The sequence below is a fragment of the Synechococcus sp. MVIR-18-1 genome, from assembly GCF_014279835.1.
Lineage (GTDB): Bacteria > Cyanobacteriota > Cyanobacteriia > PCC-6307 > Cyanobiaceae > Synechococcus_C.
Window position 1 is genome coordinate 660,122 of record NZ_CP047942.1, and the last position, 57,671, is coordinate 717,792.

A 57,671-nucleotide genomic window follows, 5' to 3' on the forward strand; every position below is an offset into this window, starting at 1 on the left:
CATGATTTGCCTGCCCTAGAGGCACGCTGGCAACCCTTCGTCGACATAGGCCTGATGGAACGCCTTGGCCGTCGCTGGCGCCTCAGCGATCCCGAGGGGATGGCTGTTAGCAATCAGGTGCTTGTGGAGGTGGTGGAGTGGTGGGAGTTGCTCCCTGATCCCGTTGCTCCTTTAGCCAGCTTTTCAGAGCGGTGATGCTGAGTTCACGGCCTTGCATGCGGGCCGGGGTGAAGGGTGGTTGGCTTGGCGTTAAGCCCAGCAGGTCCGCGGTCACGCTGACCTGCCCGTCGCAATCGTCCCCGGCGCCGATCCCGATCACCGGAATGGACAAGTGGCGTCGCATGCGACCAGCGAGTTCGCCAGGCACATGCTCCAAAACAAGAGAGAAACAACCGGCGTCCTGTAGGGCTTGCGCTTGGCGGTGCAGTTTGTCCTGGCTGCGCGGATCGATGCCTTGACGCCGGTAGCCGAGGCGGTGCACGGCCTGAGGGGTGAGTCCGAGGTGGCCCATCACTGGGATGCCCATGCGGACGAGGCGATCCACAACGGCAACCACCTCGGGCTCTCCGCCCTCAAGCTTGACGGCAGCGGCATCCGACTCTTTGAGAATGGTGCCTGCAGCGGCGACGGCGCGATCGAGGCCGCATTGATAACTCAGGAATGGCAGATCGCACACCACCAGCGGTTGCTGGGCGAGAGGTTTGCTCAGCCCTCGGCATACGGCCTGGCTGTGATGAAGCATTTGTTCAAGTGTTACCGGAAGGGTGGTGGCATGGCCAAGAACCACCATCGCGAGTGAATCACCCACTAAAACCACATCGGCGCCTGCTTCTTCAACCAAAGCAGCACTGAGACCATCCCAGGCTGTGAGCATTGTGATCGCTCTCCCTGATTGCTTGAAGCGAATCAATTCAGCTGGGCGCATCGGCCCTTCCGCCATAAAAGAGGTTCATTGCTAACATTGCATCGATTCGGATCCATGCGGTCCAGACGCCCAAACCTGGTCAGAACCGGAAGGGAGCAGCCACACGGGATGCTCTGGGCAGGCGTGGACTCCGGGTCACCAACTTCTAGTTGTTGTTTTGGCGTTGCTGCCGCTGCCTGAGGAAATCAGGAATGCGCGCTCCGCTTTCAGGGACAAGGTTTGTGTTTGGGCTTGGCTCAAATGCTGAAACGGCTGGCCTCGCAATGCTGCGCTCTGAGCGATAAGGATTTCCGTCCGTAAAGCCCGTAGCGATCACGGTCACGTGAATCTCACCCTCGAGGCGTTCATCCACCACAGCGCCAACAATGATGTTGGCTTCTGGATCCACCACGTCATAAATCACTTCTGATGCCGTGGTCATGTCCTCCAGGGTCATGTCCCGGCCGCCACTGATGTTGATCACGCAGCCGCTGGCACCATCGATGCGAGCGGCTTCGAGCAAGGGGCTGTTGATGGCTGTTTGTGCCGCTTCGACCGCCCTTGATCGACCTGAACCCACACCAATACCCAGCAGGGCAGTACCGGCTTCGGTCATCACGGAGCGAACGTCAGCGAAGTCAACGTTGACCAGGCCTGGGAGGGTGATGATGTCGCTGATTCCCTTCACTCCCATACGCAGAACGTCATCAGCGCTGCGGAAGGCTTCCTGCAGAGGTGCTCCAGCGATGGCATCCCGAAGACGATCGTTGGGGATCACGATCAAAGTGTCTACGTGCTCTGCCAGGCGGGCGATGCCTTCATCGGCCTGGCGCATCCTGCGGCGACCCTCAAAACTGAATGGCTTGGTCACGATGCCAACGGTGAGAGCTCCGCTTTCCTTAGCGACTTCGGCGACGACGGGAGCGGCACCAGTTCCGGTGCCACCTCCCATGCCCGCGGCTATAAAGACCAGATCAGCGCCTTGTAACGCCTGTTGAAGATCAGCCCGTGATTCTTCGGCCGCTTTTTGGCCAATGCTGGGATTGCCGCCAGCTCCAAGTCCACGGGTGAGCGTTTGCCCCAACTGAACGCGATTATCGGCAGCGGATTGAATCAGCGCCTGTGCATCGGTGTTTAAAACGCGATAGGCAACTCCTTCCAGGTCGCTCAAGATCATGCGATTGACGGCGTTGCTGCCACCACCTCCAACACCGATCACTTCGATCCGGGCTGATTGGCTAGGCGAGATGCCCTCTGGATTCATGGATGAGGACATCTCACTGCTCACAATCTCCATTATTTGAGCTTGTACCGCTGGAATCGGTTGCATTATGGGGCTGTGAGTGGATTTTGCAGACAAAAGTGATACAGGAACTTGATTGTCACGATCATTTCGACCTGAGTGCGTCAACGATTGCTGACTTTCACCGGGGTTGTTGGCTTGGGCGCTGGCCGTAACTTCAGCTCAGGTTGGCTTGGGTCACTGAGATCCAAGCCTTCATTGAACGTACCGCGCAGGTTGGGAGGAAGGCTTTGCGTGAGTTGCGCAATCGTTTTGAACTGTTGCTCTAACAGGGCCTCATTGCTGCCGAGATAAATGAGGCCAAGCATCTCAATGCGCAGACTGACGCCACCGGCGGGTTCCACCACAATTGTTTTCAGTGGTCGACCTAGCAGATCTCGTTGTTGAAGGATGCGGGCAATGACTGTGCGTCGATTGGAAATCCAGCCTTCAACTTTTACTGCGCTCGCTGGCTTTTCCCCCCGCTTGGCCATGTCCATCGGCATCCACTGAGCCTCCCGGTCCACCATGCCCCGCTCGATTCCTTTGGGGCCCATACGGGAGGCAGCCGCGATCGGGCGACGTTCCACGAGTTGGATGTCGAGGCCTGGGGGAAGAAGGCGGCGCTGAACGGACACCTCCTGCACAGGCAGTTCCTGCATCAATTTGGACTCGATCTCACCAGGCTCAAGGCTCAACAGTGATTGGGGAAAGGAGAGGCCTGCAGCCTTCACCACTATGTTTTCGTCCATCCGCTGGCTTCCGCTGATCTGAATTTGTGACGCGGATCGCAGGTTCCACCCCAGGGTCAGCAGTAGCCAGCTCAATCCAGTGGCCGTGAGTAGAAAAAAAACAAGACGCCACAGTTGAATCAAGCGCTCTTGCCTGCGCTCTTGGCGCAGCCTTCGACGCCGCTCCACACCAGGGGGAAGCGGGCCTTGGCTTTTGCGTTTGCCGCGCTTGAGGCCCTTCTTGCTGGAGGCGTCCGGGCTCACAAGTCGCAGCGTGCACGAGACATCAGCTGATCCATCCAACGTCTGGCACGATCAGCATCAGCAAAGGGCACGTCGAGCTGACGGCCATTCCCAATCAACCTGAGACGGCAACGACCTTGAGATTCACTGGCCAGGGGCGCCTCCCCTGATGCCAAGGCCATTAATTCGACCAATTCAAGGCCCTTAATCACAAACTGCCCCTCGTCTTGGAAGGACCCAGCGCTAAAGCTGCTCCAGCGCAGTTCTCCATCCTTGAGAAGTGCTGCGCCGCAGCCATCGAGTTTGGCTAACTCAGACCCTTCGCTCCAGGTTCGGAACAGATTTTGACGACGACGCTCGAGCCACCCCAGTGCTACGAGCAGCACAAAGGCGACGAGGAGTGGAAGCCAGAGCAGACCTTCAATCATCGCTTGTCTGGATGTTGATTCATTCTTGCGCTGTGTAGACCAGCTGGGCCACTAAGTCTGATAAAGCGACACCACTGGCCTCCCAAAGCATGGGATACATGCTTTGGGAGGTGAATCCAGGCAGGGTATTGATCTCGTTGAGCCAGATATCACCGCTGTGCTCATCGTAAAAAACATCCACCCGGGCCAAGCCATAGGCATGAACAGCCGTACAGGCTTGCAGGGCAATCTCCTGAACCTGGGCGCTCACTTGGTCGGGAAGGGGAGCTGGAATCAGCGTTTGGCTGCAGCCGTCGGTGTATTTGGTGTCGTAGTCATACCAATCGGCATCAAAGCTGATTTCGCCCACCACAGATGCCTTGAGCTGTTGCCGTCCGAGTACGGCGCATTCCAACTCGCGTGCGGCAACACCACGTTCCACCACAAGGCGACTGTCATGGCGTGTCGCTTCCTGCAGGCCCGCAAGCAGTTGGTCTCGATCACGCGCTTTGCTGATCCCAACGGATGAGCCCATGTTTGCCGGCTTGACGAAGCAGGGATATCCCAATTCCGTTTCGATCCTGGCGATCAGCTTGTTGTGGCGTTCAGGGTGGTTGAGGTCCGCAGCGTTTAGCCCCACGTAAGGAACTTGGGGTAGACCTGCGGCTGCAAAAGCAGCTTTCATGGCCAGCTTGTCCATCCCTACGGCTGAACCGAGCACGCCGGAGCCCACATAGGGCTTCCCCATCAAGGTGAACAAACCTTGGACCGTGCCGTCTTCTCCATTTGGACCATGAAGGACGGGGAACCACACGTCCACGCGGTCATTGTCGAGCGGTAGGGAGCGGAATCCCGCTGGTGGTAATGGCTGGGGAAGGCTGTCATCTGCCGGTGGCTGCTTTTTCTCGAGAACGCCATTGGCAATCTGCTCAGGCCACCAACGCCCCGTCCGATCGATGTAAACCGGAACCACCTCGAAGTGATCTTGATTTTTCCCCTCTTGGAGGGCGTTAATGATCGTGATCGCTGAGCGAATCGACACGGCATGCTCACCGGATGCTCCTCCGAACACCACGCCAATGCGAACGGGAGAAGAGGGCATGGTGCGGCCGTTCATTCAAGAAGCGAACCCGAAAGGTATCAGTTGATCACCGGTGTGCCAGTGAGTGAGAACGAGCGAACTTGATCGATTCGAACATCGACAAGATCTCCGGCACGATGCGTGCTGCCGTTAGGGGAGTCAGCTGAGAAAAAGGTGAGCCTGTTGGTGCGCGTCCGCCCCATGAGCTGGCTTGGATCTTTGGGATTGACCCCCTCGGCGAGCACTTGCTCGACCCGGCCGGCGTAACGAGCATTCCGCTCTTTTGCCGTGGATTCCACAAGCGCATTGATCTCCTGCAGGCGTGCCACTTTCACGTCTTCTGACAGCTGATTGTTCCAGTCCGCAGCTGGTGTGTTGGGTCTTGGTGAATAGGCGGCTGTATTCACTTGGTCAAAGCCAATCTCCTCAATTAACGCCAGGGTGCGTCTGTATTGCGCATCGGTTTCGCCGGGAAAGGCCACGATCACATCGGCACTGATGGCGGCATCAGGCATGCGCTCGCGAATGCGATCAATGATGCGGCGATAGCGCTCAACGGTGTACCCGCGGGCCATGGCTTTCAGCAGTTCGTTATCACCGCTTTGAAAAGGGATATGAAAGTGTTCGCACACTTTGGGGAGGTCAGCGCAGGCATCAATCAGGCGCTCGGTGAAATATCTCGGGTGACTCGTGGCAAAGCGCAGGCGTTCGATGCCCTCCACGTCATGCACCTGGTAGAGGAGATCTGTGAGGGTGTGTTGGCGTCGACCCTCGGCGGTAATCCCTGGTAGATCGCGGCCATAGGCATCAATATTTTGTCCAAGCAGGGTGATCTCTTTAAAACCACGAGCTGCTAGCCCCTCCATTTCCAAAATGATCGAGTCCGGCAGCCGGGATTGCTCTTTGCCACGAACCGAGGGCACAACGCAATAGGTGCACCGTTCGTTGCAGCCATAGATCACATTCACCCAAGCGCAGGTGCTGCTATCGCGCCTGGCGGTGGTGAGGTCTTCGAGGATGTGATGGTCTTCCGTCGCGACCACCTGTTGTCCGGTTTGGACTTGTGTGAGCAGGGTCTCGAGGCGATTGGCGTGCTGGGGTCCCATCACCAAATCCAGCTCTGGCACGCGGCGCAGTAGGGACTCTCCCTCCTGTTGAGCGACGCAGCCAGCTACCACCAAGGTGAGGTTCGGATTGGTTCGCTTGCGGATGGCCTGGCGACCCAAATAGCTGTACACCTTTTGTTCGGCGTTGTCGCGAATGGTGCAGGTGTTGTAGAGAACGAGATCGGCATCCAGTTCAGCCTTGGCTTCCTGGTAACCCATGGTTTCCAGGATTCCTGCCATCCGCTCGGAATCGGCTTTGTTCATCTGGCAGCCAAACGTGGTGATCCAGTAGCTGCCCCGCTGCTGCTCGTCCCGATTAGAGGATTCGGGGTTGGTCTTGGTCAGACTGGGGCTGGCGGGACTGGAGAGAGCCAAAGCGGGTGGCGATCCTGGAGACCGACGACGGTGAAATCTTCTTTTAGTTTGAGTCACCGCCAACTTGTGGCAGCTTGGGGATTGGCGTTTCAGGACGATGGGCTGGTTTCTTCGGCGCTTTTCTCTTACCAAAGCGGTGCCGCTTGCCATTAGCCGCGGAACCACGGCCCAGGTGGAACATCTTGAGCTCACCTTCAGCCTGGATGGCTGCATTGGCCGCGGCGAAACGGGAGGATTTGATACTGGGCATCGCGCCTTCAGCACCGATTACTTGGCTTCGGAGCTCGAGGCTTTGCTGCCAAAGCTGGGCGATCTAGATCCTGCTGATCGCCAGCGACTCGCTCCTTTATTGGAGCCGTTGTCACCCCCGGCCCGTTGTGCTGTCGACCTCGCTCTTTGGGATTGGTGGGGGCAAAGGCTGGGACAGCCGGTTTGGCGCTTGTTTGGTCTCGATGGCAGTTGCTCTGTTGCGACAAGCGTGACCCTGGGGCTCGGGTCAGTCGATGAGGTGGTGAGTCGTCTTCAGCGTTGGTGGCGGCAGTTGCCAGCAACACGCATCAAACTCAAACTTGGCAGCGCTGATGGCTGCGATCACGATCGGGCCCTGTTGGCGGCGGTAGCCCAAGCCTTGCAGGAGCACGGGCAACAGCATCAGCAGCAGATGGAGCTTCAAGTGGATGCCAACGGCGGCTGGAGTCTCGAGGAGGCAAAGGCGATGCAGGCCTCACTGCAACAGGCAGGGGTGGTGTTGCTGGAGCAGCCCATGGCGGCCGTACTCGATCCCGAGCGTGATACGGCTGCCTTTGCGGCGCTTAAGCCCCATTGCGCCATGCCCCTTGTGGCCGATGAGAGCTGTTGGGATCTCCAGGATTTGTTGCGCCTCGCCCCCCATGTGGATGGGGTGAATCTCAAGTTGCTGAAAAGCGGAGGGCTCAGTGAGGCTTGGCTGATGGCTCAGGTGGCTCAGCGCTTGGATGTGGATCTGATGATTGGCTGTTACTCCGACAGCCTCTTGCTCAATGGGGCGGCCGCCCAGCTGCTGCCCTTGATCCGCTGGCCTGATCTCGACAGCCATCTCAATCTTGTCGATGACCCCTATCGGGGGCTCGACTTGGTAGGAGATCAAATGCGAGCCCCGGCGGCGGCTGGGCTTGGGATCACCCGCGCCTGACTGCGACAAAGAACGCTCTTTTGTGTTGTTGCCCCAAAGTCTTGCTAGAGGCGTAGAGAAGAGCTGCCTGAGTTGTTCTGGTCCGCTCGGGTCGTCATCGCAACGGGATTGGATTGAACAACCCTTGTCCTGAGGGGTTTGAACAGATGCCTGTGCTGCTGCTTCAGCACGGTGGTCTCACGTCCCTAACCGGGAAGACAGGCCTTGCAATGTTGCGACATCGACGGGGGCCGATTGCTGCTGTGATTGACCCCGCCCATGCCCACGGTTCCCTGGCTGAGATCACAGGGATTGATCGGACGGTGCCGATCGTCCCCGATCTGGCTGCGGCTTTGCCCTATCGCCCTGCTGTTGCGGTGGTGGGTTTAGCGCCTTCCGGTGGAGTGTTGCCCGACCCGTTGCGACGAGATGCCTTGGCCGCACTGCAGGCCGGGTTAAGCCTGGCCAGTGGGTTACACACGCAGTTGGGAGAGGATCCCGATTTCAAGGCGGCTTGTCATCCCGGGCAATGGATTTGGGATTTACGCCGGGAGCCCCCGAGCGTGCAGGTGGGTCAGGCTCGCGCGGCCTCGCTCTCCTGTCAGCGGGTTTTAGCGGTGGGAACCGATATGGCTGTGGGAAAGATGAGCGCCTGTTTGGCGTTACAAGCGGCAGCAGAACGGCACAAGCTGGTGTGCCGGTTTGTAGGAACCGGTCAGGCTGGAATTTTGATCAGTGGCCGGGGCGTTCCTTTGGATGCGGTGCGTGTGGACTACGCGGCTGGTGTGGTGGAAGCGGCTGTATTAGAGGCAGGGTCGGGGTTGTCAGAGCAGGATTTCTTGGTGGTGGAAGGGCAAGGCTCGCTCTGTCACCCAGGCTCAACGGCCACGCTTCCCTTGATGCGCGGCAGTCAGCCAACGGCCTTGCTGATGGTGCATCGGGCTGGTCAGTCCACGATTGGGCGTTTGCCTGAGGTGCCGCTGCCCCCGTTGAAGGAGTGCATCAGTCTTTGTGAGTCGCTGGCGGCGATCGCGCGACCGCGAGGAGCAGGACCTCCTCCGAGGGTTCAAGCCCTGGCCCTCAACACAGCGGAGTTGTCGGCCGAGGAGGCGCAAAGAGCGATCGAGTCTTGTCAAGACGCTCTAGGACTTCCCTGTGATGACCCCATCCGCAATCGTGCAGACGGCCTTCTCGAGGTCTTCCTAAATCGTTGAGGGCGGATGAGGGGATTCGAACCCCCGGATGGCGGCACCACAAGCCGCTGCCTTAACCACTTGGCGACACCCGCCGTGTCGGGTAAGAATCTACCAATTCACCAAACTTCTTCTGGAGACGCTCATCGGTCCTTTCCGTAAGCCATCGGCCAATGCAGTGGTCGCTGTTCTGGCACTGGCCGCCTCTGGTGCGGCACTCGCCTTCACGAATCCCTCCCCTCAAGACTTCAAGAGCTATGCCGGCGGCCAGCTCGTCGCGTTGATCAGCGACGAGTTATGTGGGGGTGGACTGCCGATGGTGCTGCAGCTTTGGGTGAAAAATTGCCCGCGCTTGATTCGCGATCAGGAGCCAGCGTTGGCGGAGCTTGCTGGTCAGTTCAGCCGTCGTCTCAACCTTGGCTTAGCCAGCATTTACACCACCGAGCTTGGTGGACAGGACTTGCTTCCCACCTTGCGTCTTCCGGAGTATTCGGTCAGGACCCTCGGAATCGCCGGACAATTTGTCATCCTTCACTCCAGTAGTGATGCCGGCAAGATCGAATGAGTCCTCGTGTTGGCGATGGCACGCTCAGTGCCTGGATTCCAAGGGGACTGGTCGAGCTCGATCATGAACGCGTTGGGTCGCCAGCGCCGATCACGCGCGCTGATGGTCTATGTGCGTTGCAGGTGTCCTGGCGAGAGGGACGGATTGTGCAAGTGCAGCCCCTTGATGAGGGGGCAGAGGAACCGGATGGGATGTTGCTTCCCCGTTTGCTGGAACCCCATGCGCACCTTGATAAGGCATTCAGCTGGAGCCGCTATCCCAACTTCAGTGGCACCTACGCCGGAGCGATGGCAGCCAACCTCAGAGAACACCAGAGCCGAACTCTGGAGGTGGTTCAAGAGCGCTTTGAGCGCTCGATGCACTTGGCTTGGCGCCATGGTTTGCGTGCTGTGCGCACCCACATCGACAGCCTGGGACCTGGGGCCCAGTGCAGCTGGGACGCCATCCTTGAAGGAGCGTCTCGTTGGCAAGACCGCGTCACGGTTCAGCCGGTTGCCCTGGTTCCGGTGGAGAACTGGAGCAGCTCAGAAGGGGAACAGCTGGCGGCTCGGGTGGCAGCTTCCGGTGGCTTGCTCGGCGGTGTGATCACCCCCCCCTGCTCTGGGCGTGGGCACCGCCAAGCGTTGCGGAACCTCTTGGCGTTAGCCGATCGGCATGGATGTGGGGTGGATTTGCATATCGACGAAGCCAGCTCTGAGCCTGCTGCCGGGATGGTTCAGTTGATGCGCGTTCTCAAGCGGATGACCGTTTCAGTGCCGATCACCTGCAGCCATGCCAGCAGCTTGTCGCTGCTCAGAGCGTCTGCCTTGCAGCGCCTTTCTGAACGGATGGCGCGTCACAACGTTCAAGTGGTCGCCCTCCCCCTGACCAATGGCTGGCTGTTGGGTCGGCAGGATTCCGGTACCCCTTTGCGGCGACCATTGGCGCCGATTCGTCAGTTGCAGCGGGCTGGGGTGTGTGTGGCCGTGGGCGGTGACAACGTGCAGGATCCATGGTTTCCGGCTGGCAACTTCGACCCCTTGGCTTTGATTGCAGCGAGCCTGGCTCAGGCCCAGCTTGCTCCATGGGAACGCTTGGGTCTTTCGCCGTTTACAACGGCGGCAGCTCGATTGATGCGGATGGAGTGGGACGGTGTGATCCGAGCGGGTGCACCCGCTGATGCGATGCAGCTTCCCGTTCAAAGCTGGGCGGAAGCCTTGGCAACACCTCCAGAGCGTCGCTTGATGGTGCGTGGGGTGTGGGTGCAGGATTGAATCTGAGGATCACCTCCAGTCCAGCTCTGAATCGCCATGGTTTTCGATACTTTGCACAACGAGCTGGCAGCCATTGCTGATCTCAGCTTGCTGACGAGTCCAGCTGACTTGGATCGCTATTCCCGCGATGCCTACGACTACTCACCGGTGCTGCGAGAACAGCTCAGGCAATGCCGCGCTGATCTCGTGGTCAGTGCGGCTTCGGTGCAGGCGGTGCAAGCGGTGGCCGCGGCATGTCATCGCCATCGTGTTCCGCTCACCTTGCGTGGAGCGGGAACGGGAAATTATGGCCAGAGCGTGCCTTTAAAAGGGGGCGTGGTGCTCTTGATGGATGCGTTGCGCGAGGTGCGTTCCATCGATCCGGTGTCTGGCGTGGTGACTGTGGAATGCGGCTGCTTGATGCGCGACCTCGACCGCGCCTTGGCTGTTCATGGCCGTCAATTAAGGCTGTTTCCGAGTACTTGGCGTAGTGCCACGATCGGTGGCTTTATCGGAGGCGGATCTGGGGGAATCGGATCGGTGCGCTGGGGATTTTTGCGGGATCCTGGCCACCTCCTTGGCTTGGAGGTGGTGACGATGGAGGCCTCCCCTCGGCTGTTGCAACTGGAGGCTGCGGAGGCGGAAGCCCTCAATCACGCCTATGGCACCAATGGCATCATCACGGCGCTCACCCTCTCCTCGGCGGCGCGGGTGGCCTGGCAGGAGGTTGTTGTGGATTGTCCCGACTGGACGACGGCGGTGGAACTGGCCCTGCGTTGTGGTCAAGCTGCGCTTGAGTTGAACCTCTGCACTGTTTTGCAGTCGCCGATTGTGGATCGTCTCCCGTCGTGGAGTGGTTCCTCACGGGGACAGCACCGGTTGCTGTTGTTGGTGGCTCCCGATGGTGTGAGCACGGTTGAACGTCTGGCGAGCTCTGTTCAGGCGGAGGTGCAAGTGCTCGGGGATGAGGACAATCATCAGGGCAACGGTTTACGGGAGTTGAGCTGGAATCACACAACCCTGCATCTGCGCAATCACGATCCCAACTGGACCTACCTGCAGATGTTGTTGCCCCAGCCTGAACTGGTTTGTATGGAATCGCTCCAGCAGCGCTGGGGCGACGATCTCGTCTGGCATCTCGAGGCCGTTCGTCAGCAGGGGGCCTTCCGATTGGCGGCTCTGCCGGTGGTCTATTGGAGAGGAGCGAAGGCTCTCCAGGACTTAATCGACGACTGTCTTGCCGAGGGAGCGTTTGTGTTTAACCCCCATGTGCTCACCGTTGAGGGAGGCGGCCTGGGTGTGATTGATGGCGATCAGGTGGCAGCGAAGCATCGCCACGATCCTGATGGCTTGCTCAATCCAGGAAAGCTGGGTGGATTTCCCGAGTAGTTAGCACTCCAGGCTGTCGCGGGTGGAGACACCGCTACTGGAATTGACGCCATCAGCGTCCTGACAGAGCCGGCGTTGATCTTCCCGATCCAACAAGGCATTTGTGAAATCTGCGCCCTCGATGTCTGCACCGGCAAAGCTGCTTCCGGAGGCGATCACACCAATGAGCAAGGCGTCGCGAAGATCCGTTTTGGAGAAATCGGCACGATCCATCAAGGCATCACTCAGATCGGCGCCATGGAAATTTGCCTCTGAAAATTCTGCTTGGGTAAAGATCGTCCCTTGGAGGTTGGCGCCGCTGAAATCTGCACCTTTACCCGTCGCTCCTGCAAAGGATGTGTTGAACAGGTTCTGGCCATGAAAATCACTACCGCTTTGGTTGGTCAGGGTGTAATCCACGCGCTCTTGGAACAAGGCTCGATCTTGGAGCCCCACACCGGTAGAGGTATCGAGAGCGATGACAGGGAATGGCAGAGCTGTTATGAACGCCAGCAGAGCAATCGCGAAGATTGAGCGCAAAGTCCGATAGCGCATGACAGGTGCATCGATAGCTGACCTCACTCTGCCTTTAATCCGGACGCTTTGAATGCATCGCTGCTGAACCATCTGCCGATGAGGGTTGCGTGGAGATCTTTATCTCTTGGGCTCTTTCAGCACTCCCTTTGCTAACAACGATCCGATCAAATACAAGGAGCCTGCAATCACAGGCGCTGGCTTCGGACTGTCTGCATCGTTCTTGAACAGGTTGACGAGAACGTCCTCCACGCAGGAGGCGCTCCTTAGTTGATGCGCATGCGATGGGCAGATCTCGCTCAATTGATCGGCTGTCCAGCTGACATGCCCTGGCACCGGCACGATCCAGGCTTCGTCGTTTGGCTCCACCAAAATCCTGAGCATTTCCGGGGCTTGCTTGTGGCCCTGAATGCCAAGAATCCAGATCTGCTGCTGCCCTGACTGGCTCCAGCTACGACGCTCGAGCGCGAGCTGCTCGGCTGCATCGGGGTTGTGGGCTCCATCCACGCGCACAGAGTGGTGGTTCCAGTGCAACGTTTGAAGCCGTCCAGGCCAACGGGCTTGGGCCAGCCCTCGCCGGATCTGCTCCTCTGTGATCGTGCTGCCAAGGGCATTCATTCGTCGCAGCGCCGCACGTGCCACGGCTCCGTTACGCCGTTGCAGGTGTCCAGAGAGCCCAAGCTCCCACTCGTCGGTGAGCGGCTTCACCCACTCCAGCGTGGCGCCCATGTCTTGGCTGCGCTCCTCCAAGACTTTGGTCACCGCATCGTGTTGAGGGGCACTAATCACATGGGCTCCAGGGCCGATCACCGCTGCTTTTTCGCTGCTGATCGCCGTTAAGGAGTGCCCGAGATGTTCGCAGTGATCCATTCCGATCGAGCCAATGGCGATAAGAGGTCGATTGGGATGGGCTGTTGTGGCATCCAGCCGCCCTCCAAGACCTGCTTCTAAAACGAGCCAATCCAGGGCGTTGGCTTCAAAATGAACAAGGGCTGCCGTGATCAGCTGCTCGAACGGGGTCAGGTTGTGATGCTGCGCCACCGGTTGGAGTTGTTTTAGACGTTGGCGTAGTTGAGCCAGCTCAATCTGCTGCTGATTCACGCAAATCCGTTCACACCAACTCGTGAGATGCGGAGACGTGGTGAGGCCAGAGCGCAGACCTGCTGCCGTCAGCCCGCTGTGAATCATGCAGGCGATCGAGCCTTTGCCATTGGTTCCGACCACCTGCACGGCGGGAACACCAGCGCAGGGGTTGGCTAGAGCGGCAAGAGCTGCCTGCATCCGCTCAAGCGATAAATCCATTCCCCGCTGCTCAAAGGGAGAGAGCAGATCCGCCAACTCATCAAGGGGATCCAGCTTGGAGCGGGTCACGTGTTCAGCAGTTCCAGCGTCCGTTCCAGGCGGGAGAGCAGCTCGTTCACCTCTCGGCGATCGATCACTAAGGGGGGAACCATCCGCACCACCTTGGCTCCGGCAGGAACGAGCAAGAGTTTTTGCGCTAAGGCCGCTTTCACAACATCAGCAGCATTGAGATTGCAGTCCTCTCGTAGGACCAAACCCTGCAGTAAGCCCCAACCGCGGGCATTCTCGAGTTGTTGAGGGAAGCGTTGGATGAGTTGGTTGAGTCCAGCTCTTAATTGCGCACCCCGTTCTGAAACGTTGCGGAGCAGCTGTTTCCGTTCCAATTCTCGGGCGACGGTCAGACCAGCGCGACAAGCAAAGGGGTTGCCACCAAACGTGCTGGCGTGATCTCCAGGTGTGAACAGGTCGGCGTGCTCGGTGGTTAGCAGGGCACCGATCGCATGGCCACCACCAAGGCCTTTCGCCAAGGTGATCACGTCGGGTTTGACATCCAGTTGCTCGTAGCCCCAGAGCTTGCCGCTGCGACCCATTCCCACTTGAACTTCGTCAAAGATCAAGAGAATGTTGCGTTCATCACAGTGGCGACGCATCGCACGGAACACCTCGGGATCACCTGGATTCACACCGCCCTCGCCTTGGAGCGGCTCGATCAGGACAGCGCAAACCCGAGGGCCATGGGCCTCTAGGCGGTTTAAAAGCTGTTCAAAACTCTGGATGTCGTTGTAAGTGAAGGTCTCAAACCCCTCCACCATCGGCTCAAATCCCACGTGATAACGGGGTTGTCCTGTGGCACTCACCGCTGCAAGCGTGCGGCCATGGAAGCTTGCGGCCGCCGTCAAGATCACGGGCCGTTCAATTCCTCGGCGTTGATGGCCATGCTTGCGGGCCAATTTGATGGCCGCTTCATTGGCTTCCGCACCAGAATTGCAAAAGAACACACTGTCTGCGCAGCTGTTGTTCACGAGCCAACGGGCTAGCTCTTCCTGCTCAGGAATCTCATAAAGATTGGAGACGTGCTGGAGGCGGCTGAGCTGATCCTTCAGCGCACGCCGCAGTGCGGGGTTGCTATGGCCGAGGGTGCAAGTGGCAATCCCAGCCACGGCATCGAGGTAGCGATGGCCTTTGTGGTCACGGACCCAGCAACCTTTCCCACGCACCAGGGTGAGCGGGTAACGGTTGTAGGTCCCCATCACAGCAGTGGGGGGTGGCTCAGTGATGCCAGTGGCTTTTGGGGATGTGTCTACCATTTCGCCCGACTGTGAACCAGTGGCTTTCGTTGTTCCATTGAAGCTGACCGCCCTGAATGGAGTGGGTCACGCATCAAAAAACAGCCCATTGATTTGCCCATTCAATGGGTGGGATCATCCCGATTCGGTCATACAGGTGGTCGGACTTGAACCGACAAGGGTTTCCCCGCCGCATTTTGAGTGCGGTGCGTCTACCAATTCCGCCACACCTGCTCATTCACGTCTCTAGACGCTCAAGGCCCATCAATGGATTGAGGGCTCTCTAATCACCCTACACGTTTCGAGTCTGAGACTCTCTCAGGGTGTGCGCCTGATCAATTTGGCTCCAACACGGCCAAGCTTCGCTTCGATATCGGCGTAGCCACGGTCGAGGTGGTCGAGGCCGCTCACTTGTGATTTCCCTGTTGCCACCAGTGCTGCCAACACCATGGCGGCTGAGGCTCTGAGATCGGTTCCATTGACTGGAGCCCCGCTGAGTGCGGATACGCCTTCCACAACAGCAGTGTTGCTTTGAACCCTGATGGAGGCTCCCATGCGCTGCAGCTCTGCGACATGCTGCATCCGGTTTTCGTAGATCTTCTCCGTAATCACACTCGTTCCTTGTGCCGTAGCCAGTAAGGCCATGAACGGTGCTTGCAGATCGGTAGGAAAACCAGGGAATGGTTGGGTGGTGATGTCGATGCCCCGGATCTCGCCGGGAGTGATCGTGATCCCTTCTTGATCGATATCAAGTTTGCAGCCGCAGTCGCGCAGTTTCTGCAGAACGGCACTGAGATGTTCAGGGATCACGGGAGCCACTCTTAGCTTTGAGCGGGTGATGGCAGCAGCAAGGAGGAAGGTGCCGGCCTCAATGCGGTCGGGAATCACCATGTAATCGCAACCCTTGAGTTGGTCCACACCTTCCACGGTGATGGTGGGTCCGCCAGCACCGCTGATGTTTGCGCCCATGGCAATCAACAAGTTGGCGAGATCCTGAACCTCTGGCTCCTGGGCTGCATTTGAAATCACGCTGGTGCCTCGCGCCAAGGCTGCTGCCATCAAGATGGTTTCTGTGGCGCCCACACTGGGGCAATCCAGAACGATCTCTGCACCTTTGAGACGTTGCTCCCTGCCTGGGATCGAAGCGGCAATGATGCCGTGCTCCACATTCACAACAGCTCCGAGCGCCTTCAATCCACGGATGTGTTCCACCACCGGACGCGCACCAATGCGGCATCCACCGGGGAGGGGCACCCGTGCGTGGCCCATACGGGCGAGGAGCGGGCCAATCGCAAAAAAGCTGGCGCGCAGGCCATTCACTAATTCGTATGGAGGCTCTGCTCCTGTCATCTGATCGGCATGGAGGCGCACCACCTCGCCGCTGCGTTGAACCTTGACGCCCAAGGAAGACAGGATTTCTGTCATCCCGCCAATATCCGTGAGGGGGGGGACGTTGCGGAGGGTGAGAGGGTCTTCGGTCAGAAGGGAGGCCGTCATCAGCACGAGCGCTGAATTTTTCGCGCCACTCACGCGGAGCTCTCCGCTCAACTTCTCTCCACCATCAATCTCGAGGTGCGGCTTGAGAATGTCTTGAGACGCAAGAGCCGCTACCGTCATGCCCGTGGTTACTTAATTCAGGACCATATTGACCATCAAGGATGAGACCGTCTAGACGGCCGGCGCTCAAACTGGTTCTGTTGGGTTCAGATCGTGTCTGACACTCCAAAGCTGATGTCGTATGGTCATCAGGTCACGTTTGTGACGCCAGCGGTTGTGGCGGAATTGGTAGACGCGCATGTTTCAGGTACATGTGTCTTCGGACGTGGGAGTTCAAGTCTCCCTAACCGCATTAACGTGACTGGGTCAGGACTCCCAACTCCTTCATGATTGTGCTCAAGATCTCCAACTCATCGGAGGTAGTGGCTTCCAAAGTTGGCAAGTTTCTCGAATTTTTGACACCGGATTCAATTGATCAATCCACGGTGGAAGATCAAGTGATTAAAAAGTTGATTGAGAACTTGGCGGCTGAAGGCATCAAAGGTGAAATCGCTGCAGTTCAAGGCATTGATCTCGAAGGTCAGGATCTCAAGCTTCACGACGGCATGAAGGTGCGTAAGCACACGAGCTTTTGATTCGGTGTCGTTGGCAGATCAGTCAGACGAGCTGATCACCAGTCGTCGTAATCCTCTTGTGCGACGACTGCGTTCGTTGTCATCCCGTGCAGGCCGAGACGAGCATGGTGTTGTTCTTCTGGAAGGAACACATCAACTTCAAGAACTCCAGCACCGTGTTTGGCAAGAATCAGTTGCCTTTGATGTTGTTGCAACTCCTGCTTGGTTGCAGGCGCATGCTGGCTTGATTCGCTCATTGCCTGGCTCCGTGCGTGTGCAGAGGATGAGTGCTGAAGCGTTGCAAGCCGGATTAACAACGGTTCAGCCCGATGGTGTTGCCTGCTTGCTGCCGTTGTCTTGCTTGCCTACAGCGGTTCCGGCTCCCGACTTTGTTCTGGCGCTGGATCGCATTCAGGATCCAGGCAACCTTGGTACCTTGCTTCGCACCGCTCGGGCCGCTGACATTCAGCAGGTTTGGTGCGCATCCGGTGCTGATCCGTTGGCGCCAAAGGTGGTGCGATCGTCGGCTGGAGCGATCTTGAACCTGCCGGTCGAGCGCTTTGGTCCTGATCCAGCGGAAGGGGTTGTTCAACTCGCAGAACGACTCAGGCAAGCCCGCGAGGCTGGGCTTCAAATTGTGGCCACGTTGGTGCCAGATGCAGCGGCAGATTTGAGCATTCAGCCCTACTGGGAGCTGGACTGGACCCTGCCCACGGTGCTCCTGCTTGGGAATGAAGGAGCCGGTCTAGACCCGTTGTTGCAGGCCTGCTGCTCCCATGGTGTGACCCTTCCGCATAGCTCTGCTGTGGAATCTCTGAATGTGGCTGCTGCTGCGGTCCCTCTGCTTTTGGAGAGGCGACGGGCGAGAATGACGTCTTCAACGCAGAAGATCGGGTGAGCGACGCCAGTTTCGACTTCGATGTGATTGTCATTGGCGCCGGATATGGCGGCTTTGATGCAGCCAAACATGCAGCCGATCATGGCCTCAAGGTGGCCGTCCTTGAATCCCGCGACATGGGAGGCACCTGCGTTAATCGTGGCTGTGTCCCCTCCAAAGCCTTATTGGCTGCCAGTGGCCGCGTGCGCGAGCTGGCTGATGCAGAGCATCTCGCGGGGTTTGGAATTCATGCGGCCCCAGTGCGTTTTGAGCGCAAGAAGATTGCTGATCACGCCAATCAACTGGTGGCCACGATTCGGGCCAATCTCACCAAAACCTTGGAGCGGGCAGGGGTCACCATCCTTCGTGGTCAAGGTCGGCTTGAGGGGCCTCAACGCGTTGGGGTGCGTGAGCTCAGCGGAGTGGACCGGGTCTTAACCGCACGGGATGTGATCTTGGCCACGGGCTCTGATCCCTTTGTTCCCCCGGGCATCGAAACCGATGGGCGCAGTGTGTTCACCAGTGATGAGGCGGTTAATTTGGAATGGCTGCCGCGTTGGATTGCCATTATCGGCAGCGGTTATATCGGCCTGGAATTTGCGGATGTCTATACGGCTTTGGGCTGTGAAGTCACGATGATTGAGGCCTTGGATCGGGTGATGCCCACCTTTGATCCCGATATCGCCAAGCTGGCAGCGCGCAAATTGATCGATGGCCGTGATATTGATGCGCGCTCTGGAGTGTTGGCCAAATCGATTCAACCCGGATCACCGGTGCAAATTGAGCTGGTTGATATGAAGACCAGAGAGCCAGTTGAGACCTTGGAAGTGGATGCGGTGCTTGTGGCAACCGGCCGTGTGCCCAGCAGCAAGCATCTCAATCTTGAGTCTGTGGGAGTGGAGACCAATCGCGGCTTTATTCCGGTGGACGACAACATGCGCGTCTTGGTGAATGGTGTTCCTCAGCCCAATCTCTGGGCTGTTGGTGATGTCACCGGCAAGTTGATGCTTGCTCATACGGCCGCGGCACAGGGTTCAGTCGCTGTCGACAACATCCTTGGTCATCCGCGCCAAATTGATTACCGCAGCATTCCTGCTGCCACCTTTACGCATCCAGAGATCAGCTCTGTGGGCTTATCGGAAGCCGATGCCAAGGAGCTCGCAGGAGAGGAAGGTTTTGAGCTGGGTACCGTACGCAGCTATTTCAAAGCCAATTCCAAAGCGCTTGCTGAATTGGAAAGTGATGGCGTGATGAAGTTGTTGTTCAACAAAACCAGTGGGGAGGTCCTTGGGGCCCACATCTTCGGTTTGCATGCCGCTGATCTGATCCAGGAGATTGCGAATGCGGTGTCTCGTCGTCAAAGCGTGACCCAACTCGCCAATGAGGTGCACACGCATCCAACGCTCAGTGAAGTGGTGGAAGTGGCCTATAAGCAGGCGGCTTCAGCGGTGGGGGGCTGAGTCATGGAGATCCGTCGTCGTCCGCCCAATCCCAAGGTGCAAGTTGCGCATTTGGAGTATGCCGTTCCTGATCAGGACGGCGAACCTCGCAACATTCTTGAAAAAATTGTTTGGGAGAAAGATCGCGAGATCGCTGTTGCCCGTGAGCGCATGCCCTTGGAGCAGTTGCGCCGCAAGGTGGCCGACTTGCCTCCAGCCCGTGATTTTCTGGCCGCGTTAAGCACTGCAGCGGTGAGCCCTGCTGTGATTGCTGAGGTGAAAAAAGCGAGTCCCAGCAAAGGAGTCATTCGAGAGGATTTTGATCCAGTCACGATTGCGAAGGCTTACGCGTCAGGTGGGGCGAGCTGTCTTTCGGTGCTCACCGATAAAGCCTTTTTTCAGGGTGGTTTCAATGTGTTGATTGAGGTGCGCGAAGCCGTGGATCTTCCACTGCTTTGTAAGGACTTCATCCTTAGCCCTTATCAGCTGTATCAGGCGCGGGCGGCTGGAGCCGATGCCGCTTTACTGATTGCGGCGATCCTCACCGATCAAGATCTGGCCTATTTCTCCAAGGTGGCTGCAGCCCTAAGTCTCACGGTGTTGGTGGAGGTGCATGACGCTGAAGAGTTGCAGCGGGTGTTGGCCCTCGGTGGATTCCCATTGATCGGCATCAACAATCGGGATCTCACCAGCTTTGAAACGGATTTAGCAACAACCGAAACGCTCACGGCCCAGTTCGCTGAGCCATTGGCGGAGCAGCAGATTCTTTTGGTGAGCGAATCGGGACTGTTCCATCGCGCTGATCTCGATCGTGTTCAAGCCGCTGGAGCACAGGCTGTTTTGGTGGGAGAAGCCCTGATGCGTGAAACAGATGTGGAGTCTGCATTACAAAATTTAATCTCACCTTGCAAATAAATGGATCATGAAAGTGATTCTCTGCATTACAAAATTTTGCCAATATAATCTCTGCCGTATTGATAAGTAACTTGACAATTGCGAACAACTTTTGCATGATAAAAGCTGCTTTATGGTTTTGACCTTAAAGCTTTTCTAGGTTGTCCCAGAAGGGCAATATTCTTTGTGTAAAGATTGCAATAACAGGCCTCTGGCGCAAGATTATATTTGCATTGACGGACATTCCAGACACTAAAGGAAGACTTGTTCCTTTATAGGTAAGGCTTTTGGACAATAAATTAACAGTAATAGGAAAACGATAGAAATTAAATTGCTGATCCGGTTCTAAGACGTCTGAACCAATCGACTTAATTTCTCCATCTAACTCGCCAAATTCATTATAAGGAAATGCATCTACTCTAACCTTTACCTTCTGCTTTATTTTTAAGAATCCAATATCCTTATTTGGAATAAAGACTCTGGCAACCAGATTATCGGTTGGAACAATTTTTAAGATAGGACGCTCATTGTTTACAACATATCCTGGAGTACTTGCTTGTAGATCAAAGACGATTCCTTCTTTTGGAGCCTTTAAAGCCTGATACGTCAGTGTGAGCTTTGTTTCACTTATTTGATTCGTAAGCTGGGCAACTTGCTTCTCTGTTTCTTCTACTTTTGTTGAAAAGTCAATAAGACTAAGAGATTTAGTATTATCTAGTTTGTTACGAGCTTCTTCAACTCCTGCTTTCCCTCGTTCGATATTGGCAATAAGGCTTTGAACCTCTCCACGAATTAACTCAACTTCTTGAAGCTCTTTAAGATATTGGGATCTAGCCATAGCACCTGCTTGTGCAAGAGGTGTAATATCAGAAAGAATTCCTTCTCGTATTACAAGTGCTTTTTGTTTTGCCTCCAGTTGCTTTGTGACAGATTTTAATTGTGCCTCAGCCTGTTGTACAGAATTGATTGATGCGCTAATTCTACTGTTAAACTCATCTTTAAGTGCAGAAAGCTTAAGTTTTTGATTCTTGCTAAGGTTGGTATTGTCAATATCTACACCGAGTTGACTTTTGCTTAATAGTAAATCAACTAGTGTGCGTTTTCTCACTTCAACAAGAGCTTCTAGCCGTGCTTTTGCAGCAGTTGTATCTAATTCGAGTAATATTTGCCCTTCTTGAACTAGTTCACCTTCTTTTACGAGAATATTTTTAATAACACCTCCCATCGGTGCTTTAACGTCAATCGTAGTACCTAAAGGCTCTAACTTACCATTGGCAGTAACAGTTTCATCTACACGGGCAAACATAGCCCAAGTAATTCCGAAACCGGCAACACTTACTAAGGTCCATATAATATATCTATTCCAGCGGTTACTGGAATTCAAAGCAGCCCATTCTGTACTTCCTTCTTCATATGTTATCTTTTCAACAACTCGCTCACTTGTTTTATGAATTTGTGGGACTACCGAATGAATTATCCATAATCTTATAGACTTAGAATATTCTTTGAATTGGGTATTTAAATGGTTATTCAAAGTCTTTCCTTTAACTGTCTCCGCTCTTTCTACTCGTATTGTTTTTTGATCGGCATTATTCATAAATAAAGCTCAATGTGGGTAATAGTTGACAGATAATGCATATAATATAAGTAATTTAAGTGTTGCCTTGTTGATTAAATAGGGCAAAGTATCGACCTTTAAGCTCTAGGAGCTCTTCATGTGTCCCTACTTCGTCAACTTGACCTTGATGCATCATGACAATTTTATCAGCATGCACAATCGAGTTTAAACGATGAGTAATGAAAAGTACTGTTTTCCCACGAAAATATTCCATCAGATTCAAGGAGACAAGTCGCTCAGTTTGATAATCAAGAGCAGATGTTGCTTCATCCATAATTAGGAGCCTTGGATTTTGCAGAACAGTTCTAGCAATTGCTATTCTTTGACGTTGGCCACCACTTAATGCACCACCTCTTTCTCCAACTGATGATGCATAACCACTTGGGAGAGACATGATGAATTCGTGTGCACATGCAACTTTGGCCGCAGCAATGACTTCATCACTTGTTGCTTCTGGGTTGGAAAGTGAAATATTGTCTTGTACAGAACCTTCAAAAAGTAACGAGTCTTGAGGCACTATGCCGATCTGAGATCGTAATGAATAAAGCTCAACTTTAGCAATATCCATTGAGTCAACTAAAATCCTCCCTGCATTTGGTTCATATAACCGAGTTAATAACTTCGTAAGAGTAGATTTTCCTGAACCGGATTGACCTACAATAGCGGCAAACTCGCCAGCTGAAATATCAAGGTCAACCTGAGTGAGTTGAAGTGGACCTTGTTTCCCAAATCTAAACGATAGCTCTTCATAAGTTATATTTCCTTGAATCTCAGCCAATGGAATGTTTTTTTGATCAGTTTCTGTTGACTCTTGAGGAGTGTCTATAATATCAGCAAGTCTCTCAAGAGAAATCGAAGTCTGTTGAAAGCTTTGATATAAACCTGAAAGTCTAAGCAGTGGAGTTGTAACATATCCTGCTATTATTCTAAATGCAATGAGCTGACCCAAAGTTAATTCACCCTTTAAGACTAAATATGCACCGACACAAAGAACACTCAGAGATGATATTTGATTAAAAAATTGCGTAAGACCGTTGGCTGTTGTAGATGTCACTGCGTTCCTGAATCCTTCAGCAACGTAATCACTATATCTTTCTTTCCATTTCCATCTTGCTTTTAACTCAAAGTTTTGTGCCTTGACAGTCTGAATACCAGTCAATATTTCTATCAAATGATTCTGCGTATTTGCATTTAAATTCGCCTTTGATCGTAGTTGGCTCCGAATAACAGGTGATAGTGAAAATGTTAACAGAGCGAGAATAGGAGCAACCAAAAGAGCTACTATCGTAAGCACCCAACTATAAACAAGCATTATTATAATATATACAACAGAAAATACTGCATCCATAATTACTGTTAAAGCCGTACCGGTAAGAAAAGATCTAATCTGCTCTAACTCCCCTAGCCTTGAGGACAGCTCCCCTACTGGACGCTTATCAAAATATGTTAGAGGCAGCCTAAGTAAATGATCTATGACTTGTTCTCCCAGTGAAATATCAATTCTGTTAGTAGTATCGATAAATAGATTAGTTCTAACAGCCGTAAGAACATTCTCAAATAAGGAGAAAGAAAATAGTAATACTGCTAAGACTGGCAAAGTACTCATTCCATTCTGCCCAATAACCTTGTCAACAATTTGTTGAACAATAAGAGGATTCATGAGTTGAAAAATCTGCACAAAGAATGAAGCAATTAAAACTTCCAATAATGGTCTCTTATTTTTTTTAATTAATGGTAGGAACCACTTGAAATCAAATTTCTTCTGAGGCGTTCTATCAGTTTTCTGAAGAATCAAAACTGGTAGGCAGCTAGCCTCATCAGATAATGGTGTGAGATCTTCTATGGTGAGTGATTCAATTCCAAATTTCGGCCTAGCAAGCAGTAACTTACCAGTTTTGCTGGCCAATGCTACACAAAGTTCGTCATCTCTTAAATGTACTAATGAGGGTGTTTTAAGTCTACCAATTAAATTAACGGGAAGATTGAGTAATTGAGTTTTTAACCCCAATGATTCAGAAATTGCTGCACATAACTGTAGTGATACTTTTCCCTCTGTTTTACTTGACTGTTCTTCGAATATGCGTTTTAGTATATCAACTTTTATAGGAAGCTTTAGTTGATCTCCAACTGTTCTAAAGCATGATATTGCTTCTGGGATATAGCCAGGAACAGATTCAAAGAAGCGATATTGAGTTTCTTTCGGAAGATTATCATTAGGTGGAGAGTCTTGGTCTGATTCAAGAATACTTGAGCTGTCTACACTCTCTGGTATATTAGATTCTTTTGTGATTTTTGGTCTGAATGAGGAGGTTCCAGCCAATGAACTTTCTGGAAAAGAGATTAACCTTAATGGTTTGGAGATTTTTGCTTGTATATCGCTAAGCTCAATTTGTGTCATAAGTGTGCCATATTCTAGTTCACCATTTTCAGCAACAATCCAATATTTGTTAGAGGAGAGTTCAAAGCTTTTTGGTGTTCCTGGAAAAATCCAATATACATTGGACTCTTGACATAGATTGTTGATCCATTTTTTTAATTCTTTTGTACTGCCTGGCAAACAAAGTCCTTGTTGTCTAATAATTAGCGGCCATAAATCTGCTGGTGTCACTCTTTGATTAAATAATAAACCAATTTCTGGATGCTTTTTCGTTATCTTATCCCATGATTGATGGCTAAGTTTCAGGAGCTTTGAATCTTCGGCCGCTGATATTGTTTCAAGTGACAGATTAGCTTGATGCGATGCCCATCCAGCTACGAATGATGATTCATATATTGCTAAAGTTAATACTTTATTCTGATCATTAGGATGTTGAACTAGTTGTCTTAACCGACCAGTTATTAGTATGTATACATGAGTCAACTGGGAATCAAAATTGATAATATATTCTCCCATCGCGAGGTCAATTTCCTCTGACACTTCATATATCTCTTCAGCTACGACATCACTGAATTGGTAGACAGTTTCGAGTACATTCATTCAGGTTAATTCTAAATATTATTATTTTTGGATCTTGAAAATCTATCCCATACTCTTTTTATGGTTGAGTTTCTATTTGTTTCTGTTTCTGATAGTTCTGCTTGAGGAGATTTTGGCGTATATAGTTCCTTTAAGTGAGAATTGTTTTCTAATACCAGAACTAACTCTTTTTTGACTTCTTTTTGTATCCAGCTGTTGTATAAGTCATTAATAATTCTCTCTTCCATTGCTTCATCAAGCTTGGCTGGCAATAATCTCTCAAGGCGCAGAATAACCCACCAACCTTGCTCTTCGAACGGCTCCCAAAGTTGCCCTTTTTTACTTATTCGTAATCGTTCTGCGATTTCTGGATTTAGTCTGCCTAGCTCTATTGGGCCGATTAATCCATTAAGCTGTTTCTCAACACCTTCAGAATAATCAGATGCTAAATCAGCAAATGTGTCTTCCTCTTCATTGATTCTTAAGTATAGTTCATAGGCTTTGGCACGTTCACTACTACGAATCATCGAATACATAGCCTGATCAAGATCATCCTTATTTTCAAGAAAAGTTGTTCCTGCTTGATTTCCAAACTTTTCTTCTTTGGATTTTTTTAATTGCAGAGCATGATACATTTGTTTACTTAGTTGTGGCTCGCTCATGCTATTTGCACTTAGCCAGATTTCTAATTGTTGTTGGTTTGAGATCTTTTCCCTCTGGAGGAATGATGTTTGGAACAGTACTTGTTCTTCTTCGGAGGGTTTAATATGGGAGCAAGATTCTTTTTGAATATATTTTTTGATCATCAATGGTAAGAGTTCTAATTCGTAAAGAAGGCTAAAAAGATCTTCTGGTTTAAATTTTTGATCAAAGATTTTCACGGTTTCTGTCATGTTCTCGGGTTCATCAGGTTGTTTTAATTAAAAAAAAGCAGACGAGAGTTAAACGTCTGCTTTTTCCTAAGTTTTTATTTAATTCATCAGCTTAGATCACTATTTTTGGTATTGACCATATTGCGTACACTCAAGTCACCAATATTAGTGTCTACCAGTCTAGCTATAGATGCAACTTCAATAGAATCAGATGCTTTAAGGTCTGAGGTTGAGATACCTTTGACAGATGCTGCGAACAGATAACCCTCAGCTAATTCGGTATTTTCGTTGTACGCATGTTCAACCATAAGTACTCTATCTGCAGTACCGCTTAGGCCAGAAATGACTCCAGCTATTTTACTCTTGACTTTATCAGCAGTATTGTAAGCATTAGACGTGTTGGTTGAAAGTGTTTCAACTCTTTCTTCTTCGATCATTAACAAGTCTTGATTTATTGCAAAGCTATTAGAATATCGTGTCGAATATATTCCGTTTGAGATGGCATTTTCTGATCCGTAAAAAACACCAACATCATCTTTGACGACGTCAAAGTTTGTTACTGTTGTGTACCCGAGGCTTCCAGAATTTACAAATTTACTAATGTCAGAATTTAGAATCAATTCATCTTTTACGCCATCTTTACTACCTAAATCTACTGAAGCTATGCCTGAATGAGTTAAAGCAGACGAGAGCTGAATAATGTTTGAACCCGCATCACCTTTAACGTCAAAGGATGATAGTCCAGAAACTGAAGTTATTCCTTTAAGATCAATCTTGCTTCCCACATTTCCTGGATTATCAGAAACATTAACGGCAGCATTTGAGCCAGTTGCTTCTATCTCTGTTAGTGCACCGAAGTGGGATGATGCCTTACTCGGATCAAAGGAATCACCACTCATTCCAATGTTTACATTATCACCTGTTATTATTATCTTATTTATTTTATTGAGTTGAGCTGCTTGTGCGTTACTGATGTTAAGGCTGGAATCAATTAGCAATTCAAAATTAGTTCCTGACGTAATGTCTTTTAAATCTGTTAGATCTTGAGTGCCACTGTAGCCTGTAAGTTGAATATTAGTTGCTTGTCCTAGTAAAGAGTCGGTTTGACTGGGATTTAAATTCTTCAATGTGGAGGCTAATGCCGTTGCAGAATCTTTGATTGATCCTTCAACTGAACCAGTAGTGAGATCAGAAACTGACTTGAATTTATCAATGGTGGGGATATCTGTAATTACAGCCTTAAAGCTTGTTGGTTTTGTATTAAATCCATTAACTGAAGTTACAATGTCATTTGCCGAACCTGTGATCTTAGATATTGCGGATCCGTTGATATTTCCAGTAGTCTCGGCTTTGATCTTAGTAATATCTGCTGTTGTTAAATCACCAGTCGTAATAGTCACGTTACCCGTATGAGTTGTTACATCTCCAGCGAAAGCAGCTATAAGATCAGCAGCACTACCGGTTAGTGGACCAGTGGTGTCTTTCAAAGTGATAGACCCATCTGTCGCGGCATTAAAGGCTTTTAGTTGACTAAGGTTTAGAGCATCAGAGATAGTGAGATCTGCTTTCGAAGCAACAACTTTAGTGTTGCCCGTAATCAATGCAGCTGTTAGTTGAGATGTGCTGCCTGTAATCGATACATCATTAGTAACAGTTACAGTTCCTGCTGTTTTTCCGCCCAAGGTGCTGAGGTCAGTTGCAGTGACTCCAGTTCCTTTTGCATCATTAATAGTGACTGTGATGTTATCAGTAGAAGCAGTAGTTAGCGATTTAAGGTCGTCTATAGAAGCAGGTGCAAGAGTTGCTGTGATAACACCATCAGTTTTGGCCGCAATGGCATTCAGTTGAGAAACTGTTGGATTACCAGTAATCGTGACCGTTGCTTTAGATGCCACAACTTCGGAACCACCACTCACTAATGCAGCAGTGACTTCAGCAGCAGTACCTGTAATTGCTACAGCTTTGGAAACAGTCACTGCACCTGCTGTTTTCCCTCCCAATGCACTGAGGTCAGTTGCAGTGACCGCAGTTCCATCAGCATCATTAACCGTGATTTTGATGTTATCTGTTGAGTCAGTAGCTAGTGAACCAAAACTGGCAAGAGAACCAGCCGCAAGAGTTGTTGTAATAACACCTGTTGTCTCGGCTGCAATTGCATTGAGTTTGGTAATTGATGGATTACCGCTAATCGTGGCTGTTGCTTTTGCGGCAACAACTTTGGAAAGTGAGGTTACTAACGCTGCGGTGACCTCACTTTCAGTACCTGAAATCGCAACAGCATTAGTAACAGTAACTGTTCCATTAGTTTGTCCACCGATATTGCTTAGTGTCGTTGCAGAAATGGAGGTCCCATTTGCATCATTTAAGACTACTGATGCATCATCAGAACCGCCCCCTAAGAAAACGCGTGAACCTGCGGTTACTAAAGCAGCAGTGAGTTCAGTATTGGATCCTGTAATCTCAACAGCTTTAGAAACAGTGACTTTGCCAACTGTTTTGTTGCCCAATGCACTGAGGTTTGCGGCAGTTACTGCAGTTCCAGCATTATCGTTAACAGTGACTGTGATGTCATCTGTAGAAGCAGTATTTAGTGCACCAAGATTGGCAAGAGTATCAGCAGCAAGAGTTGCTGTTACAACACCATTTGTCACGTTTGCAATGGTATTAAGTTGAGAAATCTTTGGAGTTCCTGTAATGGTAACTTTTGCTTTTGCTGCAACAACTTTTGAACCTGGTGTGAATAACGCTCCGGTTACTTCAGATGTACTTCCGGTAATCGCTACTGCATTATCAACAGTAACGACGCCTGCAGTTTTTAAGCCCAATGCTTGAAGGTTAGCTGCAGTGACTGCAGCATTATCTGCATCATTAACTGTTACTGTTATCATGTCTGTCGATGCAGTATTCAGTGCATCAAGATTTTCAAGAGAATCAGCGGCAAGAGTTGCTGTGATAACACCATCAGTTTTTTCTGCAATTGCATTGAGTTTGGTAATTGCTGTATTACCGCTAATCGTGGCTGTTGCTTTTGCGGCAATAACTTTTGAACTCCCGGTTACTAAGGCTGCGGTGACTTCACTCTCAGTACCTGAAATTGCAACAGCATTAGTAACAGTAACGGTACCTGTGGTTGCTGCGCCGATGTCACTTAATTCTTTTGCAGTGATCGCAGTTGAATTAGCATCGTTAACAGTAACAACTGCATCTGAGACAACAACTTTTGAACCTGCGGTTACCAAGGCAGCAGTGAGTTCAGTCTTAGATCCTGTAATCGCAAAGCTTTAGAAACAGTAACGGTGCCTGCTGTTTTGTTGCCCAATGCACTGAGGTTTGCGGCAGTTACTGCAGTTCCAGCATTATCGTTAACAGTGACTGTGATGTCATCTGTTGAATCAGTAGCTAGTGCTCCAAGATTAGTAAGAGTATCAGCCGCAAGAGTTGCTTTGACAACACCTGTAGTCTCGGCTGCAATTGCATTGAGTTTGGTAATTGCTGAATTACCGCTAATTGTGGCTGTTGCTTTTGCGGCAACAACTTTTGAACTCTCAGTTACTAAGGCTGCGGTGACTTCACTCTCAGTGCCTGAAATAGCTACAGCATTAGTAACCGTAACGGTACCTGCGGTTGCTGCGCCGATGTCACTTAATTCTTTTGCAGTGATCGCAGTTGAATCAGCATCATTAACAGTAACAACTGAAGTTGCAGCAACAACTTTTGAACCTGTGGTTACTAATGCAGCAGTGAGTTCAGTCTTAGATCCTGTAATCGCAACAGATTTAGTAACCGTAACGGTACCTGTGGTTGCTGCGCCGATGTCACTTAATTCTTTTGCGGTGAACGCAGTTCCAGCATTATCGTTAACAGTAACAACTGCATCTGATACAACAACTTTTGAACCTGCGGTTACTAATGCAGCAGTGAGTTCAGTCTTAGATCCTGTAATCGCAACAGCTTCAGAAACAGTAACGGTGCCTGCTGTTTTGCCGCCCAAGGTACTGAGGTCAGTTGCAGTAACCGCAGTTCCATCAGCATCATTAACCGTGACTGTGATTTTATCTGCTGAATCAGTAGCTAGTGCACCAAAACTGGCAAGAGAACCATCCGCAAGAGTTGTTGTAATTACACCAGTTGTCTTGTTTGCAATATCATTGAGCTTGGTAATTGCTGGATTACCGCTAATCGTGGCTGTTGCTTTTGCGGCAACAACTTTTGAACTCGCGGTTACTAAGGCTGCGGTGACTTCACTCTCAGTACCTGAAATTGCAACAGCATTAGTAACCGTAACGGTACCTGTGGTTGCTCCGCCGATGTCACTTAATTCTTTTGCAGTGACTGCAGTTCCATCAGCATCATTAACAGTAACAACTGCATCTGTGACTTCAACTCTTGTAAGAGGAGTTACTAATGCAGCTTTGAGTTCAGTCTTAGATCCTGTAATCGCAACAGCATTAGTAACAGTGACTGTGCCTGTGGTTGCTGCGCCGATGGCACTTAATTCTTTTGCAGTGACTGCAGTTGCATCAGCGTCGTTAACAGTAACAACTGCATTTGTCACTCCAACTCCTGAACCTGGTGTTACTAATGCAGCTGTAAGTTCAGCAGCAGAACCTGTAATTGCAACAGCTTTAGAAACATCAACGGTGCCTGCTGTTTTGTTGCCCAATGCACTGAGGTCAGTTGCAGCAACCGCAGTTCCATCAGCATCATTAACCGTGACTTTGATGTTATCTGTTGAATCAGTAGCTAGTGCACCAAAACTGGCAAGAGAACCATCCGCAAGAGTTGTTGTAATTACACCAGTTGTCTTGAGTGCAATATCATTGAGCTTGGTAATTGCTGGATTACCGCTAATCGTGGCTGTTGCTTTTGCGGCAACAACTTTTGAACCTGAGGTCACTAAGGCTGCGGTGACTTCACTCTCAGTACCTGAAATTGCAACAGCATTAGTAACAGTGACAGTGCCTGCTGTTTTGCCGCCCAAGGTACTGAGGTCAGTTGCAGTGACTGCAGTTGCATCAGCGTCATTAACCGTGACTGTGATGTTATCTGTAGAAGCAGTAGTTAGTGCACCAAGATTTTGAAGAGAATCAGCGGCAAGAGTTGCTGTAATAACACCATCAGTTTTTGCTGCAATTTTATTTAGATCAGAAACTGTTGGACTACCAGTAATTGTGACCGTTGCTTTAGCAGCAACAACCTCGGATCCACCACTCACTAATGCAGCGAGGACTTCTGCTGTAGTGCCTGTAATGGCAACAGCATTAGTAACCGTAACGGTACCTGTGGTTGCTCCGCCGATGTCACTTAAAGCTTTTGCAGTAAGCGTTCCAGAATTATCATTAACAGTAACAACTGCATCTATGACTTCAACTCTTGTATTTGCGTTTACTAATGCAGCTGTAAGTTCAGCTGCAGAACCTGTAATCGCAACTGCTTTAGTTACAGAGACGGTGCCTGCAGTTTTGCTGCCTAATGCACTGAGGTCAGCTGCAGCGAGTGCGTCTCCATCTGCATCGTTAACAGTGACTGTGATTTTATCTGCTGAATCAGTATCTAGTGTACCAAAACTGGCAAGTTTACCAGCCGCAAGAGTTGTTGTAATAGCACCAGTTGTCTTGAGTGCAATTGCATTGAGTTTAGAAATATCTGGATTACCACTAATTGTGGCTGTTGCTTTTGCGGCAACAACTCTTGAACCTTCGGTTACTAAGGCTGCGGTGACTTCAGACTCAGTTCCTGAAATTGCTATGGCGTTAGCAACAGATACGGGGGTTCCAGTTTTTCCGCCCAATGCGCTGAGTTTAGTTGCAGCGATTTCTGCTCCATTTCCATCACCGACGGTAATCGAGATTTTATCGGTTGGATCAGTAGTTAGTCCTTCAAGATTGGCAAGAGTATCAGGAGCAAGAGTTGCTGTAACAGCGCCAGTTGTCTTGCCTGCAATAGTATTGAGTAAAGCGATTGAAGGATTATCGCTAAATGAGACGAGTGCTTTACTAGCTTTTACTTCTGTTCCAGCCAAAGCAGTATTGATTTCAGATGAAGTACCTGAAATCACAACTGCCTTATCAAGACTGATAGTTTTGTTTGTTTTTCCAGCCAGGGTGCTGAGGTCAGCTGCAGCGAGTGCGTCTCCATCTGCATCAGTCAAGGTGATTGAGATATCGTCAGTTGCTGCAGTAGCTAGTGAATTAAAGTCTGCAACTTTTCCATTAGCAAGAGTTGTTGTAATAACACCAGTTGTCTTGGTTGCAATGGCATTCAGTTCTGAAATTGATGGATTCCCAGTAATCGTGACAGTAGCTTTATTGACCTCAACTTTTGAACCTTCGGTTACTAAGGCTGCGGTGACTTCAGCAGCACTACCTGTAATTGCTACAGGATTTTGGACAGTAACGGTGCCTGCTGTTTTGTTGCCCAATGCACTGAGGTTAGCGGCAGTGACCGCTGTTCCAGCATTATCGTTGACAGTGACTGTGATGTCATCTGTAGAAGCAGTATTTAGTGCACCAAGATTGGCAAGAGTATCAGCGGCAAGAGTTGCTTTGACAACACCTGTAGTCTCGGCTGCAATTGTATTTAGTTTGGTAATTGCTGGATTACCGCTAATCGTGGCTGTTGCTTTTGCGGCAACAACTTTTGAACTCTCGGTTACTAAGGCTGCGGTGACTTCACTCTCAGTACCTGAAATTGCAACAGCATTAGAAACAGTAACGGTACCTGCGGTTGCTCCGCCGATGTCACTTAATTCTTTTGCAGTGACTGCAGTTGCATCAGCGTCGTTAACAGTAACAACTGCATCTGAGACAACAACTTTTGAACCTGCGGTTACCAAGGCAGCAGTGAGTTCAGTCTTAGATCCTGTAATCGCAACAGCTTTAGAAACAGTAACGGTGCCTGCTGTTTTGTTGCCCAATGCACTGAGGTTTGCGGCAGTTACTGCAGTTCCAGCATTATCGTTAACAGTGACTGTGATGTTATCTGTTGAATCAGTAGCTAGTGCTCCAAGATTAGTAAGAGTATCAGGCGCAAGAGTGGCTGTGACAACACCGTCAGTTTTGGCCGCTATGGAATTTAGTTGAGTAACTGATGGATTACCAGTAATCGTGACTGTTGCTTTCGGAGCATCAACGACAGAAGAACCACTCAGCAAAGCAGCATTAACTTCAGTTGTCGTTCCAGTAATCGCTATAGCATTAGTAACAGTGACGGTGCCTGTAGTTGCTCCTCCAATTTTGATTAAATCTGCTGCTGTAATAGCATCATCTTTCGCATTAGTAATTGTGATGGGGCCAGTATGAGACGTAATTCCATCCAACCCCAACACCAGGTCAGCAACTTCACCTGAAAGGGCCATATTGGGCACACCAAGCTTAATCGTACCGTTAGTAGCATCATTGATAAACTTCAACGCAGAGAGGTTGGTACCATCCTCAATGGTGATTTCACCTGTATATTTTGTGATTGTTCCAGCAAAAGCGTCTACTAGATCGGCTGCTTTCCCAGATAGAGCCCCCGAAGTATCTTTAAGTTCGATTTCTCCATTCGTTTCGGAGTTAATGTGTTTTAGTTGGTCAAGATTTGGTTTATCAGTAATGGTGATTTTCATACCGATAACACCTGATTCCGCTCTGACTGCTCCAGCAAATGCAGCATCTAAATCAGCGGCTGTTCCTGTAAGAGCGTGGTTGGGTTGTTTTAGAAATATGTCTCCCCCAGTTGCTATGGAATTAATTGTCTTTAGTTGAGATACATTTATAGCATCATTAATTGTAATTGGGCCAGTCCATACATTTATATCTCCTTTGAATGCATCAATAATATCATTTGCAATTCCTTTAGCGTGGGTGTTTGTTCTTTGAAGTACGATTTTACCTTTTGTTGCGTCATTAATAGTTTTTAATTCAGCAATAGTTGGTGCAGTTGAGAGAACAATTTGTGCGTCGTATTGATGGTCTAAATTACCTGTCATTGCAGCAGCTACATCGATCGCAGTCCCAGTCAATGGGATATCATATCTGTTAAGAGTGATTCTGCCTGTCGTCGCATTGTTAATTGCTTTTAATTGTTTGAGATCATGTGGTGTAGTAAGATTTATATTTCCTGTGTATGTGCTTGTGAATGTTCCACTAAGTGCTGATTCGATATCAGTAGCTGAGCCAGTTAGCGGTACTGAGTAGTCGGTTAATGTGATTGTTCCTGTAGTCGCACCATTGATTGCTTTTAATTCAGCAAGGGTGTGCGCATTCTGAATAGTGACTGGGCCTGTATATTGAGCTGCAAAATCTCCGCTTAGAGCATTTTTCACATCTGTAGCACTTCCTTTGAGTTCTACTTCATAATCTTTTAGCGTTATTGTTCCGCTTGTTCGTTGGTTAATTGATAACAACTGGCCTATATTATGCGTATCTTCAAGTTTTACATTGCCTTTGTAGTCAATTAAGTCATTAATTGTAGCCGCTACGTCTGATGAACCTCCTTCGAGTGCAATCGAATTGTCAAGTGTGATTTTACCGTCTTTAACAGCAGTAATCTTAGCGATTTCGCTAATTGTTGCCGCTGTCTCCAGTTTGATCACTCCTTTGTAGGTGTTTGGATCCATACCTTTAAGGGCTGCTGCAACTTTTGTGCCTGAGCCAGTAAGGGGTATGGTGTTGTCATGTAGGGTTATGGCACCTTCTGTATGATTGTTAATTATTTCGAGTTCATTTAACGTGTGGTTATCTGTAAATATGACGTTTCCTAAATATGGACTTCCAAGATTTTCGGTTAGGACATCTTTGATATCAGCTGTTTTTCCATTTAGTGGCATTGAGTAATTCTTCAAGTTAATCTGACCACTTGTCGAGCCAGCTACAGCTTTTAATGTATTCAGATCATGATTATCAGTAAATGTTACTGATCCAATATGGCCTGTAATTCCTAATAACGCATGTCCAAGATCTGCATTCGTTCCTTCTAAAGGACCGCCTGGTTTTCCAAGTGTTATTGCACCAGTTGTTGCAGCATTAATTGCTTTGAGTTGAGTAACAGTCGGTTCATCAGTAATGGTGACCGTACCCGTGTGGGGTGTAACTGTTCCGGCGAATGCGGCAACGAGATCAGCAGCTTTACCTTCTAGAGGACCGTTTGCATCAGCCAAAGTGATAGCACCTGTAGTTTCTGCATTAATTTCCTTGAGTTGAGCAACCGTAGGAGCATCAGTAATTCTGACCGTACCCGTGTGGGTTGTAACTGTTCCAGCAAAACCAAGGATAATATCTGCAGCAGTACCTGAAAGCGCTCCGTCGGTCTTGCCAAGGGTAATCGCACCGTTCGATGCACCGTTAATTGTTCTTAGTTGACGAAGAGTTGGAGCGTCAGTAATTTTGATCGTACCAGTCTGAGCGGTGATAGCTCCATCCAATGCAGCTGCTAAATCTTCAGCAGTACCCTCTAGAGCATTGGTTACATCATCGCGAGTAATCCTACCTGTTGTTTCTGCATTAATTGTTTTGAGCTGAGAAACAGTTGTAGCATCAGTAATTTTTACTGTGCCCGTGTGGGTTGTAACTGTTCCGGCGAATGCGGCAACAAGATCGGCAGCAGTACCGCTTAGAGCACCGGTTGGATCACCAAGAGTGATCGCACCGGTTGTAGCACCATTAATTGCTTTTAATTGGGTAACGTCTGGGGCATTAGTAAGGGTTACAGCACCTGTATATGTAGCTGCGAAGGTTCCAGCCAATGCAGCTGTTACATCTGCAGAGCTACCACTTAAATCAACAGTGTAATCATTAAGAGTGATAGTTCCACTTGTTGCATTATTAACTGTTTTAAGTTGCGCGAGAGTATGAACATCTGTGAAAGTGACATCACCTGAGTAGCCAGTTACACCTTTAAAGGCCGCTGAAAGATCAGATGAATTACCTGTAACTGCTATACCATTATTGCGTTGAATATGAACCCTGAGAGTTTCAACTTGTGAATTCAGAGAAGTTTGGACTGCATCAACGACAGTATCGAGAGCCGCAATCTCAGAGCTGAGGTTAGTTTTGGCTGTATCTACGACAGTATCGAGTGCTGCAATCTCAGAGCTGAGGTTAGTTTTGGCTGTATCTACGACAGTATCGAGTGCCGCGATTTCAGCACTGAGGTCAGTTTTAGCTGTATCTACGACAGTATCGAGTGCTGCGACATCATCTTTGACGCCTTTGATTTCAGAACTGAGATTAGTTTTAGCTGTATCTACAACAGTATCGAGTGCTGCGATTTCAGCACTGAGGTCAGTTTTAGCTGTATCAACAACAGTATCAAGTGCCGCGATTTCAGCACTGAGGTCAGTTTTAGCTGTATCAACAACAGTATCGAGTGTAGCTACGTCAGTTTTGACGTTACCAACATCAGTTTTAACGCCAGCGATATCAGTTTGGACATCGGTTTTGAGTGTAGCGACGTCAGTTTTGACGTTACCAACATCAGTTTTAACGCCAGCGATATCAGTTTGGACATCATTGATCAAATTTGCAGTTGTGTCAATTTTGCCTTCCATTACCTGAAGTTTGTCGTCAATCGATTCTGTGTCAAAGCCAAACACATCATTAGCATGTAAACCACTAAACTGCTTCGTGGTTTTGTTGTAGGTAATCCCAGCAACAGATGTTTTTTCATCAATTATCAGATGCTTGAGAGCTTCTGATTCACTGTAATTTAATTCAATTTTTCTAGTTGGCGTTGAACCGAATACAGTGGAGCTTTCCTGGAACTCAACATCTACATTTGTTGGTAAACTCCCAGATTCAATATATTCTTGTATTGCAGATGACCTGTCTCTGATAATAAGTTTGGTTTTGTTCGCAGTATTGACCTCGATCGTGCGTTGTCCAATCCTTTCTGCTTGTGCAGCTGTAACCGTGAGTGTGCCATCAGCCCCACCGGATGCAAGGTCTAATTTAACAACTCTGTCATCCAAGAGGTTGTAATTAAGGGCATTAATGATATTGGTTTCTGAATCCGCAATAATTACTTCATCATTGTTGTATGCAGGTAAGTTCCTGAATTGATCAACTGTTAATACAAGATTTGGTGCCGACTTAACAGTTATGTCTTTTACATTAGCGTTAACAGCTTGCATCAGCATGGAACCAATTCCAGCACTCGTGTCTGAAATCAATACAGCTCCAGTTATTCTTCCATCTAATTTATCAGCTTCTGCAGCAGATAAGGTTATCTCTCCTCCATCGGTGATTTGGAATGTTACTCCGTTTTTTAATCCCGAGAAATTTGTACCGAATTGTGTGAAGAGATCTTTTAGTTGAGCGGCGGTACCAAGAACAGTGATTTCAACATTTTTAAGGCTATTAAAAGCATTACTAGTATCTCCACCTGTGATTTGCAGGTACTGTGACAAAGTTAAATCAATCTGTGTTCCAGTTGTACTGTTTAGAGCTTTAACATCTTTGAATGAATTTAGAACATCAGGGTCTTGTGTTACAAGTAAATTTTGTATATTTACTGCTGAATCAGATATTCTTACTTTATTTTCGAATGTTGCGTTGATCTTTGCAAGCTCTGTAAACTCGTTAGCGGTAACGGATGTGCCTGAGAAATTTATTTGAAGTGAAGGAGCGGAACTACGAGTATCTAAGTCTGCTGACAGATTTCTCAGAGTATGAATATCTGAGGTTGTAACATTGTTTATGGTTAGGGTGTCAATGTTGTTAATTAAATTTGGACCTTGCGAACCAGGTGTTTTGGCAACGAGCTTTAGGTCAACAAGAAGCCCTAGATCTTTTAGATTTTGAGTTCCGTCGCTAACTAGTTCAATAGAAACATCTCCACCTCCTGTATTGACAATTTCGGTACCTCTGTGATTACTCCAGAACATTACCTGAGTTACTGTATCAAGCTTTATAAAGGTTTTTGCATCAAGTTTTAAGGTTTTATTATCTGAGATTTCAACTTTATTAAAGGAAGCAGTTTGTCCTTCAGTTAACTGTGGAAGGACGAGACTCAAATTTGTGCTGCTATCTTTAAGAACTATATTATTACCACCCTGTGTATATGGTGTTACTCCCATTCTTGGCAATGAAAGAGATTGTGATGTATTTAGACTTCCACTCTCTGACCAATAGTTGTAACCATCAGCGTGAAGTGTAGGTGCTGTGGACTTTGTGGCGAGATATTCGGAAGTATTTCCTATCTCGACCTTGCCTGTTTCAGGTATATCAGTTGGCTTATAGGGTTTGACCTTCGAGGCAATGTTTTTTGGAAGGTTTTGAGATGTTCTTGTTAAATTGGTATCGGATTTATTCTCAATATCAGCCAATATGCTTGGAGTATTTTTTAAAATATCTGCAAATTCAGTCGCTGTTAAGCTTACTTTTACTGTTCCTTCAAAGTCACTTACTGCTGTGGGAGTGGAACCTGAAGAACTGATAGTTAAAGTAGGCGATTTACCAAAGCCTTCTCTGCTTGAAGCTATTAATATATTCCCATCTAATGTTAATACAGAATTATCACTACTTGAAGAACTGTATGTATTAAGTATTGCATCGCTACCACCATTTTTAATTAAATCCTTAGAGGCGATTTGTGCCCCATCTAAACTAGATAAACTAGGTTCATCAATAAATGTTAAACCAGCAGTTCGGATTGCAGCTACCGCTGAATCACTAATGGAAAGATCTGTACCTTTATTTAATGCTAGTTGAACTGTTGCTCCTGCATTTTTAACCGCGACAACGCTTGCAGCTGTAGTTGATGTAGAGAAATCGTTGAAATCAGCGCTAGTGCCTACAACAATGACTCTGTCAATTCCACGCGCTGTTACTACTTCCTTGACACCACCAAGCTTAATACCTTCAAGACTTACCAGAAGAGTAGAAGAGTTCATTGCCAATATGCAGTCTTAATCATTGGATGGTATTTGACCTCTGGTGACGTGTTTTCTCGCTTGTACCACTAAATAGTTTGGCTCCAATATGTACTTGCTGTTCGAGATAGCGGCATAAATGCTTACTTGCTTACCCGATTAATGGGTTATTTATACCCATTTATAGGTATTTACACCTTAGAACGTATTATTTATTTATTTATTTTTGATAGATTGAGCTTATAATCTGAACAGATTCTTTGGGCAGTTGCCTGATCCTTGGCTTGATTTTTTTGTTTTCGACTGGGTCCTTCTGACTGGTTCCACAACTTCTGCTGCCGATAGTTTGACGCTCCCTCAAAGCACGGTTTCAAGGCGTTTCAGGTCATTCTCTTCTCAACATCCCGTTGAAGTCAGGCGTCAAGGTAATGCTTATTCGATCATCTCTGGTGCTGACTACGTAAGCCAAATGAGATTTCTGTTTGCGCGGTTTCGGAGTCTTACTAGTCAGTTTACTTGGGCAATTCCTGGTCCATTTCATTCCTCTATAGCTCCAAGGTTTCTTCCTGGTTTTGCAATATCTCTCGATCATGAATCCTATCCGAACTACTCTAAGTTGCTTGCTGATCGGTATCTTGATATCGTATATTCTCCTGGTTTTTCGGATCCTTCAGATGGCCTTCCATTCCTTTCTTCAGAGCAGTACTCGGCTGACAGTGACACCTGTCTCAGCCTTCTCAAGTTTCGTGCAAATTTAAAAAGTAGCTTTCTTGATGTTCTTTAAGAAATTTTGAATACGTCTGTTTGTTTATCCTCTCTGTGACGTCGCCCTTGTGTAGGAATCAATATTCTTTTTTGATTTTTTGATTTTTTGATTTTTTGATTTTTTGATTTTTTGATTTTTTGATTTTTTGATTTTTTGATTTTATTGTCTTGTTTCCAGTATCTATTCCTTCTTAGTATCGCTTGAACTTGGTATATTTGTGAGATTGATTTTATTTGTTTGTTTCGGTCGTTATTGCTGATTCTTCATTCTTGAATTGATTTTTGTATTTGTCAGTTTTAGTTTGTTCTTTGTTTTCCTTATCGTTCGCTTTTCTGTTGTTTGCTGATGATCCCGAAACCTTTTGTATTCGTTTGCTTCTGTTATATTTCTGTCACATTTGAGGCTTAGTTTTCAAGTAGTATTGTTATTAGTGATTCTTTTGCAGTTTTTTAATCTTTCTTGTTTGTATTGATCTCTTGTTTTTAATGTCTTTAGCCCATGTCCAATCTGAACTCTATCGAAGTCGATTCATGCTTGACGCCTGTTTTGCTGATGCCTTTCTCACCATTTTGGTCGTTGTCCCAGCTCATTTCGCATGGATCTCAAGCCCCTCCGCTAGTCGTCCTGCAGAATTGAACTATCTGGGAAGATGAGTTGTTGATCAGTGTTTTGACGGGCTTCGCGGCAGGTGCTGTGCACGTTGTTGGGGGTGCTGATCATTTGGTCGCGATGGCCCCCTTTTCCCTAAGGCGACCGTTGCAGGCCGTGAAGTCAGGAATGGCTTGGGGCGGCGGCCACTCGCTTGGGGTGGTGTTGCTCGGTGTTGTTGCGATCTTTTTTAAAGATCTGATCCACGCCGAAAGCATGTCGGCATGGGCTGAATTTTTAGTGGGGGTGTCGTTGCTTGTGATTGGCGCTCTCGCCATTCGAACCGCGTTTGGCTTGGAGTTGCATACCCATGACCATCACCACGATGGTTCGGCCTTGCATCGCCATCTCCATCTGCATCTTCGCGGGCAAAGCAACCATCGCCGCCATGCGCATGCGGCATCGGGCCTTGGCTTGCTCCATGGCTTGGCTGGTGCCGGGCATTTATTGGCCGTGATCCCAGCGCTTGCGCTGCCGGTTCATGGTGCCGTTTTGTACTTAGTTGCTTATTTGTGCGGGTCAATGGGCGCGATGCTCGCCGTGGTGAGCACCCTCTCCATGCTCACGATGCGCAGCAGCGCTCGTTTCCTGCCGCTGTTAGTGGGCTGTACCGGTGGATTGTCGATCGTGACAGGAGCGATCTGGCTCCAGAAAACATCAGCTGCCTTGTTTTAACGGCGTTGAGGCGAGGGCCACAACTTCTCCGATTAAGCAGCTCTGCGAAATGCTTCCCCATTGCCGGCTGTCTGTGCTGGCATCTGGACAGTCACCGAGGATGGTGATCTGATTGTCAGCGACAGAGCTCAGCCGTTTGATCACCCGGAGTGAAGGCTGTTGGGGATGGATGCAAACGATGATGGATCCAATGGCGGGGAGCTCAGAGTGTTGATTGAGGGGCCGCACGATGACGCGGTCCTTGGGTTTCAGCGTTGGCCACATCGAATACCCCTTCACTTGCATGACGCGTCGCCGGCCACAAAAAAACAGCAGTAGGTCGAGAAGACCCACTGCTGCAAGAGATGGTTGAGATCCTGATGAAGAGCTCAGAACCTGACTCAGGAGGCGGTGACCCAGGCATCACTGCGGCCCTTGGACTGCCAGAACATGCCGTGGATTTTCTCAACAGCAGCGAGAAGCTCTTCCGCTTTGCCTTGGTCGATGTGCACCTTGCAGGCGCTGCAAAGTTTCGCCGCTTTCCAGAAGGTGTCGTGGAGATCGGGGAACGTGGCCAGGTGCTCGGGCTTGAAGTAGTCGGTCCAAAGGATCAAGAGTTCTTTCTTGGTCTTTTGGGCTTCATCTTCCTTGACCGCAACGAAGCGAGCAAAGGTGTTGAGACCAGCGTGGTGGTCTCCAGCAGAAGCAGGAGCCTCAAGCGCCTTGAGCTTCTTGGTCATCGCGAGCACTGCTTCAGCGTGAACACGAGTTGAAGCAGGGTCATACACACCGCAGGGTCCGTCGCAGTGGGCTTCAACGGTGGAAGCGGGCAAGGAGCGAACGATCGCTGATAGAGCCGAGCGAAGCATCGGGTTTGAAACAGAATTTTCGGTTTAAGAAGCCTACCTATGGATGACCTTCTTAGGGATCACTTTTTGATGTCTAGTAGTTCGACTTCAAAAATCAGGGTTGCGTTTGGAGGGATCACGCGGCCAGCACCACGCTTGCCGTAGCCGAGGTCAGGGGGGATCACCAGCTTGCGCTTTCCGCCCACTTTCATGCCTTGCACGCCTTCATCCCAACCCTTGATCACCCGACCGGCCCCAAGCGGAAATTCAAACGGGGTGCCACGGTCATAGCTGGCATCAAATTGCGTGCCGTCTTCGAGGGTGCCGCGGTAGTTCACCACCACGTTTTGTCCAGAGCTGGCTACGTCACCAGTGCCCACAACGAGATCGGTGATTTTTAGGCCACTCGCGGTGACCTGAGGTTTCTCTGCTTCCATCGGACCGCCGAGGGCTGAGGCGTCAGCCAGGTTGGTATCGGCAGCCATCGCAAACAAACTGGGATTGGGGTTGTCGGGGTCGAGTTCCATGGGATTGGCCACGGCCTGAACGACAGCCTCTTGGACAGTCGTCGCATTGCTACTGGCCATGGTGGATGGCGTTGCGGCAATCACCGTGGAGGGCGACACCAATTGGCTGATGAACGCCACCATCAGACAGGACACAAACACAGCGGTGCTGATCAAGATCTCGCGCACAGATTTCTGCTCGATTCAATCCAATTCTGGCAGTTCATTCCTCGCGCTCTTTCTGGCGTAACTGCTGCTCAAGGCGATCGATTCTTCCGCGCAGCTCATCCAGTTCTCGCTGACTGGCCAAACCGAGGTCCTGAATGATGTTGTCGCGATTGCGTTCGAGGTTGCGGCCCATCTGCTGCTCGAGTTCTGGTGTTTCGCCGCGCAAAGCCTTGAGCACATCGTCCACAAGGGCCGAGGCATGGGTTGAATCAAGGCGGCCGCTGCTCACCCATTCCTGGGTGACGTAACGCAGCCGATCGGCAACAAGCGTTGTGGTGCCGAGTCCTCGAAGAAGAAGCTGTTGCAGGGGATTAGCAGTATCCATAGCCATACGGGCGCGTCTGGATTCAGGATGGCTTGATCTCCCGCCACTGACCATGGGAAATGACCGATCCCTGGTGCTTCTGCAGGGGCTGCTGGGGGGACTGTTGGCAGGCGTTGCCCTGACGATGTCGGGCCCTTGGTGGATGGTGCCGGCTCTGGCGCTGCTCTGGGCCGCGTCTCCTAGTTCTCTGGCCTCCGCGCTCTGGGGTGGAGTGGCCGTCCTCGTGAGCCATCGCTGGTTGCTGGCGTTGCATCCCTTGATGTGGATCGGTGTTCCCGCCTGGCTCAGCCTGCCAGTGGCTGCTGGGATCTGGTTGGCCTGTGCCCTGCTGGCCGCCCTGTTGCTTGCCTGTTGGAGTGGTTTTGTGAATCGCCTGCCCTTGCGGGGAAGCTTGAGCCATGCCGTGCTGGCTGCGGCTGTTTGGGGGTTGGCGGAAGTGGCCCTATCGCAAAGCCCTGTGTTTTGGATTGGGGTCGGTGGCAGTGTGCTCCCGGCCGATCCACCCCTCGCTGCGTTGAGTCGCTGGATCGGTGAGGGCGGACTGGCTGCTCTGCAACTGCTGCTCGGCTGGTGGCTGTGGCGTTTGCTCACGATGTCTCGTAGAGACTCGGGTTGGCCTGGACTGCTCGCTGGCGGCCTGCTGAGCCTTGTTGTTGTTCACGGGGTAGGGGCCCGGCTGCTGCAGACCCCTCCAACGATTGGAGGGCAAGCCGATCTGTCGGAGTACAGCGTTGGCCTCTGGCAACCCGCCATTCCCACCCGTGAAAAATTTTCTGCGCAACGCCAACGGGATCTGCCCGGACGCCTACAAGCTGCGCTTCAAGAGGCTGATGCCGCTGCTGCGGACTGGCTGTTGGCACCAGAAGGCACATTGCCGCTCAACGATTCCCTCAGCGCATCCGCTCCGATTCCATTGATGAGCGGGGGGTTTCGCTGGTCGCGGGGACGTCAGCACAGCGCCATGGTTTTGGTGGAGGCTGGAGGCACCACTCCGGTGGCCTCGATTGATAAGCATCGACTGGTTCCATTGGGGGAGTGGGTTCCGTCCTGGCCAGGCCTCAGCGGCCTTTCGGCCATCGGCGGCCTGGAGGCTGGAGAGCCATCCAGGCTGTGGCGTTGGGGTGGTCCACCCGCTGCCGTTGCCATCTGCTACGAGATCAGCAATGGAGCGGCCTTAGCTCGCGCCGTTGCTGATGGGGCGGAGTGGATCCTTGCTGCAGCCAACCTTGACCCCTATCCCCGCCTCCTGCAGCAGCAGTATTTGGCTTTGGCTCAGCTGCGCAGTCTGGAAACGGCCAGACCGCTGTTATCAACAGCGAATACCGGTCCAACGGCCATGATCCGAGCGAATGGGCAGGTTGCACAGCGCTTGGCGTCGTTTGATCCAGGCCTGTTGGTGGTGCCATTTCAACCCCGTAAGGGTTTGACGGGATATGTGCGCTGGGGAGAGGCTCCCCTGCTGTTGATCATCGGAGCCTCGTCGCTGATGTTGATCAAATCGGCGAGTCGATCAGGCCCCCGCCCAGCACGGCCTCGCCGTCGTAAAACACCGCCCCTTGACCAGGCGTGATCGAAAACTGTGGCTCCTGGAAGGTGAGCTTGCAGCGATGAGGGCGATCTCCGGCTTGATCTTCAGCATTGGCTTCGATGCAGGTGAGATGGGCACGCACGGGTTCGCTGCGGTAGCGCACTTGCACCTCCACCTCCATGGCTGAGCCGAGTGGGGGTGCGGCGATCGAGACCCAGTTCACAGCGCCAACCTCGCAGCCTGTGCGGCCAGCTTCTGCCCTCGTGGCGACCACCACCTGGTTCATGGCGGCATCGAGTTTCACCACATGCAGCGGTTCACTCCAGGCAATTCCTAAGCCTTTGCGCTGACCAATGGTGAAGTGTTCAATGCCGTCGTGCTGTCCGACCACCGTTCCGTCTTGCAGCACGATTTCGCCGTCTCGTGGCGGAAGGTAGGCATCAAGGAACGCGCGCATGGAGCCGTGGTGATCGGCCAGGCAAAGGTCTTGGCTTTCTGGCTTGTCGGCGGTGCGTAATCCGTGGCGCCCGGCTTCAAGGCGGGTGTCGGCCTTGGTGAGTTCGCCGAGTGGGAAGACCACGCGCGCCAAGACCTCCTGGGGCAGGTCATAGAGGAAATAACTCTGGTCTTTGCGGCTGTCGAGACCTCGCAACAGCTTCCAGCGGCCGTTTTCCTGGTCCAGACGGATGCGGGCGTAATGACCTGTGGCGATCCTGGGAAGATTGCGTTCCCGTTCGGCCCAGGCGAGCATCGGCCCGAATTTCACAGCCCGGTTGCATTTCGAACAGGGCAGGGGTGTGATGCCAGCCCGGTAGCCATCCACCAAGCCTTGAACGATTTCGCGAACGAACGTATCCCTTGAATCCACCACGTGGTGGGGCACCCCGAGTTGTTCACAGATTCCGGCAGCATCCACCAAGCCTTCGGCGCAGCATGCTCCTTTACCGCTCATCAGCCAGAGCGTGAGGCCCTCCACCTCCCAGCCGGCTTCCACCATCAATGCTGCGGTGAGTGAGCTGTCTACCCCGCCGGAAAGTCCGACGGCCACACGATGCTCTCCAGGCCATTGGCGCAATCGCTCCAGGGCCTCGGCACCGGCTGGGGTTGCTGTGAGGGTGCTCATCATGGCCTCGGCCGACATGGGCGGGCATCGCTGTATCACTCCATAGTGAGGGCCCCGTCTGTTTTTGGCTTGGTCTGGCCTCCCCTAGATGCGGAGCACTGGCTGGTCAGTGCCGAACAAATGTTGGCCTTGGAGCAGGAATGGCTGGGCAGTGGTTTGCCCGTTGCCGCCTTGATGGAGGCCGTTGGCCAAGCGATGGCTGAGTGGTGTCTTCAGAGGCCAAAGCGTTTGGAGCAGGGCGTATTGGTGTTGGTGGGACCTGGCCACAACGGTGGTGATGGGTTGGTGGTGGCCCGGCGTCTGCTGCATGCCGGAGTGGAGGTCAGGCTGTGGGCGCCGCTGCCGCTCCGTCAAGCACTCACCCAAACGCATTGGCGTCATCTGGAGTGGCTTGGGGCAAGGGTTCTGGAGATGCAGCCCGACCCAAGCGATGCAGCCCTGTGGGTGGAGGCTCTGTTTGGCTTGGGACAACACCGTCCACTACCGGAAGGATTGGCGTTGTTGCTCAGCGAACGCGAGCGTGTTCAGCCCGGCCGGCTGATCAGCTTGGATGTGCCTGCGGGGATGCATTCCAACCACGGCAGGTTCGAGGCAGGCGGAGGGGCGGTGGCCTCCGACACGTTGTGCGTGGGCCTGGTGAAACGGGGGTTGGTTCAGGACGCAGCTCTGGCCAACGTGGGGCGGGTGCATCGCTTGGATCCGGGTGTTCCCCCCCAGTTGATCGAGCAACTGAGGCCAGCGGCTGTGCTGCGGGTGATGGCAAAGGATCTGGCAACCCTGCCGGTTCCCCAAGATGCGCCAACGGCGATGAAATATCAGCGCGGCCGTGTGCTGTTGGTGGCAGGAAGCGAGCGCTATCGCGGCGCAGCACTCCTGGCGGCACAAGGGGCCATGGCCAGTGGGGTGGGAAGTTTGAGAGCGGCCTTGCCTGAGGCCGTTGCTGATGCCATCTGGCAATGGATTCCTGAGTTGGTGCTATCGGCGGGATTGCCAGCTACTGCCTCGGGGGGATTGGCCTGGGGGCCATGGCTGGCTGATGCCGATCTCTCCCGCTTGGATGCGCTGTTGCTGGGGCCTGGGATTGGTGCGTTAGACGGGCAGTGGGATGCCTGGGCAGAGCCCTTGCTGTCGTTCGAGGGGCTGCTCGTGCTCGATGCCGATGGGCTCAATGCCTTGGCCGCCTCGAAGCACGGCTGGCGCTGGCTTTGCCGGCGTGAGTTCCCAACCTGGATCACCCCGCATCCCAGCGAATTTGCAAGGCTTTTCCCTGACTTCAGCAGGCTGGAGCCGCTGGAGAGCGCGCAATCGGCTGCGGCAGAAAGCGGAGCCATTGTCTTGCTTAAGGGGGCTCATTCGGTGATTGCCGATCCGAATGGGGTGGTGCATCAACTCGTTGACACCTCGGTGCAGGTGGCTCGCACAGGCCTGGGCGATCTGTTGGCTGGATTTGCGGTGGGCTGGGGTGCGCGCTGCTGGGCTTGCGGGGAGAAGCCGCGGGGAACAGACCTTGCCGCAGCCGCTTTGCTTCATGCGGAGGCGTCACAAACCAGTGAAGAAGCCACGAGTGCCAGTGAGATTGGCAAAACCCTTTCTGCGCTCACCCGTCAGATTTGCGCGAATTAATGATTAAAAAATTGATGAAGTTTGAAAATGCACACAATTCAAAACGCGCAAATGTGTCGTTTTCCTTTCACGAATATGGAGGGTTTCTGAAAACATTTGGGTTTATCGTTTTTTCATAGGAAAGTCTCTCCACGCCCAAGAGACGAGTTGACATGGTTTCCTCAACAGCTCGGACCTCCGAGACCCAGAGACGCAGAAGCAGCGACCCGATTAGTTGGTACCTCTCGACGATTGGCCGAATACCACTGCTGACCGCTGCTGAAGAAATTGAGCTTGGAAATCAGGTTCAGAAGTTCATGGAGCTCACGCAGGACGGCTCGGTCTCTGCTGACAGCGAGGAGTTCAGCTCCAAGGATCGACGCTTGATTCGCGTTGGTCAGCGTGCGAAGCAGCGGATGATGAAGGCCAACCTGCGGCTGGTGGTGAGTGTCGCGAAGAAATATCAAGGCAAAGGTCTTGAGCTTCTCGATCTCATCCAGGAAGGATCGCTTGGCTTGGAACGGGCTGTTGAGAAATTTGATCCAACCCGCGGCTATAAGTTTTCGACCTATGCCTTTTGGTGGATTCGCCAGAGCATGACGCGGGCAATCGCTTGTCAGTCACGCACCATTCGCCTGCCGGTGCACTTGAGCGAGCGTCTCACGACGATCCGCAAGGTGAGTTTGGATTTAGCTCACAAGCTTGGAGCGATGCCGAGTCGCCTCGAGATTTCAGAAGCCTTGGATATGCCTGTTGAGGAGCTCGACTCCCTGCTGCGCCAGGCCCTCACCACCAGCAGTCTTGATGCTCCCGTGAATGGAGAAGATGGTCGCAGCTTCCTTGGTGATTTGATTGCTGATTCTTCTGCGGAAGAACCACTCGACAAGGTTGAGCAGCGCATTCACCATGAACAACTCGGCCGCTGGTTGAGTCATCTCAGTGAGCAAGAGCAACACGTGCTCACGCTGCGTTTTGGATTAAACGGCAACGAGCGCCACACCTTGGCTCAAATTGGCCGTTTGCTCGATGTTTCGCGTGAACGCGTCCGCCAGGTGGAATTGAAGTCGCTGCGCAAGCTGCGTAATCTCACTCGTCGGATGTCTCCAACGTTCTGATCGACAGATGAGCTGCTGCTCATCAACGGATTTCATCACTTTTTGATGGATGCCTAGAACCTGAAACTGCGAGTCTTGTGGGGCTCCAGTTTTATCCCAGATGCAAGCGGTAAGGCCAAAACGGCCAAAGCCACAAACTATCCCCGTTGTGCTCAAGTACGTACGAATAACAAGAAGGTGAGCCATTTCTGACTTCATCTCTGAGACCAAACACTTGACCGAACCCAAAAAGCCGAGCAAGCCCAGGTCTCTTACCTATACGGAAATGATGAACGGTGGACAACAACACATGGATGGCGCAACGCATCAGCAAGAGCTAAACCTGCAGCGACGAAGGGACGTATTTGAGCGTTCTGTCGAACACCTCGAGCAGTCCTTCAATACTGAAGCTCATCACATTGGTGGTGGTACTGGGATCTGATGAGTGCGCTTGCTTGCCTTGTTGTCTCAGCATTTCTTGCCTACTTGATCGCTGAGTTCCGAAAGAGACGTGTCGCTAGCAAAAGCACCAAGGCTTGGCGAGAAGCTTCAGAGCTTGTTTTTGACAGAAACCTGAGGTTTCACATCAAACTGGAATACGAAACTGGAGCTGCACCAAGTAATGCGGAGGGCTATGCAGAATCAAGAGACTCTCTCGTTAGCCACTTGGCTTCGAACCTGTTGATACTGGCGAACAGGCGGCTCGAGATCGAGCCGTCTAAGAGTGAGGCTGAGGAGTTCGTGCGTCAGCACTGTGATCTTGACGACGACCTTATGGAAGGAATGTGGATTTCAAGGTTCAGTTGAAAGTGAATGTTTTTGTGATGAGAAATGAACTGCCCTGCCGCATCTGCTCAATGCGTGTCCCGCTACCTCCGCAGTTCAGACGGGTCAAAACTGCTATTTGCCCTAGTTGTGCTCATGAAGGGTTGGACAAAATCGTGACCATTCGGCTCTTCAAAGAGCAGATGATTGATTCGGTCACTTCGCACAACCTATAGAACTTTGTTGGTCAATCTTGTTGCGTTAATGCAAGATGTAATGGTTTTCTGATTGCTTTTAGTGCTTAAAAAGTTGAGTAGGTAAAGCCTAGGTCTGGCTTGTATGGCCTCTTCTCTTTCCCCTTGCATTCATGTTTAACTAATTGAATCCACTGCGCATCGTCGATCTTTGCCATCACTCTTGCCTCGCTCTCTAGTCGTCTTTGCTTTGGGTGATAGTTATGGACATTGATTACATCCCGTCGTGGAAGGCGCTCTAAGATTTGCTGATCATCAAGATAAGGCACTCCATTGCGACAACGGTGTTGAACTGCATGCCATCCCTCATGCTTTAGCGTGTCAATTAATTCATCAAGATCACCATTGTGAAACCCCTGGCACATCACCACTAATTCGTTTTTGATTCGGTAATAGCCATATAAATTCCTGCCTTTGCATCCCCAGGTTTTAGAATTGTTTGACCAAAGAATAGACCTTTGCCCAAGGACTTTTTGGATTGCTTCTCCTAGTCTATCGAGTCTCGGACTGTTGATGTGATGAGGAGTCTTAGACATCGTTTTGATTTCACGTCCATGTTCCCTCGCTGCTTGTTTAATCTCAGCTCTATCTGTGGTGTGTCCTCTAATGCATGCAAAGAAATTTGCTTCTTGCTTGCATTTTTGGATGCTTGGTGAGGCGAGTTTAAAAGCATTTTTGCCAAGCCTCATTAATCCAGAGATACAGCGCTTCTTTGCCGACGCTTCTTCAGGATGTCCTGTTTTCAGGTTTGTCCCGCAAACCATTTCTGCGTAGCTTTGAACTTGTGCCTGCATCGAAGCATCCGCAGTCATCGTTTAGGCAACCGCCGATAATCCACCAAGTGTTACGAAGAGAAGAGTGCGCATCAGACAACCAATCAAGCCATCCCCCTCCACTATTAGTCAATTCGCAGCTGATTGATGCGGTTGTTGATTTCAATCAAAAATATTGAAGAGCTTTGAAAGCTAGTGGCCATCCCCCTCGTTTATCACCAGGCCTATAGCGCACCTCTGTCGTCGAGCCATCGCTTTCCGATGGCGAAGTTCAGGATGTTGTTTGCGGCTCTCAGCGAGTTAGGTCTTGCTGAATCGAATCAGATTCATGCCCCTCTTCCTGTTCCTCGCCGCTGGCTCGAAACTGTGCATCGGCGCTGTTATCACGAGGCGTTTGCGCGGGGCAAGCTTGATCGGCAAGCGCAACGCAGGATTGGTCTTCCGGCCACCACACCTTTGGTGCAACGCACCTGGTTAGCGGTGGGAGGAACACTGCTCACGGCCAGGTTGGCTCTTGAGCATGGTGTGGCTTGTCACCTTGCTGGTGGTACGCACCATGCCTTCCCCGACTACGGCAGTGGTTTCTGCATCTTCAATGACATTGCCGTGTCAGCCAGGGTCTTGCTTGAGGAGGCTCGCCTGACCCGCTTGATGATTGTGGATCTGGATGTGCATCAAGGCGATGCCACGGCGCTGATCTTTGCTGACGATCCGCGGGTGTTCACCTTTTCTGCTCATGCTGCATCCAACTTTCCGTCTCGGAAGCAGAGCAGCGATTGCGATTTGGCATTCGAAGATGGCGTTGAGGATCAGGCCTATATGGCTGCGGTTGGTGAGGCGCTCCCCTCACTTCTCGATCGCTTCAAGCCCGAACTGGTGCTTTACAACGCTGGCGTGGATCCGCATCGAGACGATCGCTTGGGCCGGCTTTGCCTGTCCGACCGAGGCCTTTTGCAACGCGATCATCTCGTGTTTGATGCCTGCCTTCGTCGTCAGATCCCAGTCGCAAGCGTGATTGGTGGTGGCTATGACGCCCTCGACCCCCTGGTGAAGCGTCATGCCCTGGTGTTCAGGGCAGCGACCGACCAAGCGAGATTGCATGGTCTTTAAGAGGACATAACTCAGTCTTCCGCCCAGATGTAGCGCGTCAGTTCTGAGCCATCTGGCTCGGGTGCATTGAGAGCAAAGTCCACGCAGTCCTGAACCTCAGCATCGATCTCTTTCTCGATCGCACGGAGCTCATCAGCATGCACCAAACCATCGGAGACCAGATCACGCTCAAAGGCTTTGAGGGGATCGCGCTTGGCCCAGAATTGCTTCTCCTCCTCGGCTCGGAGCTCATCAGGGTCGGCCAATGAGTGGCCCCTGAAGCGATAGGTGAGGCATTCAAGAACTGTTGGACCTTCGCCAGCTCGCGCCCGTTCGATGGCCCGTTCGGCAGCGGCTCGTACGGCGAGCACATCCATCCCATCCACCTCTTCTCCAGCCATGCCGAAGGCAGCCGCTTTGCGCCAGATCTCTGGATCGCTGGTGGCACGGTCATGGGCCATGCCGATCGCCCATTTGTTGTTCTCCACCACAAACAGGATGGGCAATTTCCAAAGTTGGGCCATGTTCAGGCATTCAAAGAATTGCCCGTTGTTGCAGGTTCCGTCTCCGAAGAAGGCTGCGGTGACGGAGTCACTACTGGAATCCCCCATGGCATCACGCTTGTAGCGACTGGTGAAGGCAGCGCCTAGGGCCACAGGGATTCCTTCGCCGATAAAGGCGAACCCCCCCAGCATGTGATGGGGCTTTGAGAACAGATGCATTGATCCGCCTCGGCCCTTGCTGCAGCCGGTTTCCTTACCAAACAGCTCACTCATCACTTCGCGGGCCGGGACGCCTGCGCTCAAGGCATGCACGTGATCGCGGTAGGTGCTGCAAAACCAGTCGTGCTGACGCTTCATGGCGCCGATCACGCCAGTACTCACCGCCTCTTGGCCGTTGTACAGGTGAACGAAACCAAACATCTTGCCGCGGTAATACATCTCCGCGCATTTGTCTTCAAAACGTCGACCGAGGGTCATGTCCCGATAGAGCCTCAGGCCCGTCTCGCGGTCCACGCTGGCTCTTTTGGTCGTCACGAGAGACGACAATCGCTCGGCGTGAGCTCCTACCGGGGACGCGCCTTTCGCAAGCTTTTGATCGATGCCTGCAGCTGCGCTTACTGCGATGTCCTGACTCATGGCACCACCTCTTTGACAACGAACTTTAAGGGGCCGTGTTGAGGCAATGGGCAAAACCCCTTTCACTGCCTAAAGTCTCACTGCTAATGAACGCAACGCTGGTGGAATTGCCCATCGATCATTTCCGCCTGTTGGGCGTCAGCCCTTCAGCTGAAACCGAGTCGGTGTTGCGGACGCTGCAGTTGCGTCTCGATCGCTGCCCCGATCAGGGTTTCACCCATGAGGTCCTCATGCAGAGGGCTGAACTGTTGAGGCTTTCTGCCGACCTCCTAAGCGATGCGGCGCGACGGCAGGACTACGAGAGCACCCTGCTCAAATTGGGCCGTGATCATCCGGAAGAGACCGCTGGGCTGGAAATGCCGTCCAGCCGGGAGGTCGCTGGTTTGATGCTGCTTTGGGAGGCTCACGCTCCACACGAGACCTTTCAGCTCACCCGCCAGGTTCTGCAACCTCCGCAGGCGCCCGCCCTTGGTAGTGGACGTGAGTCGGACCTTGCCCTGTTAGCGGCACTGTCTTGCCGGGATGCGGCCCGTCAAGATCAGGAACAGCGTCGCTATGAATCGGCTGCAGGACTGCTGACGGAGGGACTGCAGTTGCTCCAGCGCATGGGCAAGCTCCCCGATCATCGACAGCGGCTTCAAACGGATCTCGAGCAGCTCACCCCTTACCGAATTCTGGATCTGCTGAGCCGTGATCTGGCGGAACAAACAGCCAGGCAGGAAGGACTGGTGATGCTGGAGACCTTTGTTCAGAATCGCGGTGGCCTGGAGGGGGGTGCTGCTGAATTAACGACGGCTGGTATGGACCAGGGCAGTTTTGAGTTGTTCTTTCAGCAGATTCGCCGGTTTCTAACCGTTCAAGAACAAATTGATCTTTACGGGCGTTGGGAGCGGTTTGGCTCGTCTGATGCCAGCTTCCTCTCCGTGATGGCATTAGCAGCCGCTGGATTTTCCCAGCGCAAGCCCGAGCGTATTCAAGACGCCCGCGGCCAGCTACAAGCCTTGGTTCTTGTTGGTTTAGATCTCAATCCATTGCTGGGATGCATGGATTTATTGCTCGGTGATGTGGACCGGGCGTTGGAGCACGTCCATGCCAGTCCTGATGCGGATCTGCAGGAATGGCTGGCGAACCACCCCAGTGACGATCTCGCAGCTTTATTTGACTACTGCCGCAGCTGGTTGGGACGGGATGTTCTCCCCGGTTATCGCGATGTGGATGCCCAGGTGGTTGACCTGGAGGCTTGGTTCGCTGATCGCGATGTGCAGGCGTATGTGGAGCGCCTTGAGCGCCAGGAAGGGCGAAGCGTGGCGTCTGCCGACCCGTCTGCAACGCCTGTTTCTGAGTCGGATTGGAGCTTCGGCAATCTCCCCCCACTTGGCCTTGATCCAGAGGGCGCCATGCCCCTGTCTTTCGGCGACGTGGACCCTGTCCCTGAGGACAGCTCAGATCCTGGGGAGGAGGAGGGCAGAGGGAGTGGGCTGCGCAGGATCATTCCATTGGCCTGGACGAATCTGAACATCCGCCGCCCGTCCCTGTCTCGACTGTCACTGTCGCGTCTTTCGATGTCGAAGTTGTCACTGTCTCGGATGTCCGTGTCTCGGATGTCTCTGCCCCGGCTGTCGCTCTCTCGGCTGTCGGTGAATCGGCCCTCATGGCCGCAGCCCAGGCGTTCTGTGTTGATCGGCTCAGGTGTCGTTGTCGTGCTCGTGGTGGTGGGATTCAGCCTTGTGGGGCTCAGGCGTGAGGCGCAGCAGCAATCAGCATCTACTTCAACAACGAATCCCACCGAGGAGGCCCTTCCCACCGAGGATGTTGTGTCTTCTGAGCCAAAGGCCACCCTCAAGCAGGAGCGCCGCAAGCCCAATGAGCTCATAGCGCCATTAGCGGTGGAGAAACCGAGTGAGGTTCAGCTGCAAGCCCTGCTCCAAACATGGCTTGATCTCAAGGCAACAGCGCTGAGCCAAAACGGGGATTCTGAATCCCTGGTTGAAGTGGCCCGACCCGTTCTTGTTGGTCGCGTGCGTGATCAGCAAGCCGCCTTGTTGCGGGATGGTCTCGTCCAAAAGGTCCAAGCTTCGATCACCTCCATTCAGACGGTGAGTTCAACCCCGTCTCGCATCGAAGTGAGGGCCCAACTCACCTACCGCGATCAGACCATGAATGATCAGGGTGAGGTGGTGGATGAGACTCCCGCTGGCAACCTGCCGGTGACGTACATCCTTGGCCGAGATCCTGATGGTTGGCGCTTGCAGGCCTATATCCCTGGCTAACAACTTGGTTCAGGTGCTGTCTCTGGATGAACCCATCAGGTTCAACAAAGGGGGTAAGACTTTTACAGTTAACTGAAGTGCTGCGCGGACCTGCTCCATGTTTGACGAGCTTTCAGCCCGTTTTGAAGATGCCGTCAAAGGGCTGAGAGGCCAGGACACAATCTCCGAAACGAATGTGGAGGGGGCGCTTAAGGAGGTCCGGCGGGCGCTTCTCGATGCGGACGTGAGTCTGCCGGTGGTCAAGGATTTTGTGTCCGAAATCCGCGAGAAAGCAATTGGTGCTGAGGTTGTTCGTGGTGTAACGCCCGACCAGAAGTTCATTCAGGTGGTGCATGAGCAGCTGGTCGACGTGATGGGGGGCGGCAATGCCCCGCTCGCGAAGGCCGATCAAGCGCCCACGGTGGTGTTGATGGCTGGTTTGCAGGGGGCAGGCAAAACCACGGCGACGGCCAAGTTGGGGCTCCATCTCAAGGATCAGGGGCGTAAGGCCTTGATGGTTGGGGCTGATGTGTACCGCCCTGCTGCGATTGAGCAGTTGAAGACTCTCGGCGGTCAGATTGGTGTGGACGTCTTCAGTCTTGGGATCGAGGCCAAGCCTGAGGACATCGCAGCGGCCGGTTTGGCGAAGGCCAAAGAGGAGGGTTACGACACCCTCTTGGTCGATACCGCTGGCCGTTTGCAAATCGACTCCGAGATGATGGAGGAGATGGTGCGGATTCGTAGCGCCGTGCAGCCCGATGAGGTGCTGTTGGTCGTGGATTCGATGATTGGCCAAGAGGCAGCCGAGCTCACCCGTGCCTTCCACGATCAGGTGGGGATTACTGGAGCGGTGCTCACCAAGCTCGATGGTGATTCCCGCGGTGGCGCGGCGCTGTCGATTCGCAAGGTGAGCGGTCAGCCCATCAAATTCATCGGTACGGGCGAAAAAGTTGAGGCTCTCCAGCCGTTCCATCCCGAGCGGATGGCGAGTCGCATCCTCGGGATGGGGGATGTGCTCACGCTGGTGGAGAAGGCGCAGAAGGAGGTTGAACTCGCTGACGTTGAAAAAATGCAGAAAAAGCTGCAGGAGGCGTCGTTTGATTTTTCCGACTTCTTGCAGCAAATGCGCTTGATCAAGCGGATGGGCTCCCTTGGGGGGTTGATGAAAATGATCCCGGGGATGAACAAAATTGATGACGGCATGCTCAAGCAGGGAGAGCAGCAGTTAATAAAAATCGAAGCGATGATCGGTTCGATGACTGCGGCGGAGCGCTCGCAGCCAGAGTTGTTGGCGGCTCAACCCTCGAGGCGCAGGCGGATTGCCTCCGGTTGTGGCTATCAGGCTGCGGATGTGGACAAGGTGCTCGCGGATTTTCAAAAGATGCGCGGTTTTATGCAGCAGATGACCAAAGGTGGCGGGATGCCAGGAATGCCCGGGATGCCAGGAATGGGTGGCGGTGGTTTCCCCGGAATGGGTGGCGGGATGCCTGGCATGCCAGGAATGCCCGGGATGCCAGGAATGGGGGGTGGAATGCCCGCTGGGCAGCCTGGAGCGGCTCCCCGCAGGCAGCGTCCTTACAAAAAGAAGAAGGGTTTTGGTCAGCTTTGAGTCCGCGGCACGGTAAGTTGGTTGCATAGCGCAACTTTTTTGTTGCTCTGAAATCCACCTTTAAGCAAGCGCCACGATGATCAAGCTCCGCCTGAAGCGGTTCGGTAAGAAGCGGGAAGCGAGTTTCCGCCTCGTGGCCTGCAACAGCACGTCACGCCGAGATGGCCGCCCCCTTCAGGAGCTGGGTTTTTATAACCCACGCACCAAGGAGACCCGTCTAGACGCCGAGGCCTTGCGAGTGCGCCTCAGCCAGGGTGCTCAACCCACCGATGCGGTTCGTTTCCTGCTCGAGAAGGGCGGACTGCTCGAAAAGAAGGTGCGACCCGCTGAGACCATCGGCAAGCTGAAGCAAGCTGCGGCCCGCGAAGCTGCCGTGAAGCAGGCTGCAAAAGATGCGGCAGAAGCGAAAGCGGCAGAAGCGGCAGCAGCCAGTGAATCTGACGATTCAGCCACTGAATCCACCGAAAGCTGATCAAATCCATGCCCGAAGCTGCCGCAACAGGTCGCTTCGTCCTTGATTTACCTCACTCTGAAGCCGCTCTTGCCTTGGCAGGTTCGGCGGAACAGACCCTGCATCAGCTGGAAGCTCTGACCGGTGCTTCCCTCGTGATGCGGGGTCTTCAGCTTGAAATGTCGGGCAGTCTTGTCCAGATCGAACGCGCCGCCGCGGTGGTTGAGTTGGTCAGGCCGATCTGGCAGGACGGCCAAGCGGTGTCTCAGGTTGATCTGCAATCAGCGCTCGGTGCTCTAAATACAGGTCAAGCTGAGGATCATGTCGCCATGGGCGATCAGGTGCTCGCCCGCAACCAAAAGGGCAACCTGTTGCGTCCGCGCACCTTGCGTCAGAAGAAGTACGTGGATGCGATGGAGCGCCATGACCTCACGTTTGCGCTCGGGCCCGCCGGTACGGGAAAAACCTTTCTGGCGGCGGTCTTGGCTGTGCGCATGCTCATGGATCGAAAGGTTGAGCGACTGATCCTCACGCGGCCAGCTGTGGAAGCTGGCGAACGTCTTGGCTTTCTTCCCGGCGATTTGCAGCAAAAAATTGATCCCTATCTCAGGCCCCTGTACGACTCCCTGCATGCCCTGCTTGGACCTGAGAAAACCACCTCCATGCTCGAGAGAGGTGTGATTGAAGTAGCCCCCTTGGCTTACATGCGCGGTCGCACCCTGGCGGGAGCATTTGTGATTCTCGATGAGGCTCAAAACACCACACCAGCCCAGATGCGCATGGTGCTCACGCGTTTAGGGGAGCGTTCACGCATGGTGGTGACCGGTGATGTCACGCAGCAGGATCTACCACCTGGGCAGTTGAGTGGTTTGGTGGAAGCGGCACAGGTGATGGACGGGGTGGCCGGAGTTGCTGTTTGCCATCTCACCGCAGCTGATGTGGTGCGTCACCCGCTGGTGCAACGGGTGGTGGAGGCCTATGCCAGCTTTGACGAACAAGCTCATCCATCAACAGTTAATGGCATCAGCCTGCTCACGGGTCCTGAGTAGGGATGCCCCCGCATTGAAATCGATAGGGGGATCCACACTTCAGTAGCGGGCCATTCGTTGAAAGCGCTGTCAGGATATATGCAGTCTTCAGTGAAAGGCATGCCAGCCAGCAGTAATTTTCAAGAGGCCATCCGCGAGGCACAATCCAGTGCTCTTGTTGGCCCCAATGTTGTCAATAAAGCCCTGCCTTATGTAGGCGGCGGCATGGTGCTTACCGCCGCAGGTGTCCTTGGTGGCATGTCCACCATGGCTGCCATGGGTCCAGCCTTCAATGGGCTGTCGATGGTTGCGATTATTCCTTGGTTCATTCTGTTCTTCGTTGCACAGAATGCCGCCAAAAAAGGCAATAACGGCACCGCCTTGCCGTTGATGGCTGCCTTCAGTTTGCTGACGGGCTTCACGCTTACCGGCCTAGTGGTGCAAGCCGTTGCGGTTGCAGGTGTTGCTTCTATTGGTATCGCTGCGCTCGCGACGGGCCTCACCTTTGCGATTGCCTCCATTGTTGGTCGGCGCATGAGTGACAGCGTGGGTCAAGCGCTCACGGCAGTGGTGGGTTTTGGCTTGATTGGTCTGTTGATCGCCATGGTCGGCA

General features: G+C 51.8%; 45 protein-coding genes, 3 tRNA genes and 1 other RNA gene (2 of these 49 running past the window's edge). 25 read left to right on the forward strand and 24 right to left on the reverse strand.

Annotated elements, in window-relative coordinates:
• On the forward strand, positions 1-195 hold the final stretch of the coding sequence (gene hemW / locus SynMVIR181_RS03560; RefSeq protein ID WP_186590007.1) for a radical SAM family heme chaperone HemW. 1,065 nt of this gene lie to the left of the window's left edge; only the last 195 of its 1,260 coding nucleotides appear in the window; the start codon falls outside the window, past its left edge; the stop codon is at positions 193-195.
• Here hemW and panB read toward each other — a convergent pair.
• Positions 107-925 carry a 3-methyl-2-oxobutanoate hydroxymethyltransferase gene (panB, locus tag SynMVIR181_RS03565; RefSeq protein WP_186590474.1) on the reverse strand — a complete coding sequence of 273 codons (819 nt, stop codon included), beginning with the start codon at positions 923-925 and terminating at the stop codon, positions 107-109. The two genes, hemW and panB, sit on opposite strands and share 89 nt — an antisense overlap.
• A gap of 43 nt (positions 926-968) precedes the next feature.
• On the opposite strand from panB, the gene ffs reads away from it, so the two are divergent.
• Positions 969-1,065, forward strand: an RNA gene (gene ffs, locus SynMVIR181_RS03570) — signal recognition particle sRNA small type.
• Between the two features lie 5 nt (positions 1,066-1,070).
• On the opposite strand, the gene ftsZ is transcribed toward ffs, so the two are convergent.
• The 5 genes from ftsZ to miaB all read right to left on the reverse strand — a co-directional run bounded on the left by ftsZ (position 1,071) and on the right by miaB (position 6,279).
• Complete coding sequence (gene ftsZ, locus SynMVIR181_RS03575; RefSeq protein ID WP_186590008.1) at positions 1,071-2,201, reverse strand: cell division protein FtsZ; 1,131 nt, start codon at positions 2,199-2,201, stop codon at positions 1,071-1,073.
• 110 nt (positions 2,202-2,311) lie between these two features.
• On the reverse strand, positions 2,312-3,181 hold the full coding sequence (locus SynMVIR181_RS03580) for a cell division protein FtsQ/DivIB (RefSeq protein ID WP_186590009.1): 870 nt from the start codon (positions 3,179-3,181) through the stop codon (positions 2,312-2,314).
• Positions 3,178-3,588: a hypothetical protein gene (locus SynMVIR181_RS03585; RefSeq protein WP_186524807.1), complete on the reverse strand. Its 411-nt coding sequence runs from the start codon at positions 3,586-3,588 to the stop codon at positions 3,178-3,180. Before SynMVIR181_RS03585 ends, SynMVIR181_RS03580 begins: the two co-directional genes overlap by 4 nt.
• Positions 3,589-3,607: 19 nt before the next feature.
• The gene (locus SynMVIR181_RS03590; protein WP_186590010.1) at positions 3,608-4,669 is read right to left on the reverse strand and encodes a D-alanine--D-alanine ligase family protein; all 1,062 of its coding nucleotides are present in this window, start codon (positions 4,667-4,669) and stop codon (positions 3,608-3,610) included.
• A 38-nt stretch (positions 4,670-4,707) separates the two neighbouring features.
• Complete coding sequence (miaB, locus tag SynMVIR181_RS03595; protein WP_255444408.1) at positions 4,708-6,279, reverse strand: tRNA (N6-isopentenyl adenosine(37)-C2)-methylthiotransferase MiaB; 1,572 nt, start codon at positions 6,277-6,279, stop codon at positions 4,708-4,710.
• On the opposite strand from miaB, the gene SynMVIR181_RS03600 reads away from it, so the two are divergent.
• Together SynMVIR181_RS03600 and SynMVIR181_RS03605 are read left to right on the forward strand one after the other, a co-directional pair.
• On the forward strand, positions 6,227-7,300 hold the full coding sequence (locus SynMVIR181_RS03600) for an enolase C-terminal domain-like protein (RefSeq protein ID WP_186590011.1): 1,074 nt from the start codon (positions 6,227-6,229) through the stop codon (positions 7,298-7,300). The two genes, miaB and SynMVIR181_RS03600, sit on opposite strands and share 53 nt — an antisense overlap.
• Positions 7,301-7,446: 146 nt before the next feature.
• The gene (locus SynMVIR181_RS03605) at positions 7,447-8,493 is read left to right on the forward strand and encodes a DUF1611 domain-containing protein (RefSeq protein WP_186590012.1); all 1,047 of its coding nucleotides are present in this window, start codon (positions 7,447-7,449) and stop codon (positions 8,491-8,493) included.
• Position 8,494: 1 nt separating this feature from the next.
• On the opposite strand, the gene SynMVIR181_RS03610 is transcribed toward SynMVIR181_RS03605, so the two are convergent.
• Positions 8,495-8,567: transfer RNA gene (locus tag SynMVIR181_RS03610), tRNA-His, on the reverse strand.
• Between the two features lie 83 nt (positions 8,568-8,650).
• On the opposite strand from SynMVIR181_RS03610, the gene SynMVIR181_RS03615 reads away from it, so the two are divergent.
• Genes SynMVIR181_RS03615 through SynMVIR181_RS03625 form a run of 3 tightly spaced genes read left to right on the forward strand, consistent with a single transcriptional unit; the run spans position 8,651 to position 11,658 of the window.
• Entirely contained in the window at positions 8,651-9,037 is a 387-nt protein-coding gene (locus SynMVIR181_RS03615) for a DUF4359 domain-containing protein (RefSeq protein ID WP_255444410.1), read from the forward strand.
• Complete coding sequence (locus SynMVIR181_RS03620) at positions 9,034-10,290, forward strand: amidohydrolase family protein (RefSeq protein WP_186590013.1); 1,257 nt, start codon at positions 9,034-9,036, stop codon at positions 10,288-10,290. The genes SynMVIR181_RS03615 and SynMVIR181_RS03620 overlap by 4 nt, the downstream gene beginning before the upstream one ends.
• A gap of 36 nt (positions 10,291-10,326) precedes the next feature.
• Positions 10,327-11,658, forward strand: coding sequence for an FAD-binding oxidoreductase (locus SynMVIR181_RS03625; protein ID WP_186590014.1), 1,332 nt, complete (start codon positions 10,327-10,329; stop codon positions 11,656-11,658).
• On the opposite strand, the gene SynMVIR181_RS03630 is transcribed toward SynMVIR181_RS03625, so the two are convergent.
• The 5 genes from SynMVIR181_RS03630 to murA all read right to left on the reverse strand — a co-directional run bounded on the left by SynMVIR181_RS03630 (position 11,659) and on the right by murA (position 16,376).
• Positions 11,659-12,192 carry a pentapeptide repeat-containing protein gene (locus SynMVIR181_RS03630; RefSeq protein ID WP_186524812.1) on the reverse strand — a complete coding sequence of 178 codons (534 nt, stop codon included), beginning with the start codon at positions 12,190-12,192 and terminating at the stop codon, positions 11,659-11,661.
• 99 nt (positions 12,193-12,291) lie between these two features.
• Positions 12,292-13,542 (reverse strand): folylpolyglutamate synthase/dihydrofolate synthase family protein, encoded by a 1,251-nt coding sequence (locus tag SynMVIR181_RS03635; RefSeq protein WP_255444411.1) that lies wholly within the window; start codon positions 13,540-13,542, stop codon positions 12,292-12,294.
• Positions 13,539-14,780 carry an aspartate aminotransferase family protein gene (locus tag SynMVIR181_RS03640; RefSeq protein ID WP_186590015.1) on the reverse strand — a complete coding sequence of 414 codons (1,242 nt, stop codon included), beginning with the start codon at positions 14,778-14,780 and terminating at the stop codon, positions 13,539-13,541. The genes SynMVIR181_RS03635 and SynMVIR181_RS03640 overlap by 4 nt, the downstream gene beginning before the upstream one ends.
• A gap of 131 nt (positions 14,781-14,911) precedes the next feature.
• Positions 14,912-14,993 (reverse strand) — tRNA-Leu (locus SynMVIR181_RS03645).
• A gap of 84 nt (positions 14,994-15,077) precedes the next feature.
• Positions 15,078-16,376 carry a UDP-N-acetylglucosamine 1-carboxyvinyltransferase gene (gene murA, locus SynMVIR181_RS03650; RefSeq protein ID WP_186590016.1) on the reverse strand — a complete coding sequence of 433 codons (1,299 nt, stop codon included), beginning with the start codon at positions 16,374-16,376 and terminating at the stop codon, positions 15,078-15,080.
• A 150-nt stretch (positions 16,377-16,526) separates the two neighbouring features.
• Here murA and SynMVIR181_RS03655 point away from each other — a divergent pair.
• The 5 genes from SynMVIR181_RS03655 to trpC all read left to right on the forward strand — a co-directional run bounded on the left by SynMVIR181_RS03655 (position 16,527) and on the right by trpC (position 20,101).
• Positions 16,527-16,608 (forward strand) — tRNA-Leu (locus tag SynMVIR181_RS03655).
• A gap of 34 nt (positions 16,609-16,642) precedes the next feature.
• Entirely contained in the window at positions 16,643-16,891 is a 249-nt protein-coding gene (locus SynMVIR181_RS03660; protein ID WP_186590017.1) for a hypothetical protein, read from the forward strand.
• A 4-nt stretch (positions 16,892-16,895) separates the two neighbouring features.
• Complete coding sequence (locus tag SynMVIR181_RS03665) at positions 16,896-17,768, forward strand: RNA methyltransferase (protein ID WP_186590018.1); 873 nt, start codon at positions 16,896-16,898, stop codon at positions 17,766-17,768.
• Positions 17,765-19,207 carry a dihydrolipoyl dehydrogenase gene (gene lpdA, locus SynMVIR181_RS03670; protein ID WP_186590019.1) on the forward strand — a complete coding sequence of 481 codons (1,443 nt, stop codon included), beginning with the start codon at positions 17,765-17,767 and terminating at the stop codon, positions 19,205-19,207. The genes SynMVIR181_RS03665 and lpdA overlap by 4 nt, the downstream gene beginning before the upstream one ends.
• 3 nt (positions 19,208-19,210) lie before the next feature.
• Positions 19,211-20,101 (forward strand): indole-3-glycerol phosphate synthase TrpC, encoded by an 891-nt coding sequence (trpC, locus tag SynMVIR181_RS03675; RefSeq protein ID WP_186590020.1) that lies wholly within the window; start codon positions 19,211-19,213, stop codon positions 20,099-20,101.
• A 124-nt stretch (positions 20,102-20,225) separates the two neighbouring features.
• Here trpC and SynMVIR181_RS03680 read toward each other — a convergent pair whose 3' ends face one another.
• The 5 genes from SynMVIR181_RS03680 to SynMVIR181_RS03700 all read right to left on the reverse strand — a co-directional run bounded on the left by SynMVIR181_RS03680 (position 20,226) and on the right by SynMVIR181_RS03700 (position 38,400).
• Positions 20,226-21,677 (reverse strand): HlyD family type I secretion periplasmic adaptor subunit, encoded by a 1,452-nt coding sequence (locus SynMVIR181_RS03680; RefSeq protein ID WP_186590021.1) that lies wholly within the window; start codon positions 21,675-21,677, stop codon positions 20,226-20,228.
• A 55-nt stretch (positions 21,678-21,732) separates the two neighbouring features.
• Complete coding sequence (locus tag SynMVIR181_RS03685) at positions 21,733-24,675, reverse strand: peptidase domain-containing ABC transporter (RefSeq protein ID WP_186590022.1); 2,943 nt, start codon at positions 24,673-24,675, stop codon at positions 21,733-21,735.
• A gap of 11 nt (positions 24,676-24,686) precedes the next feature.
• The gene (locus SynMVIR181_RS03690) at positions 24,687-25,547 is read right to left on the reverse strand and encodes a peptidylprolyl isomerase (protein WP_186590023.1); all 861 of its coding nucleotides are present in this window, start codon (positions 25,545-25,547) and stop codon (positions 24,687-24,689) included.
• Between the two features lie 86 nt (positions 25,548-25,633).
• A complete protein-coding gene (locus SynMVIR181_RS03695) occupies positions 25,634-28,765 on the reverse strand; it encodes a hypothetical protein (RefSeq protein ID WP_186590024.1) in 3,132 nt (1,043 codons plus the stop codon).
• Complete coding sequence (locus tag SynMVIR181_RS03700) at positions 28,759-38,400, reverse strand: hypothetical protein (protein WP_186590025.1); 9,642 nt, start codon at positions 38,398-38,400, stop codon at positions 28,759-28,761. Before SynMVIR181_RS03700 ends, SynMVIR181_RS03695 begins: the two co-directional genes overlap by 7 nt.
• Positions 38,401-38,647: 247 nt before the next feature.
• Here SynMVIR181_RS03700 and SynMVIR181_RS03705 point away from each other — a divergent pair, with 247 nt between their 5' ends.
• The gene (locus tag SynMVIR181_RS03705; protein WP_186590026.1) at positions 38,648-39,163 is read left to right on the forward strand and encodes a LysR family transcriptional regulator; all 516 of its coding nucleotides are present in this window, start codon (positions 38,648-38,650) and stop codon (positions 39,161-39,163) included.
• Between the two features lie 636 nt (positions 39,164-39,799).
• Positions 39,800-40,468, forward strand: coding sequence for a hydantoin utilization protein A (locus SynMVIR181_RS03710; protein ID WP_186590027.1), 669 nt, complete (start codon positions 39,800-39,802; stop codon positions 40,466-40,468).
• Here SynMVIR181_RS03710 and sodX read toward each other — a convergent pair.
• From sodX to SynMVIR181_RS03730, 4 genes are read right to left on the reverse strand one after another with little or no spacing between them, the layout of a single operon-like run.
• The gene (gene sodX, locus SynMVIR181_RS03715) at positions 40,451-40,801 is read right to left on the reverse strand and encodes a nickel-type superoxide dismutase maturation protease (RefSeq protein ID WP_255444412.1); all 351 of its coding nucleotides are present in this window, start codon (positions 40,799-40,801) and stop codon (positions 40,451-40,453) included. The two genes, SynMVIR181_RS03710 and sodX, sit on opposite strands and share 18 nt — an antisense overlap.
• 47 nt (positions 40,802-40,848) lie before the next feature.
• The gene (gene sodN, locus SynMVIR181_RS03720; protein ID WP_186590028.1) at positions 40,849-41,316 is read right to left on the reverse strand and encodes a superoxide dismutase, Ni; all 468 of its coding nucleotides are present in this window, start codon (positions 41,314-41,316) and stop codon (positions 40,849-40,851) included.
• Between the two features lie 59 nt (positions 41,317-41,375).
• On the reverse strand, positions 41,376-41,990 hold the full coding sequence (locus SynMVIR181_RS03725) for an FKBP-type peptidyl-prolyl cis-trans isomerase (protein WP_186590029.1): 615 nt from the start codon (positions 41,988-41,990) through the stop codon (positions 41,376-41,378).
• A gap of 34 nt (positions 41,991-42,024) precedes the next feature.
• Positions 42,025-42,354, reverse strand: coding sequence for a phasin family protein (locus SynMVIR181_RS03730; protein ID WP_186590030.1), 330 nt, complete (start codon positions 42,352-42,354; stop codon positions 42,025-42,027).
• Positions 42,355-42,406: 52 nt separating this feature from the next.
• Between SynMVIR181_RS03730 and SynMVIR181_RS03735 the strand changes: the two genes are divergently transcribed.
• Positions 42,407-43,924: an apolipoprotein N-acyltransferase gene (locus tag SynMVIR181_RS03735; RefSeq protein ID WP_186590031.1), complete on the forward strand. Its 1,518-nt coding sequence runs from the start codon at positions 42,407-42,409 to the stop codon at positions 43,922-43,924.
• On the opposite strand, the gene mnmA is transcribed toward SynMVIR181_RS03735, so the two are convergent.
• Complete coding sequence (gene mnmA / locus SynMVIR181_RS03740; RefSeq protein WP_370593872.1) at positions 43,848-45,023, reverse strand: tRNA 2-thiouridine(34) synthase MnmA; 1,176 nt, start codon at positions 45,021-45,023, stop codon at positions 43,848-43,850. The genes SynMVIR181_RS03735 and mnmA overlap by 77 nt on opposite strands.
• A 51-nt stretch (positions 45,024-45,074) precedes the next feature.
• Here mnmA and SynMVIR181_RS03745 point away from each other — a divergent pair, with 51 nt between their 5' ends.
• The 4 genes from SynMVIR181_RS03745 (at position 45,075) to SynMVIR181_RS03760 (ending at position 48,508) form a co-directional block, all read left to right on the forward strand.
• A complete protein-coding gene (locus SynMVIR181_RS03745; RefSeq protein WP_186590032.1) occupies positions 45,075-46,628 on the forward strand; it encodes an NAD(P)H-hydrate dehydratase in 1,554 nt (517 codons plus the stop codon).
• A 152-nt stretch (positions 46,629-46,780) separates the two neighbouring features.
• Positions 46,781-47,722, forward strand: a complete 942-nt coding sequence (locus SynMVIR181_RS03750) for an RNA polymerase sigma factor, RpoD/SigA family (protein ID WP_186524826.1) — start codon at positions 46,781-46,783, stop codon at positions 47,720-47,722.
• 214 nt (positions 47,723-47,936) lie between these two features.
• Positions 47,937-48,143 carry a hypothetical protein gene (locus tag SynMVIR181_RS03755; protein ID WP_186590709.1) on the forward strand — a complete coding sequence of 69 codons (207 nt, stop codon included), beginning with the start codon at positions 47,937-47,939 and terminating at the stop codon, positions 48,141-48,143.
• On the forward strand, positions 48,143-48,508 hold the full coding sequence (locus tag SynMVIR181_RS03760) for a hypothetical protein (RefSeq protein WP_186590033.1): 366 nt from the start codon (positions 48,143-48,145) through the stop codon (positions 48,506-48,508). The genes SynMVIR181_RS03755 and SynMVIR181_RS03760 overlap by 1 nt, the downstream gene beginning before the upstream one ends.
• 259 nt (positions 48,509-48,767) lie before the next feature.
• Here SynMVIR181_RS03760 and SynMVIR181_RS03765 read toward each other — a convergent pair whose 3' ends face one another.
• Positions 48,768-49,532 carry a hypothetical protein gene (locus SynMVIR181_RS03765; protein WP_186590034.1) on the reverse strand — a complete coding sequence of 255 codons (765 nt, stop codon included), beginning with the start codon at positions 49,530-49,532 and terminating at the stop codon, positions 48,768-48,770.
• A 156-nt stretch (positions 49,533-49,688) separates the two neighbouring features.
• Here SynMVIR181_RS03765 and SynMVIR181_RS03770 point away from each other — a divergent pair, with 156 nt between their 5' ends.
• On the forward strand, positions 49,689-50,603 hold the full coding sequence (locus SynMVIR181_RS03770; protein WP_186590035.1) for a histone deacetylase: 915 nt from the start codon (positions 49,689-49,691) through the stop codon (positions 50,601-50,603).
• Positions 50,604-50,614: 11 nt separating this feature from the next.
• Here SynMVIR181_RS03770 and pdhA read toward each other — a convergent pair whose 3' ends face one another.
• Positions 50,615-51,721: a pyruvate dehydrogenase (acetyl-transferring) E1 component subunit alpha gene (pdhA, locus tag SynMVIR181_RS03775; RefSeq protein ID WP_186590036.1), complete on the reverse strand. Its 1,107-nt coding sequence runs from the start codon at positions 51,719-51,721 to the stop codon at positions 50,615-50,617.
• A gap of 86 nt (positions 51,722-51,807) precedes the next feature.
• On the opposite strand from pdhA, the gene SynMVIR181_RS03780 reads away from it, so the two are divergent.
• From SynMVIR181_RS03780 to SynMVIR181_RS03800, 5 genes are all read left to right on the forward strand, one after another.
• Positions 51,808-53,991 carry an ARC6/PARC6 family protein gene (locus tag SynMVIR181_RS03780; protein WP_255444413.1) on the forward strand — a complete coding sequence of 728 codons (2,184 nt, stop codon included), beginning with the start codon at positions 51,808-51,810 and terminating at the stop codon, positions 53,989-53,991.
• Between the two features lie 97 nt (positions 53,992-54,088).
• Complete coding sequence (gene ffh, locus SynMVIR181_RS03785; protein WP_186590037.1) at positions 54,089-55,579, forward strand: signal recognition particle protein; 1,491 nt, start codon at positions 54,089-54,091, stop codon at positions 55,577-55,579.
• A 76-nt stretch (positions 55,580-55,655) separates the two neighbouring features.
• On the forward strand, positions 55,656-56,051 hold the full coding sequence (gene rpsP / locus SynMVIR181_RS03790) for a 30S ribosomal protein S16 (protein WP_186590038.1): 396 nt from the start codon (positions 55,656-55,658) through the stop codon (positions 56,049-56,051).
• Positions 56,052-56,059: 8 nt separating this feature from the next.
• Entirely contained in the window at positions 56,060-57,079 is a 1,020-nt protein-coding gene (locus SynMVIR181_RS03795; protein WP_186590039.1) for a PhoH family protein, read from the forward strand.
• A 99-nt stretch (positions 57,080-57,178) separates the two neighbouring features.
• Positions 57,179-57,671, forward strand: the 5' portion of a protein-coding gene (locus SynMVIR181_RS03800) for a Bax inhibitor-1 family protein (protein ID WP_186590040.1). It continues 239 nt past the right edge of the window; 493 of the gene's 732 nt are visible here — the first part of the coding sequence; its start codon is at positions 57,179-57,181; its stop codon lies off the right edge, out of view.

Excerpts from the sequence above, each read along its gene's own strand:
- SynMVIR181_RS03735 (WP_186590031.1), top strand. The coding sequence starts at position 42,407 with ATGGGAAATGACCGATCCCTGGTGCTTCTGCAGGGGCTGCTGGGGGGA.
- ffh (WP_186590037.1), top strand. The coding sequence starts at position 54,089 with ATGTTTGACGAGCTTTCAGCCCGTTTTGAAGATGCCGTCAAAGGGCTG.
- SynMVIR181_RS03680 (WP_186590021.1), bottom strand. The coding sequence starts at position 21,677 with ATGAATAATGCCGATCAAAAAACAATACGAGTAGAAAGAGCGGAGACA.
- SynMVIR181_RS03660 (WP_186590017.1), top strand. The coding sequence starts at position 16,643 with ATGATTGTGCTCAAGATCTCCAACTCATCGGAGGTAGTGGCTTCCAAA.
- SynMVIR181_RS03630 (WP_186524812.1), bottom strand. The coding sequence starts at position 12,192 with ATGCGCTATCGGACTTTGCGCTCAATCTTCGCGATTGCTCTGCTGGCG.
- SynMVIR181_RS03600 (WP_186590011.1), top strand. The coding sequence starts at position 6,227 with ATGGGCTGGTTTCTTCGGCGCTTTTCTCTTACCAAAGCGGTGCCGCTT.
- murA (WP_186590016.1), bottom strand. The coding sequence starts at position 16,376 with ATGACGGTAGCGGCTCTTGCGTCTCAAGACATTCTCAAGCCGCACCTC.
- panB (WP_186590474.1), bottom strand. The coding sequence starts at position 925 with ATGCGCCCAGCTGAATTGATTCGCTTCAAGCAATCAGGGAGAGCGATC.
- SynMVIR181_RS03750 (WP_186524826.1), top strand. The coding sequence starts at position 46,781 with ATGGTTTCCTCAACAGCTCGGACCTCCGAGACCCAGAGACGCAGAAGC.
- sodN (WP_186590028.1), bottom strand. The coding sequence starts at position 41,316 with ATGCTTCGCTCGGCTCTATCAGCGATCGTTCGCTCCTTGCCCGCTTCC.
- SynMVIR181_RS03605 (WP_186590012.1), top strand. The coding sequence starts at position 7,447 with ATGCCTGTGCTGCTGCTTCAGCACGGTGGTCTCACGTCCCTAACCGGG.
- SynMVIR181_RS03620 (WP_186590013.1), top strand. The coding sequence starts at position 9,034 with ATGAGTCCTCGTGTTGGCGATGGCACGCTCAGTGCCTGGATTCCAAGG.
- SynMVIR181_RS03700 (WP_186590025.1), bottom strand. The coding sequence starts at position 38,400 with ATGAACTCTTCTACTCTTCTGGTAAGTCTTGAAGGTATTAAGCTTGGT.
- SynMVIR181_RS03690 (WP_186590023.1), bottom strand. The coding sequence starts at position 25,547 with ATGACAGAAACCGTGAAAATCTTTGATCAAAAATTTAAACCAGAAGAT.
- mnmA (WP_370593872.1), bottom strand. The coding sequence starts at position 45,023 with ATGTCGGCCGAGGCCATGATGAGCACCCTCACAGCAACCCCAGCCGGT.
- SynMVIR181_RS03640 (WP_186590015.1), bottom strand. The coding sequence starts at position 14,780 with ATGGTAGACACATCCCCAAAAGCCACTGGCATCACTGAGCCACCCCCC.
- SynMVIR181_RS03765 (WP_186590034.1), bottom strand. The coding sequence starts at position 49,532 with ATGACTGCGGATGCTTCGATGCAGGCACAAGTTCAAAGCTACGCAGAA.
- SynMVIR181_RS03795 (WP_186590039.1), top strand. The coding sequence starts at position 56,060 with ATGCCCGAAGCTGCCGCAACAGGTCGCTTCGTCCTTGATTTACCTCAC.
- pdhA (WP_186590036.1), bottom strand. The coding sequence starts at position 51,721 with ATGAGTCAGGACATCGCAGTAAGCGCAGCTGCAGGCATCGATCAAAAG.
- SynMVIR181_RS03585 (WP_186524807.1), bottom strand. The coding sequence starts at position 3,588 with ATGATTGAAGGTCTGCTCTGGCTTCCACTCCTCGTCGCCTTTGTGCTG.
- miaB (WP_255444408.1), bottom strand. The coding sequence starts at position 6,279 with ATGGCAAGCGGCACCGCTTTGGTAAGAGAAAAGCGCCGAAGAAACCAG.
- trpC (WP_186590020.1), top strand. The coding sequence starts at position 19,211 with ATGGAGATCCGTCGTCGTCCGCCCAATCCCAAGGTGCAAGTTGCGCAT.
- SynMVIR181_RS03590 (WP_186590010.1), bottom strand. The coding sequence starts at position 4,669 with ATGCCCTCTTCTCCCGTTCGCATTGGCGTGGTGTTCGGAGGAGCATCC.
- SynMVIR181_RS03625 (WP_186590014.1), top strand. The coding sequence starts at position 10,327 with ATGGTTTTCGATACTTTGCACAACGAGCTGGCAGCCATTGCTGATCTC.
- SynMVIR181_RS03780 (WP_255444413.1), top strand. The coding sequence starts at position 51,808 with ATGAACGCAACGCTGGTGGAATTGCCCATCGATCATTTCCGCCTGTTG.
- rpsP (WP_186590038.1), top strand. The coding sequence starts at position 55,656 with ATGATCAAGCTCCGCCTGAAGCGGTTCGGTAAGAAGCGGGAAGCGAGT.
- SynMVIR181_RS03685 (WP_186590022.1), bottom strand. The coding sequence starts at position 24,675 with ATGAATGTACTCGAAACTGTCTACCAATTCAGTGATGTCGTAGCTGAA.
- ftsZ (WP_186590008.1), bottom strand. The coding sequence starts at position 2,201 with ATGGAGATTGTGAGCAGTGAGATGTCCTCATCCATGAATCCAGAGGGC.
- SynMVIR181_RS03760 (WP_186590033.1), top strand. The coding sequence starts at position 48,143 with ATGAGTGCGCTTGCTTGCCTTGTTGTCTCAGCATTTCTTGCCTACTTG.
- SynMVIR181_RS03730 (WP_186590030.1), bottom strand. The coding sequence starts at position 42,354 with ATGGATACTGCTAATCCCCTGCAACAGCTTCTTCTTCGAGGACTCGGC.